At 56.6% G+C, this 49,580-nt stretch carries 30 protein-coding genes, 2 tRNA genes and 1 pseudogene; 16 read left to right on the forward strand and 17 right to left on the reverse strand.

Going from position 1 to position 49,580, the window contains the following annotated elements:
- Positions 1 to 291 precede the first annotated feature (291 nt).
- The 3 genes from GSQ80_RS18920 to GSQ80_RS18930 all read left to right on the forward strand — a co-directional run bounded on the left by GSQ80_RS18920 (position 292) and on the right by GSQ80_RS18930 (position 5,253).
- Complete coding sequence (locus tag GSQ80_RS18920; RefSeq protein ID WP_158789236.1) at positions 292 to 1,308, forward strand: transporter; 1,017 nt, start codon at positions 292 to 294, stop codon at positions 1,306 to 1,308.
- Positions 1,309 to 1,384: 76 nt separating this feature from the next.
- Complete coding sequence (locus tag GSQ80_RS18925; RefSeq protein ID WP_254059778.1) at positions 1,385 to 2,410, forward strand: formylglycine-generating enzyme family protein; 1,026 nt, start codon at positions 1,385 to 1,387, stop codon at positions 2,408 to 2,410.
- Between the two features lie 65 nt (positions 2,411 to 2,475).
- Positions 2,476 to 5,253, forward strand: a complete 2,778-nt coding sequence (locus GSQ80_RS18930; RefSeq protein ID WP_216850446.1) for a glucosidase — start codon at positions 2,476 to 2,478, stop codon at positions 5,251 to 5,253.
- Between the two features lie 294 nt (positions 5,254 to 5,547).
- On the opposite strand, the gene GSQ80_RS18935 is transcribed toward GSQ80_RS18930, so the two are convergent.
- Complete coding sequence (locus tag GSQ80_RS18935; protein ID WP_158789237.1) at positions 5,548 to 6,177, reverse strand: sensor histidine kinase; 630 nt, start codon at positions 6,175 to 6,177, stop codon at positions 5,548 to 5,550.
- 255 nt (positions 6,178 to 6,432) lie between these two features.
- Here GSQ80_RS18935 and GSQ80_RS18940 point away from each other — a divergent pair, with 255 nt between their 5' ends.
- Both GSQ80_RS18940 and GSQ80_RS18945 read left to right on the forward strand, forming a co-directional pair.
- Complete coding sequence (locus GSQ80_RS18940) at positions 6,433 to 7,251, forward strand: GAF domain-containing protein (RefSeq protein ID WP_254059779.1); 819 nt, start codon at positions 6,433 to 6,435, stop codon at positions 7,249 to 7,251.
- Between the two features lie 66 nt (positions 7,252 to 7,317).
- Positions 7,318 to 7,683, forward strand: a complete 366-nt coding sequence (locus GSQ80_RS18945; RefSeq protein ID WP_158789238.1) for a response regulator — start codon at positions 7,318 to 7,320, stop codon at positions 7,681 to 7,683.
- Positions 7,684 to 8,891: 1,208 nt separating this feature from the next.
- Here the strand turns inward: GSQ80_RS18945 and GSQ80_RS18950 are convergent.
- Positions 8,892 to 10,217 carry a DUF1254 domain-containing protein gene (locus GSQ80_RS18950; protein ID WP_216850448.1) on the reverse strand — a complete coding sequence of 442 codons (1,326 nt, stop codon included), beginning with the start codon at positions 10,215 to 10,217 and terminating at the stop codon, positions 8,892 to 8,894.
- An 8-nt stretch (positions 10,218 to 10,225) separates the two neighbouring features.
- A complete protein-coding gene (locus GSQ80_RS18955) occupies positions 10,226 to 11,569 on the reverse strand; it encodes a DUF1254 domain-containing protein (protein ID WP_158789239.1) in 1,344 nt (447 codons plus the stop codon).
- 480 nt (positions 11,570 to 12,049) lie between these two features.
- Here GSQ80_RS18955 and GSQ80_RS18960 point away from each other — a divergent pair, with 480 nt between their 5' ends.
- The 4 genes from GSQ80_RS18960 (at position 12,050) to GSQ80_RS24005 (ending at position 17,039) form a co-directional block, all read left to right on the forward strand.
- Entirely contained in the window at positions 12,050 to 12,475 is a 426-nt protein-coding gene (locus tag GSQ80_RS18960; RefSeq protein ID WP_158789240.1) for a hypothetical protein, read from the forward strand.
- The gene (locus GSQ80_RS18965) at positions 12,475 to 13,380 is read left to right on the forward strand and encodes a hypothetical protein (protein ID WP_158789241.1); all 906 of its coding nucleotides are present in this window, start codon (positions 12,475 to 12,477) and stop codon (positions 13,378 to 13,380) included. The genes GSQ80_RS18960 and GSQ80_RS18965 overlap by 1 nt, the downstream gene beginning before the upstream one ends.
- A 469-nt stretch (positions 13,381 to 13,849) precedes the next feature.
- Positions 13,850 to 16,606: a MobF family relaxase gene (mobF, locus tag GSQ80_RS18970; RefSeq protein ID WP_158789242.1), complete on the forward strand. Its 2,757-nt coding sequence runs from the start codon at positions 13,850 to 13,852 to the stop codon at positions 16,604 to 16,606.
- Positions 16,607 to 16,709: 103 nt separating this feature from the next.
- Entirely contained in the window at positions 16,710 to 17,039 is a 330-nt protein-coding gene (locus GSQ80_RS24005) for a helix-turn-helix domain-containing protein (protein WP_158789413.1), read from the forward strand.
- 28 nt (positions 17,040 to 17,067) lie between these two features.
- Here GSQ80_RS24005 and GSQ80_RS18980 read toward each other — a convergent pair whose 3' ends face one another.
- From GSQ80_RS18980 to GSQ80_RS18990, 3 genes are all read right to left on the reverse strand, one after another.
- On the reverse strand, positions 17,068 to 17,391 hold the full coding sequence (locus tag GSQ80_RS18980) for a DNA-binding transcriptional regulator (RefSeq protein ID WP_158789243.1): 324 nt from the start codon (positions 17,389 to 17,391) through the stop codon (positions 17,068 to 17,070).
- Positions 17,381 to 17,728 (reverse strand): type II toxin-antitoxin system RelE/ParE family toxin, encoded by a 348-nt coding sequence (locus tag GSQ80_RS18985; RefSeq protein ID WP_158789244.1) that lies wholly within the window; start codon positions 17,726 to 17,728, stop codon positions 17,381 to 17,383. The genes GSQ80_RS18980 and GSQ80_RS18985 overlap by 11 nt, the downstream gene beginning before the upstream one ends.
- Positions 17,729 to 17,968: 240 nt before the next feature.
- Positions 17,969 to 18,934 (reverse strand): site-specific integrase, encoded by a 966-nt coding sequence (locus GSQ80_RS18990; RefSeq protein ID WP_158789245.1) that lies wholly within the window; start codon positions 18,932 to 18,934, stop codon positions 17,969 to 17,971.
- 597 nt (positions 18,935 to 19,531) lie between these two features.
- Here GSQ80_RS18990 and GSQ80_RS18995 point away from each other — a divergent pair.
- Positions 19,532 to 19,972, forward strand: a complete 441-nt coding sequence (locus GSQ80_RS18995) for a phosphate-starvation-inducible PsiE family protein (RefSeq protein WP_158789246.1) — start codon at positions 19,532 to 19,534, stop codon at positions 19,970 to 19,972.
- A 50-nt stretch (positions 19,973 to 20,022) separates the two neighbouring features.
- Here the strand turns inward: GSQ80_RS18995 and GSQ80_RS19000 are convergent, their stop codons facing one another.
- Positions 20,023 to 23,139 (reverse strand): family 78 glycoside hydrolase catalytic domain, encoded by a 3,117-nt coding sequence (locus tag GSQ80_RS19000; protein ID WP_254059780.1) that lies wholly within the window; start codon positions 23,137 to 23,139, stop codon positions 20,023 to 20,025.
- A 23-nt stretch (positions 23,140 to 23,162) separates the two neighbouring features.
- Here GSQ80_RS19000 and GSQ80_RS19005 point away from each other — a divergent pair, with 23 nt between their 5' ends.
- From GSQ80_RS19005 to GSQ80_RS19015, 3 genes are all read left to right on the forward strand, one after another.
- Entirely contained in the window at positions 23,163 to 24,002 is an 840-nt protein-coding gene (locus GSQ80_RS19005) for a hypothetical protein (RefSeq protein WP_254059781.1), read from the forward strand.
- 74 nt (positions 24,003 to 24,076) lie between these two features.
- Entirely contained in the window at positions 24,077 to 27,088 is a 3,012-nt protein-coding gene (gene fdhF / locus GSQ80_RS19010) for a formate dehydrogenase subunit alpha (RefSeq protein ID WP_158789247.1), read from the forward strand.
- Positions 27,089 to 27,133: 45 nt separating this feature from the next.
- A complete protein-coding gene (locus GSQ80_RS19015) occupies positions 27,134 to 27,580 on the forward strand; it encodes a DUF1641 domain-containing protein (RefSeq protein WP_158789248.1) in 447 nt (148 codons plus the stop codon).
- 205 nt (positions 27,581 to 27,785) lie between these two features.
- Here the strand turns inward: GSQ80_RS19015 and GSQ80_RS19020 are convergent, their stop codons facing one another.
- The gene (locus GSQ80_RS19020) at positions 27,786 to 28,559 is read right to left on the reverse strand and encodes a GDSL-type esterase/lipase family protein (protein WP_158789249.1); all 774 of its coding nucleotides are present in this window, start codon (positions 28,557 to 28,559) and stop codon (positions 27,786 to 27,788) included.
- 249 nt (positions 28,560 to 28,808) lie between these two features.
- Here GSQ80_RS19020 and GSQ80_RS19025 point away from each other — a divergent pair, with 249 nt between their 5' ends.
- Positions 28,809 to 30,011 carry an acyltransferase gene (locus tag GSQ80_RS19025; RefSeq protein ID WP_158789250.1) on the forward strand — a complete coding sequence of 401 codons (1,203 nt, stop codon included), beginning with the start codon at positions 28,809 to 28,811 and terminating at the stop codon, positions 30,009 to 30,011.
- Positions 30,012 to 30,863: 852 nt separating this feature from the next.
- Here the strand turns inward: GSQ80_RS19025 and GSQ80_RS19030 are convergent.
- From GSQ80_RS19030 to smc, 7 genes are all read right to left on the reverse strand, one after another.
- Positions 30,864 to 34,037 (reverse strand): TonB-dependent receptor domain-containing protein, encoded by a 3,174-nt coding sequence (locus GSQ80_RS19030; RefSeq protein WP_158789251.1) that lies wholly within the window; start codon positions 34,035 to 34,037, stop codon positions 30,864 to 30,866.
- A gap of 1,158 nt (positions 34,038 to 35,195) precedes the next feature.
- Positions 35,196 to 35,270, reverse strand: a tRNA-Cys gene (locus tag GSQ80_RS19035).
- A gap of 111 nt (positions 35,271 to 35,381) precedes the next feature.
- Positions 35,382 to 35,456, reverse strand: a tRNA-Gly gene (locus GSQ80_RS19040).
- A 47-nt stretch (positions 35,457 to 35,503) separates the two neighbouring features.
- Positions 35,504 to 37,282, reverse strand: a complete 1,779-nt coding sequence (locus GSQ80_RS19045) for a type II secretion system protein GspD (RefSeq protein WP_216850452.1) — start codon at positions 37,280 to 37,282, stop codon at positions 35,504 to 35,506.
- 313 nt (positions 37,283 to 37,595) lie between these two features.
- Complete coding sequence (locus tag GSQ80_RS19050) at positions 37,596 to 37,892, reverse strand: helix-turn-helix domain-containing protein (RefSeq protein ID WP_158789416.1); 297 nt, start codon at positions 37,890 to 37,892, stop codon at positions 37,596 to 37,598.
- A gap of 78 nt (positions 37,893 to 37,970) precedes the next feature.
- Positions 37,971 to 38,507, reverse strand: coding sequence for a CvpA family protein (locus tag GSQ80_RS19055; RefSeq protein ID WP_158789253.1), 537 nt, complete (start codon positions 38,505 to 38,507; stop codon positions 37,971 to 37,973).
- Positions 38,508 to 38,527: 20 nt separating this feature from the next.
- Positions 38,528 to 42,451, reverse strand: coding sequence for a chromosome segregation protein SMC (smc, locus tag GSQ80_RS19060; RefSeq protein WP_158789254.1), 3,924 nt, complete (start codon positions 42,449 to 42,451; stop codon positions 38,528 to 38,530).
- A 337-nt stretch (positions 42,452 to 42,788) separates the two neighbouring features.
- On the opposite strand from smc, the gene GSQ80_RS19065 reads away from it, so the two are divergent.
- Positions 42,789 to 44,069, forward strand: a complete 1,281-nt coding sequence (locus GSQ80_RS19065) for a hypothetical protein (protein WP_158789255.1) — start codon at positions 42,789 to 42,791, stop codon at positions 44,067 to 44,069.
- Positions 44,070 to 44,264: 195 nt separating this feature from the next.
- Here GSQ80_RS19065 and GSQ80_RS23130 read toward each other — a convergent pair whose 3' ends face one another.
- On the reverse strand, positions 44,265 to 47,540 hold the full coding sequence (locus GSQ80_RS23130) for a PIG-L family deacetylase (protein WP_216850458.1): 3,276 nt from the start codon (positions 47,538 to 47,540) through the stop codon (positions 44,265 to 44,267).
- Between the two features lie 278 nt (positions 47,541 to 47,818).
- Here GSQ80_RS23130 and GSQ80_RS19075 point away from each other — a divergent pair, with 278 nt between their 5' ends.
- Positions 47,819 to 49,270, forward strand: coding sequence for an APC family permease (locus tag GSQ80_RS19075; RefSeq protein ID WP_158789256.1), 1,452 nt, complete (start codon positions 47,819 to 47,821; stop codon positions 49,268 to 49,270).
- Positions 49,271 to 49,343: 73 nt separating this feature from the next.
- Here the strand turns inward: GSQ80_RS19075 and GSQ80_RS19080 are convergent.
- Positions 49,344 to 49,580, reverse strand: a pseudogene (locus GSQ80_RS19080) (PIG-L family deacetylase); the annotation flags it as partial.

Raw genomic sequence — 49,580 nt, forward strand, 5'->3', positions numbered from 1 at the left:
TCGTAACGGCTGCAGTCGTTGGTTCGATCGTTCATTCGGTGCCGCCGTCCTGCGCCTCGGTCATCGTCAACGGAATGGCCTACCAGCAGTGCGGAAGTACCTGGTACCAGCCTCAATTCGCAGGGACGTCGACGACCTACGTCGTGGTGAATCCTCCTCGATAACCGCATGCGGGAACCACTAAAACCCTTTCTGTTCCTCACTCCATGGAAAGCTCTGGAGGGTCGTTGGCAATCCGACACGAACGAACTTGTCGGTCGCCGCAAATTCGTTCGACCAAGGAGGCACAGTATGGTTCGACAAGCCCAATGCGCACGCACGCTTGTGACGGTGCTCGTTATGAGTGTTGCCGGTACCCTGATAGCCCAGCAGAAGCCGCAATGGTTGCCCGGTCAGGTCGGCTTGAATGCTGGCGCTCTCCCAGCACCCGGCATCAGCTACGTCAATATGGCCGTGCGCTATAACGCAGGAAGATTCAATGGGCCGTCTGGGAACCCTATCCTGACAAATGCGATCAGCGGCAACTTCACGGTCTGGGCTAACGAGAATATCGTGTACTACGTCTCCGACGTAAAAATTCTCGGTGGCCATCCCGCGATGGCTCTCGGCATCGTGCCCGTCAACGGATTTCTCACCGCCGACCTTCTTCCTAATTCGAACAACGTTTCGGTCTCGGCCGGAGGTAGCGGACTTTCCGATCTCTTCGTTGAACCGTTTGCGTTGAGCTGGCATTTGAAGCGAGCGGACGTGCAGGCCGTCGAAGCCATCATCCCGCCAACGGGGCGCTATACCCCGGGGGCATCCGATAACGTCGGGACAGGCTACTTCGGAAATCACGTGCAGACGGGCACCACATACTATGTCACTAAGAACCGAGGCACCAGCGCAAATTTATTTACCGATTGGGAAGTTCATGGAGCGAGGCCAGGCACAAACAACACCAATAAAACTCCGGGGCAGGCCTTCACCGTCGAATGGGGATTGGGCCAGGTTGTTCCAATTAAGAAAAACATGACCCAGCTGCTACAGATCGGCGCCGTCGGATACGACCAGTGGCAGGTGACTGCCAACTCTGGCACGGTACCGATCCCAGGAACTGACCAGATAACCTCGGCGAGTGGCATTCCTTTTTATTCCGTCCACGCTGCGGGCGCCGCGGTGAACTATATCCTGCCGGCGAAACAGATCACCTTGTTTTTCAAGTACTACGATGAGTACAAAGCATACTCCCATTACCAGGGAAGCACGCTGGTATTCGGCGGCACGTGGACCTTTCTAATTCCAAGGCCGCCGGCAGGTGAAAAGTAGATGTCGGCTAGTATTGAGATTCCGTTCGAGCATCGGATCTCGCAACCTCTGGCGTTGCGATAACGAGGGAGATGAAATGGCATCGCAAACTCTCAATGAGATTCGGGGGAGCGCCACTCATCCCGGCATGGTCTGGATACCGGGCGGAACGTTCGTTATGGGCTCCGAAGCGTTCTATCGTGAAGAAGCGCCAATTCATCCGGTGAGCGTGGATGGCTTCTGGATGGATTGCTACGAGGTCACGAATCAACAGTTCGCGGACTTCGTCGATGCGACCGGATACGTTACGCTTGCGGAACGCCCGCTCAGTCTTACGGACTTTCCAGACGCACCCGCTGAGAATCTTGTGCCGGGCTCCATGTTGTTTCACAAAGCTGATCGACCTGTTGATCTAAGAAATTATGGAAACTGGTGGGGCTGGTCGCCGGGCACAAGTTGGCGCCATCCGTTGGGTCCAGAGTCCTCGCTCGAAGGCCGGCTCGAACATCCCGTAGTCCACGTCTCGTACGAAGACGCCGAAGCCTTCGCCGCGTGGGCCCAGAAAGAACTCCCAACCGAAGCAGAATGGGAGTTCGCCTCTCGCGGCGGTCTCGATGGAAAGAAATTTACCTGGGGCGATGAGGACTCATCCGCCGGCATGCCGATGGCCAACACCTGGCAAGGCGAATTTCCGCGGGAAAACCTCCTACACGATGGGTACGAAGGGACTTCGCCCGTCGGATCCTTTCCACCCAACGGCTACGGCTTGTACGACATGGCCGGCAATGTTTGGGAATGGACCAGCGACTGGTTTGTACCGCGGCTCGGCGACGAGATGAAGAAATGCTGCGGACCCACTTCCAATCCGCGCATCGCCTCGCCTGACAAAAGTTACGACGCCAACCAGGCGCAGTTTCGGATTCCGAGGAAAGTAGTCAACGGCGGCTCGCACCTCTGTGCGCCGAATTACTGCTTACGTTACCGGCCCGCGGCACGACAGCCGCAGATGATCGATACCAGCATGAGCCACATTGGGTTCCGCTGCATCTCACGACCTTCAAGGGGCGAAGTCCCGCCAGGAACATCGACGCCTCCTGAAGATAACCGAGGCGTAACCTCTTAGATCTAACATATCTTGATACGCGCCCGACGCGTGCTGTTTGTCGAGCGCACACCGTGGAGGCAACCATGGCACAGGCGGAAGAACAAGCCAGACTCAAAGAAGCCAGAGGGCACATTGCCCCTTGGAAGAAGTGGGGACCGTACCTGAGCGAACGGCAGTGGGGAACCGTCCGCGAGGACTACAGCGCCAATGGCGATGCCTGGGACTATTTCACTCACGATCAGGCTAGGTCACGGGCTTACCGGTGGGGTGAGGATGGGCTGGCCGGGATCAGCGACGAGCACCAGATCTTGTGCTTCGCAATTGCCTTGTGGAACGGGAAGGACCCAATCCTGAAGGAACGACTCTTTGGTCTGACCAACAGCGAGGGTAATCACGGCGAGGATGTGAAGGAGTATTACTTCTACCTCGACAGCACCCCAACTCACTCCTACATGAAGTACCTGTACAAGTATCCGCAGGCTGCCTATCCCTACGACGACCTGGTAAAGACTAACCGGGAGCGCGGTCGAGGCGCGCCTGAATACGAACTATTAGACACCGGGATCTTTAACGACGATCGCTACTTTGATGTCTTCGTCGAGTACGCGAAAGCGGATGCGGAGAACATTGAGATCAAGATCAGCGTCTCCAACCGCGGTCCAGAGGCAGCGAACCTCCACGTGTTGCCGACGGTCTGGTTCCGCAACACCTGGATGTGGTCCGACGCAGGCAGCAAACCCAAGTTGAAGGGGACGACGCAGCCTGGAGTCGGAATGATCTCGGCCCACCATAGCGATCCGCTCTTTCAGGAATCGCTGGCAGACTACGCCTTGTACTGTGAAGGGAACGTACCGCTGCTCTTCACGGAGAACGAGAGTAATAACCAGAAGCTATTTGGAACCAACAACGCATCACCCTATGTCAAAGACGCGTTTCACACCTTCATAGTCAACGGAAATAAGGAAGCCGTCAATCCTGCCATGGAGGGCACCAAAGCAGCGGCCCATTACACTCTGAATGTTGCCGCAGGAAAAACGGAGGTTGTGCGCCTGCATCTCGGACGACTCGCCAGTCAAACGACAACTCCGTTTCAAACCTTCGACGATGTGTTCGCCACGCGACTGAAGGAGGCGGACGAGTTCTACGACAGCATCACGCCGGCGAAAGTCAGAGCCGATCCTGACCGCGCCATGGTGATGCGTCAGGCGATGGCCGGAATGTTGTGGAGCAAACAGTATTTCTACTACGACCTGAATGTGTGGCTGAGAGAGCACCAGGTGGGACCGACAACGCCTCCTGATCTGAGACAGAAGGTCCGCAATGGCGAATGGTTCCACATGTATAACAACGACATCATTTCGATGCCCGACAAGTGGGAGTATCCCTGGTACGCGGCGTGGGATCTAGCGTTTCACATGCTGGCATTCCAGGTCGTCGATCCGGACTTTGCCAAGGACCAACTGATGTTGATCCTCCGCAACGACTACCAGCACCCCAATGGGCAGGTGCCCGCGTACGAGTGGAACTTCGGGGACACCAATCCGCCCGTGCACGCCTACGCCACCATGCAGATATACATGAGCGACAAGGAGCGGAACGACGGCAAAGGCGACCTACAATTCCTCACCTATGCCTTCTCCAAACTTCTGGTTAACTTTACCTGGTGGCTGAACCGAAAGGATCGCTCAGGCAACAATCTTTTCGAAGGCGGATTCCTGGGACTCGACAATATTGGGGTATTCGATCGCAGCGCGCCACTGCCGGGGGGCGGGTATCTCGAGCAAGCCGATGGCACGGCGTGGATGGTCTTCTTCAGCCAGCAGATGCTGCGCATCGCCGTGGAACTGGCGCTGCATTATCCCGTCTTCGAAGAGTTTGTCAGCAAATTCTTCGAACACACCATGTGGATTGCCGGGGCCATGGATCGCATGGGCAAAGCCCAGGACACTATGTGGGATGAGGAAGACGGTTTCTTCTACGACGTGCTGCGGATGCCGAACGGCGATTCGTTTCGCCTCAAAGTGCGATCGATGGTCGGCCTGCTGCCTCTGACCGCTGTCGCCATCTTTGAAGACGACATTCTGGCGAAGCTGCCGAACTTTGCCAAGAGCGCCAAGCTCTTTATGGCGAGACATCCAGAGCTGGCGGCGAATCTTCATATGCCAGGCACACCGGGGCTGGCGGGCAGAAGGCTCCTCGCAACAGTCAACGAGGAGAAGTTGCGGAGAATTCTCACCAGCATGCTGGATGAGAACGAGTTCTTCGGGCCCCACGGCATTCGCGCACTCTCGCTCCGCCACCGCGAACATCCCCTCGAGTTTGATATGGGAGGGCAAAAGTATTCGGTCGGGTATCTCCCTGGCGACTCCGACAACGGAATGTTCGGAGGCAACTCGAATTGGAGAGGGCCGGTTTGGATGCCGGTAAACTTCCTTCTCTACACCGCGCTCATGCGACTGGGCGCTTACTACGGCGACGACTTCACGATTGAGTGCCCCACCGGATCCGGAAACCTGATGAACTTATTCCAGGTAGCCAAGGAATTAGGAGAGCGACTCATCGGAACATTCGTCAAAGACAGTGCCGGCAAGCGACCCGTCTACGGAAGCGAGGAGAAGTTCCAGATGGATCCATTCTGGCGCGACAACGTCCTCTTCTTCGAGTACTTCAACGGCGACACCGGCGCGGGTGTAGGAGCGAGCCATCAGACTGGATGGACTGGATGCATTGCCCGAATCATTCAGGCCAATGGAGCTTTCGATGAAGCAGGCATCGCCAAACCCGATGCTGAACGACGCGCCATCAGGCTGGGACAAGGCCAGACCGAAGAGCAGGAAGCTCGCGCTCTTCTTCTGCGTTGAGGTGATAGAGGTTGCCGAAGAACTCGTCGAAGCCGTGGACAGTGGGCAGAAACTCGTTTTTGTTAGGATCGGGAATGGAACTTCTGACTCTCCTAATCCTCCTCCAAGGTGGCCTGGCCTTATCTGACCAAGCAAGTTCACCACCTGCTCAGGACTTTGCTGTGTCTTCGTGCCACACCGCAGCTCCTTGAGACCGGTCCTCCTCATTGAAGTGGATTCAAAAACGGCGGGAACTCCAATTGAGTCGACCCGAAGGGTTAGCTTTGATCGTTTCCTGATGGGTTCGATCTGAATTCACTCTACTTTTTGCATTGGCAGCGCGACGCGAAATATCGTTCCGCTTTTTCCGTGAACGCTGCTCGTGCGGTATCGCACGTTGCCACCATGTCCATTGACTATTTCTCTCACAACCCATAGCCCCAAACCATTTCCGTCAGCCTTATTCGTCTTGAAAGAATCGAAGAGTGTTCTGCGCATGGATTCTGGTATTCCGTTTCCGTTATCGGCGATGGTCAGGATGACATTCGGCGCCCGCACCGCCACCCGTACATGCAGACTTCCAGAATGCGGCAAAGCGTCAATCGCGTTCAAAAGCAGATTGGTAACGACTTGGAAGATCTCTCCCCTGTTTACAAATGCCAAAGCTACTTCGGAACATCGAGTCTGGACATTGATTCGCTTCATTGAAATCCGATGTTGATGTAGGCGCAGGGCTGTCGTCGCCAAGGCGACTAGGTCAATCTCTTTCGTTCCATGATCCACGCGAACAAATGCCAAACTCCGACTTGTAATCTCACCCAGGCTGCGGAGTTGGCTGTCTGCTTCATCCAGGTATTCGATGCTTTGGCGAGGAGAGGCGGACAGCATTTTAGCTTGAAAGATCAGGTTTGTCAATGCTTCAAGCCGGTTATTCACTTCATGCATTGTCGCGCCAACGAGTCGACCGGCCAACGCGAGCTGATGATTCTGTCGGAGATTTTCTTCGCACGCCTTGAGCTTTCGACCTAAGTCCTCGAAGGAGTCGCAAGCAACAAAGGCCGAGTCCATGCCATGTGAGAGGCCCTAAGGGCTGCTATGGTTGGCCCCTCATCACAATAAGTGTGAATGACTGACGTAGCTAATGAACTGGCCTTTCCCAAAATTGGGGGCTATCCGACTTTTATAGACTGACCTCGCGCTATGCCTGATAATGATGGAGCAATGGAAACGAGTGTCGAAAACAGCGGCCTGGAGGTTCTCGACTTAAGAGTGGACGCTGCGTTCGCGTCACGCCGTTTTCACTCCCGCGACGTCGGGACGCAGATGGCCGCCCTTCAGCGGCTCTCCCGAGCCTTGCTGGACCGGCCTGACACCATTTTGCAAGAGTTGGTGATGGCGGCGGTTGACATGTGTGGTGCAGATAGCGCGGGAATCAGCATCGAGAAGGAAGACGGCAGCGATGAGCAGTGTTACCTCTGGATCGCCACAGCTGGTCAATACTCGGGCTTTCTAAATGCCTTTTTGCCGCGCAACCCTAGTGCTTGCGGGCTTTGCTTAGAACGCGGACATGCGCAGCACTTTACAGTGTCTAAGAAATTTTTCGACATTCTTGGCGTAGAAGCGCCGTTGGTTACGGATGGCATATTGCTCCCGTGGAAGACGGACGATACCCGAGGAACGGTTTTTGTCATGGCGCACGGCCGATCGGAAGCCTTTGATCAAAATGATGCAGATTTGATGACGATGCTCGCTGACTTCGCTGCAATGGGCTACAAACAACAAAAGCAACAGGCTCGTCTAATCTCTCAGGAACGTGCTGCCGCTGCAGCGCAAATGGCGAATCGACTAGCGCATGAGATCAACAATCCATTGCAAAGTATGACAAACGCTGCTTTTCTCGTTGAACAGGGTGATTCGGGTCTAGATCCGAAGGCGCTGGGGCGTGAACTTTCTAACGATATTCAACGCTTAGCGGGGCTTGTGCAGCAGTTGCTGCTGCTACCTGTCGAAAAGATCTAGTCAGCCGTGACCTGTCGGATGCATGGCGGCAGTTCGAGTATCACAGACCTCTCTCAAGGAGACTGAGTGACCGATACGAAGCGCATAATCTTTGTCGTCGATGACGAGACAGTGATCGCTCAGACACTTACCATCATCCTCAATCAAGCAGGATTCGAGGCACATGCTTTTGACCACGCCGAAAAGGCGCTAGCAGCTCGCACACAAATCGCTCCTGACCTGCTGATTAGTGATGTCATGATGCCAGAAATGACGGGCATTGAACTAGCCATTCGCTTCCGGAAAGCGCAACCTGATTGCAAGATTCTGCTCTTCTCAGGGCATGCGGCAACTACTGATTTGTTGCAAAAAGCCCACGAACAGGGACATGACTTCGATCTTCTCTCCAAGCCGGTTCATCCCGCAGATTTGTTAGCTAGGCTACGGAAGTAACCGGGACGAGTATTTGGAGCGTGGAAATGGCGAGTTGGAAGGTCCTTTCACTCAAAACCCTCCCAGATCAAGTCAAGAATTGGCTGGAAGCGAGTCTCGGATCCTTGCGCTTGGGTAGCCCCGCAAGCGTGATCAAGACTGAACATACGGAACCCCAGCGCTAGCCTAAACTTCGTTGTATGAAAAACCCGGTGTCAATAATTGCGGCAACGGCCGATGGCGAAGATGGACTTCTTGTCACATTCTCGGATGGAACCATCGCGGGATATGTCGCGGAGAAGTTGATGGAGTTGAGACCATATCGTGAGCCGACCTCTGTTCTGGCCTATATATCCGGAACTTCCCGCGAGACCAAGTAGTAAGCTTCATCAAGGGTTTACAAATCCGATCAGTCGACAGGGATACAATCTCGAAATGGCCATGTGTAATGCTCCCGATTGTAAGGTGATGGCAGTTGAAGGTTACAGAGAAAGTGCGACCGGGTGCATAACCTGTTGGTGCAGAGCTCACGAAGGCCTCAGCATCCGTTTCGTAGGACTCTCAGGCAAGTATCTTACGGATTCGGAGCTAAAAGCGCTGAGGTAGGTTGCGTTTTGGTTCTCCAATCCCCGTCTTCGAGTCATCATTCCTTCCAAGCCGGGCTTTCGCCACGTTCAGTTCTATAGCGATCGCCGTTCGGCCCATGGCTGCACTCGCTGGAACAACGAACACCTAAGAACGTTGTCATCACTGCCGCAACCAATAAGCTGGCTCGTGTCGCCTGGGCCGTGCTATCGAGCAGTGAACAGTGACGCCCGCCAACAACTACGATGGCGGCCTGAGCAGGCGCGGAAAAGACACCTTCGGATTGGAAGCGCAACGTCGCGCTCCCACTTTACCGCACCCACGTCCACGACGATTTGGAGTTTCTACCAAGGTCTGCACCGGATAGCTAAGACGAACGAACAGTTCCCAACGGCGTGCTTGCAACCTGCTCCCTGAAATGGTCTTCATGACCGTGACGTTTATAAAGAAGAGCACGCGGCGCAACTCATCATGGCCAGGAGATATTTCTACACTTACAGGCCGAATACATTTGCGCAGAGCTGTCATTCGCCTTTCATTTTTCCCTTGCAGTCGTGCGGCGGACCATACATTCCAAGGAGGTTCTCAAGAGCGCCAGTTCTACCGATGTGGTTGCAGACCTCGTCGGATTCAAACCAATGAACCTATTCAACTTTCCTTACAACTGGCAAGCGGTAGGAACCGTTGAGGATGGACGTTTCTGGACCATAAAGCCGCATGGTGAGATTGAAGTTTCCCGCAGGTGACGGAAGCCAGTTTGCGGTGTCGGCGGGTGGGTCCTTCTGAATGAGGATCGTCAGAGAGCCGTCGGTAGCTTTTTTCAGGCCGTCCGTAGTGCTGCCGATGCTGTAACGTCCGAAGTCGTTTTCAACGAAGAGCATATCGGAAGCGTACATGGCCATATTCCAGAAGACGGTTACGGGAGGAAGTTTGTCTGCGTCGAAGTGGAGGACGTATTGATTGCCGCCGGTCAGAGGCTCGCCCTTCTCGTCGACGCTGGTGTTCGGGTAGATAACCTGATCGGAGATTTGGGTCGCCGATTCGTATTTGGCCAGTGCTGCTCGAAGGCCAGAGTCGAAGCCCGCTCGGCCACCCGCGAAGGTGTACTTCCAACCGTTGGTGGTTTCGCCGGCTGCCTCCCATTTACTGTCGACGATCTGCTGGCCGGTGACGATGGCGCGGGCGAGGCCGCGTTTGGCAGCGTCGTCGAGGTTCTGCCATTGGAAGCCCTTGCTGACACTCAGGCCGATCTGACGGAACGAGGCGATCTCTGTGTCGTCGGAGTCGGATGCTACAGATAGTTGTCGCTGCATCCAGTAGCCAAGTTCATCGAAGTAACGAATATCTTCCGGCGCGGAGCTTTCGTAGGCGAGGACAGTAGGGCGTTCGGCTGGGCTCTTGTAGCCGAGACCGTAACGCAGATAGGCCGAGAGGGGTATGGCGAAGAACCCGTTCTGGACCTCCCGAGCTTGCGGTAAGTCAGTTGTGCCATTGACGAACACGCGCACCCCAAGTGCTCCTACGCGTGTGCGGCTTTTTACCTGGGTCATTTCTCCGGGGATGCTGCCGACGAAGTCAGGACCAGTAATGAGATAGACGCCCGGCTGTTCGCCCTTGATGCCCCCCACGTTACGGATGACTTCGTCGAACGAGTCGCCGATCTGGACGATATACCAGCGGGGCGCGGAGAGATTGGGGACGAAGAGGGCGAGGGGCTCATTGGTGACGTCGAAATTACAGTAGCTGTCGATCGTGACGTTATTGGGTGTGACGATGAAGCGGTCTTTGGCGGTCTTGAGGTCGGTGAATTTGTGGAAGTCGTTGAGGAAAGTTCCACCGGCCTTCAAAGAGCCGGGGATCAGTTCGCCGTAGACGTGGAGAGGGAATCCCCATAAGAAGGCTTGCACGCCGAGCGTGTAGGCATTTTCTTCAAGAGCTTGTTCGGATGACATTTTCACTGGAGTGGGCATAGTTCCTCTCAGAGCGAAACGGGTTCAAGATCGGTCATCGTCCAGGATTTGTCAAATAAAGGTTTGTCCGGGCCGTAGAAGCGGAAGAGGGTGAACCACGGTTTGCCGGAGGCGGTGGGAACCCAGTTTGCTTCCTGACCCGCCGGTGGCGTTGGACCGTAGTAGATGTCCACTGAGCCGTCCGGGTTGCGTTGCATCTTCTGGTTGTAGGAGTCGAGGCCGGGGTTGGGCATGTCGCGGATGAGACAAGCGGTATCGAGGTCGTACGCGGTGGTTGCCCAGTACTGTTTTGCGGGTGGGTTCGACGGAACATGGAGGCGGTACGTCTTTTCGCCTGTCAACGGTTGACCGTGCGAGTCGTTTGCTGCGACGACATAAAACGTTGCGGCGCCGAGTTGTTTGGGAAGCGCGAAGGCAACGAAATAGATCACGGCTCGCTCCTCAAGGTAGAGGGTGCTGTCATCCATGAAGCTGAAGCCAGTCTTGGCACCCTTATTTTCGATAAGTGTCCAATGGGTGCCCGGAAACCATGGCTCGCCGCCTCGTACGGCCAGCATGAACTGCTCGTGAGCCTCCTGCGCAGCTTGCTTCAGAATTGCCTTGGTCGCATCGTCGGGGTTGAAGGGTTTTCCCTTCTCGATGCCTAGGGATCGAAGCTGCCCCATGGCTACGAGGTCGCGAGTTTGGACCGGTTCTTCGTTCACCATCCTCGAAAGACTGGCGTAGAAGCTGTCGTCGAAACGGACTACGCCATCGATGAGTTTGCCGGAGGCATCGATGTAGTTCTGTTTAGGCGGGTCAGGCTCCTGCGCCAGGGGATAAAGTTTGATCTTCTTGACGAGGTCGATGGCTTTGACCTGATCCTCATTGGAGGAGGTGATGGGGATCGCGCGGAGCAGACCGTATCCGTTGTTGGTTTGAAATTGGAAAGGGAAGTACCCGGCGGGTATCTTTGCGTTGTAGGCGGGCGGGAGGAGAAGATATTTGCCGCCATTTCCTTTGTCCTGGCCTGCTGCGCCCACGTCGGTGACAGGGACTTCCCAGGCGTCATCCAGGGAGCCGAACAGGCCCGCGCCGACGGTTGGAGGGATTTCCAATACGACCGGACCGTCTTTCAGATTGAAGTTGAAATAGACATAATGTGTGGACGCGTTAGGAGTCGTGAACTGAAATCTCCAATCGGCGGGCTTACCGAAGTAGAGGATGTCGTTGTACTGCGCCCCAGCATCCCGAAAGTAGGCCGTTCGCATCGCGTCCACACTGACAAGCGGCATACCCCAAATAGCGGCCTCTACGGCGCGCCGGCGGACCGTTCTCCGAGTATCTTTCGGAAATTGACTTGAGTTACGCATGCGAGCCACTCCTTTGCCAACTGACCAGACGCAGACTCCGCATCCCATGGTACATCGCTGATTTTGCCCAAGGACAGCATCATCGGTGGCAGTTCGAAAAGTCGGGTTATCGGCAACTTCGCCGACTGTGGGTCAACACGAGATGGGCATCACGCACGGGGACAAGTTTCGACAGCGCCGCCTGACAAGTGGATGACCTCAACGGCATCCGGGCTCTTCGCATTTATGCCGAGTAAGACCTACGCTGCTTTGCAGCGGGTATAAGCTGACACGTCATCCCCAATAGGGAACTGTAGAGCTACCCAAAGTTCACGATTGATAACGTGTTTGCTTTCAAATGCTTGGATTATTACGTTTCCGGCTGTAAACGCCGCTGTAGCGAACAACATTTCTCCTCTGCGGCGCCGTTTGCAGAAACCGGTGGTGCGGTGGAAGCATCCAAGCGCTTCAAGGGACTATCTGTTCCAGGTGGCAAATCGAATGGCCTCCGGTAACGACAAGCCGCAAGAAACTGCTACGCCGTCGGCATCTACGGTCTCGATCAACGAGACGTCCCGTGCCAGATCCATTGCGACCCGCCTTACCGACGCGGAGTTCGGGGAGGTTGAAGCAGCAGCCGCCGACGCGGGTAAGAAGGTGGCTGAATGGCTACGCGAGGCCGCGCTTGCGCACGCCCGTGCGAGTGCTGGTGCAGCGGAGCAAACCGATCCGATCCTACTGGCTGAGATCATGGGGATGCGCTCGCTCATGCTGAATCTGTTCGCCAGAGCGCCAGAAGGTCCACTAACGACCGACGATCTACGCAAGATGTCAGCCTATTCGGACTCCATTAAGGAGCAGAAGGCGCAGGATTATATGGCGCAGAGGCATCGCCGGAACAGCCCCAAAACCACGGACAAGTCGTAATGAAACTCTCCCGCATTCGGTTTGCCTTTCCCTGGCGGATCGCGCTGATCCTGGCACTCCTTCCATGCCTCCCGTTACTCGGCTTCTGGGCTTGGTTGCGGTGGGAAGTTCCGCCACTGCAGCGGTATTATCTGGTGGCATATTGGCACAGTTCCGAACACGCAGATCAGCCTGATGCCAAGACTCAAATCCGATGGCTCATGGAGACGGCTCTCGGGCGTAAGAGGCAGTGGCTGTTCGCCCCCGATGTCACCGAGGGAAGCGAGAGCGAACTCCCTTTGCAACTCTCATCTTTTGCTCTTGAACAAGGATGGACGGGCATAGAAAGAACCGCAGTGGAAAGCGTGGATTCCACCGAGGTCGAAAAGCTCCTGCGTGAAGATTTTTATGACGGCGAAAGTTTCCGCCGACTCGTCAATGAACCGCTCCTCTATGCCGTCGCTGCCTGGCTGCTCGTCGCCTATTTGGGATTCGTGATGAGAGGAGACATCGGGTACGAATGGAGACAGCTTCGACGCGCGGTTACGAAGCCCCAATCGTCATCGAATTATGGAAGGGATTGGACCGAGAATCAAGACGGGATTGCTGCTCCAATCTGGTTGCGAATTGCCCACTGGATTAGTGAGCAGAAAACAGAGCTCGAGTGGCCGAGTTTTGGGCCCGCAATCAGTCGCAGATTCGGTCTCAAGAAGTTGCCAAATCCAGAAACGGTTCGTCGGAGTGACCGACCAGAATCGACTCAAGGTCGTGGCGAGCTTTCTACTGCCCGGCAACTCGCTACTCCACCCTCTTCGCACTCCTCAAAACCACCATCTCAGCGTCGTACTATCTTCCCCGGATCGTCTCCATCGGGTGCTGCGCATTCGCAAGCAGAACCGTGGGACGAATCGAAATGGATTGATTGACGAAGAGACTTCCGATTTCTCTGTGTATTCCAGACCGAATCGCGTATCAACTTGGCGTCTCTTCATGCAACTCTAGGCAGCCTAGATAGCCTTCACATTAACTCCCATCTACTCGTCTCGAAAGGCTGCTTGACGAGAGCTATTTGAGAGGCAAGATGTTCCTATCTTGAGCATGGAGTACGCCAGTTGGAACTCACGAAGAAGGTGTTGTTGGAAACCGTTCTCAAGCAGCGTATCGAGCCTCTATGTACTCAGCTATAACTCTTCCATTGATCGGGTAATTGTCAGTCGTATCACTGGTGCACTACTCCGCTAATTGCTTTGCTTAGGATAGAAATAACCAATAGCCATAAGGGTTTTGTCGATCATGAGTCGAAAAATATTTCGGCAATAACAACCCACTTATCCACAAATCTCGGCTACGATGTGAATCAAGATAGTAATTATTTGCTGTCTCACGGGCCAAGATATGTTGACTATCTCTAAATCGCTGTCTGCTGGACAAGCACGGACGTATCATGCGCGCGAGTTCACCTCCGAACGACAGAACTACTGGAGCCGCGATCAGCAAGGGTATAGCGAGTGGCAGGGGAGCCTCGCGAAGGAGTGGGGCTTAGGCGGCAATGTAGGGGCTGAGGAGTTTGCTTGTTTGAGCGAAGGTCGGCATCCAGCGAACGACGCGCAGCTCGTCAAGCATCAGCCTGCAAGGACCTACGATAATCAGTACGGCAAGCAGATCACCAGTTCAGAACACCGTGCAGGATGGGATGCGACGTTCTCCGCACCCAAGTCTGTTTCGCTAACAGCCCTTGTGGGTGGCGATGATCGCGTGCGTGAGGCGCATCGCGAAAGTGTTCGAGTCGCGTTGCAGGAGTTGGAGCGATACACACAGGCTCGCATTGGTAACGTCCATGCGCCCGAGACAACAGGCAAGTTCGTCGCTGCTACCTTCGAGCATGACACCGCTCGTCCAGTGGATGGCTATGCCGCGCCGCAGCTTCATACTCATGCAGTCGTCTTCAATGTGACTGAGCGAGAAAATGGACAGACGCGCGCATTGCAAGAGCGCAGTCTCTTCCAGTCACAACAATACGCGACCACGGTATACCGATCCGAGCTTGCGTTGAAGCTGCAAGCTCTCGGATATGAGATTGAACGCGGCAAGCATGGCCAGCCGGAGATCAAAGGATATTCGCAGGAGTATTTGGAAGCATCGAGCCCGCGTCGTGTGCAGATCAAAGAACACCTACAGGAGATTGGAAGAGAGGGCGCGGGCGCAGCACAAGTAGCTGCTCATCGCACACGCGACAGCAAGGAGATTCATTCGCCTGAAGAGGTGTTGCAGCAGCACCGCGACCTGGCTGCTCGATTCGGACATCAAGCAGATCGTGTCGTCGCAAAGGCACAGGGACAGCGCCATGAAGTGCAGCCGGAGAAGACGGTGCAACAGGCGGTGACATATTCACGTAACCACGTCTTCGAACGTTCTGCTGTTCAGGACGAACGTGCGATCCTTCAGGCAGCGATAGATCGCAGTATGGGGCAGGCTTCCTACAGTCAGGTGCGACAGGAGTTTGAACAGCGGATAGCGCGTGGGGAGTTTCGGGCGATTGAACGGTCGGATGGCCGAGCGGCTCCACTGTATACGACCTCTGAAATGATCCGCATGGAGCGGGAGATCGTCGGTCACATGCAGCGCGGCAATCAGCGCGGTTATGACGATCCAATGTTGGTATCGCCACAGCTTAGAATCTGGACAGAAGATCGCCATCCTGAGTTGAACCGCTCGCAACGCCAAGCGGTCGATGAGATATTCCTGAGTCGCGAGAAGATCGTCGGCCTGGATGGTGTGGCAGGCGCAGGCAAAACGACGACGCTATCCGTGGTCCGAGAAGGCGCTGAAGCCGAGGGCTACAAGGTGGAAGGATTCGCGCCGACATCTCGCGCGGCACACAAGTTGGCTGAGGCGGGTATGGAGACCTCGACTCTCCAGCGTCACCTTGCGAAAGGAACGCAGCCCGAGAGTGGAGAGAAGCGCTTGTATGTGCTCGATGAGTCCTCGCTTGCCTCCACGCGTCAGATGCACGAGTTCATCGAGCGTCTCCATCGGAATGATCGTGTGTTGTTAGTCGGAGACAGTCACCAACATGAGGCCGTCGAAGCAGGGCGTCCGTTCGCGCAATTACAGGAAGCAGGGATGCGGACAGCGACATTGAATGATATCGTCCGCCAGCGCGATCCCGAGTTGAAACAGGTTGTCGAGCAGTTGGCGCGAGGGCAGGTCGAAGCCGCCGTTGAGAGTCTTGACCAGCAGGGCCGTGTACATCAGGTAAAGGGGCACGATGAGCGTATAGCGGCTATTGCGCGGGAATACGCCAAGTCTCCCAGCGGCACACTTGTCGTTTCGCCCGACAACCGTTCCCGTAGTGAGATCAATCAGCGGATACATGATGAGATGCAATCGCGTGGACTTGTGAACGGGCAAGAGCATCCTGTGAGGACGCTTGTTCCGCGTCAAGAGATGACCGGTGCGGATCGCAGTTGGGCACAGCAGTACCAGGTCGATGACATCTTGCGGTACTCCCGCACATCCAAGGAGACCGGCATCGAGAAAGGCGAGTATTCTCGCGTCCTTGCTGTGAGCGCTCAAGCGAACACTTTGACGGTGGTCCGAAGGAACGGGGAACAGACCACCTATGATCCACGTCGCCAGGTTGGAGTCTCTGTCTACCGAGAGGACGAGAAGAAGTTCTCCGTAGGAGATCGCATCCAGTTCACCGCGCCTAGCCAGGAACTGAAAATTGCCAATCGGGATTTGGGGACTGTCGAGAGCATCGGGCAGGATGGCATGATGCGCTTGCGGTTGGATGATGAGCGGAAAGTCGATTTCAATCCACAACAGCATCCACATGTCGATCATGGGTACGCCGTAACCAGCTACTCAAGCCAAGGCCAGACGGCGGAGCGTGTGTTGGTCAACGTAGACACGGAGTTTGTGGCAAAGGATCTGCTCAACAGCCGCATGGCATATGTCTCGATCTCGCGCGGTCAATTTGACGCGCAGATATTTACCGACAGTCTGGAGAAGTTGCCAAAGGCATTAGGACATGATGTTTCTCACCAGAGTGCCTACAAGCCGGAACAGGTTATTGCTTTACCTCAGCCGAAGATTGTGACGCCGAAGCACGACTTGGAATTGAGTATGGGGTTCGGGTTAAGTCTTTGAAGGGATTAGCGCTGGAAAGTTGAAGGCGCTATTGCTTGCCGATCTTAGAGAGGGTAGGGCAGTTTGAATAGCACCACAATTTTTAGTAGAGGGGATGGGAAATATGCCGGCAGAGAGGGTTATTGATTTCGACCGAGGCGGATCGAAGCCGTCGCAGCAGGAAAACACTGAGCTGTCGTTCAAGCCTAACCGCAGAAAGCCTCCACAGAGGGTCACGGTGGCTCCAGAAGATAAGTTGCTTGTCGGGCGCGAACAGGCTGCTCAACTTCTGTCTATTAGTCAGCGTGCCCTGGATTACTTAATTGCCTCAAAGCGTCTGCCTACGCGACGGATTGGTGGTCGAGTCCTAATCCCTGTAATGGACCTGCGAAGGTATGCCGGTTGCGACCATCCGGAGAACATCGTGACTTATCCATCCGACCGCACAGGATGAAATCGTTCGCGCCGCGAGTTATTCTCTGCTACACCAGCGCTTCTAGTCCGTGCTTATCGACGACAAACAACAGCTTTAATGCCATTCCGCTCGGCTGCTTGGCCCCCGTCTCCCATTTTTCAACGGTGGACTCACTGGTGTTCAGATAACGGGCAAAAACAGGTTGGCTGACGCGATGCCGTAGTCGCAGCTTTTTGATTTGTGCGGGCTTCAGGGCCGGCGGCGTCGTCAAACAGGCTTCGTCAAATCCCTTCATCGTGGTCTTGTCGATCGCTCCAACCCTCTGCAGGGCCGCAGCGGAAGAATGGATTGCCTCAAAGGCATCGCTCTTGAACTTATGCTTAGTCGCCATTGCAAATCTCCATCCAGTCTTGATCTCGTATTAGCTGATTCACTTGCTTCGGTGTGAGCCTTCCGTAAGCCTTCGTCAGCTTGCGAAACTCGACCAACTCATCGTCGTCAATGTTCGCCCGATATTGCTTGGCGAATAAATACTCGTAAATCCAAAATGAGCCAGCCCTGGCGAGGATGATGGAGCGGTATTGATTCTTTCGCTTCTTATAGACCCCACCGCCCAGGTCGTCCGCCTGCCCATGCATAACCTGCGAAATCGCAGCGCAAAGCTCCTCGTCCCCGATGTGTGCTTTTCGAGCCGCTTTTGCAAACCATGAAGTCTTGAAAGTTCTCACGGAGTTATAGCCGGAGTTTTCATTCCAAACAGTGTAGCACTGGGTGCAACCGTATGCTCAGAAATAAATCATTTCGCGTTTGCAGAAGTACCCGTCGCTGTGACGTCCGTCAAGGCGCTGCGCCCGCCGTGCGGCGTGCTACGCACGGCCCTGACAACCGCCTTCTCGACGGGAGGAGGCCCGATATGAGGAGCATATCTGTTCCTCTCTTCTCGAAGAGAAGCTAGCCTTCATGATTACCTATACATTGCGAGATCGTGACAAAGCCGCGTTCATTTCACTCGATACATGCGCTTTGCTGAGGTGTGTGTACCGAGCGCTCATCGCAATTGTCTTGTGCCCCAACACCTCTTGGATCACCTTCTGATTCGCGTTGTTCGCAGCAAGGCGTGAACCGGCGGTGTGCCGGCTAAGCTGGTGCCATCCAAGATCGGTGACGCCTGCCTCGCGCTTGGCTTTCTCAAACCACTGGCGATTCTCCCGGATCGTGAACACCCTGCCGTCGAGCCTCATATGCCTCGTTTCTCGATCACCTCGGAGCTCGCGCATCCGATCTTGAATTTTCCGCTGATCTTTGAGGGCCGCGTTGACGTCATCGGTCATGGGAACGGTGTGCGGCACGCCCGTCTTGGTATCGGGCAAGGTGATGAGACCCAGTTTGAAGTTGATATCGTCCCAGGTGAGTGCGTACTGATTGCCTTTGCGCATTCCGGTTTGAGAGCCGACTGTAATCTCATTGGGATGCTCGCGCAGCTCCAGCCGAGTCATCTCGTACTCCTCGGGTGTCTCCGCAATCCATGTCTCTAAGACGGCGCGGAGCTGATCTTCTTCGGCATCGCTCATCCAACGGGGCAGGCCAAGCGTGACAGCGAAGTGAGAGACATCGCGGCATGGATTTGATTCCACCAGGTCTCGCTCCTTCGCGTACGTATACACAGCCGACAGGGTGGACTTGTAGCGGTTCAACGTGCCCGCGGCCCGTCCGAGGGAGATGAGCCAGTCCTTGATCTCGTGAGGCTGTACCGAAGCTGCTGAACGCTCGCCAAACGCTTCTTTAATGACTCTCAGCCTTTGCGGAGGATTCACCTGGTCTTTAGGGCGTTCAGGGTTGTTCGGATTCTGGATGTGGGCGAGGTACTGATCGCAAAGTTCACTGACCAGCAGGCTGTTGACTCGGTATTGCCGCAATTCTTTTTTTTCGGACAAGGTCAGAAGCGGTTCCGCGGCGCTGGAGGGAAGGGAAGCGACCCCTTCTTTGTGCTTCAGTCCTTTTGCGGTCTCAAGCCAGACCAAAGCAGCATCACGACTGAGGAAGTTCTTTCTGACGCGGCTTTGGCCGGCCTTGTATTGCGCCTCCCATGTACCTCGGTTAGGGCGGAATTTAATGCCTCGAATGTCCTTTGGCTTTCTTGCCATCGATACCTCCCAAAACCATTATAAAATCTTGGTGGCACTTTGGTGGCACTTTTGTACCGGTAATTCTGCGTCGATTTGCAAGCCTCTGCAAACGCGAAGTCATCGTAAGTATATGTATTGAATAAACTTATTAGCTTCAGTGCGTTTTGATGCAACCCACTGCAAACCCGAAAAAACGCACTCTCAAGGCGAAGAGTCCGGGTTCGAGCCCCGGTAACGCTACCAAATAATCCCCCAAAATGAATAGTTTGCATAGTTCCCAAAAAGCTTGCAAGATGCCTGGAGGCTAGATGGTCCCATCCCGTTTCGTCTCCCCATCGATTGCGTGCTAGTGTTTGTCATTGCAATTTATCTAGCTCTTACCGGCACGAGATGGAGCAAGCCACCGTGGAAAAGATCGACAGGTTTGTCGAAAATCAGATTTCGGGAATTCAGAAGGGCGTCATCATTGCACTGGCGGCCATGCTGGGTGTTGTCGTGATCCTTTCCACCCTCCATTTGGCCCTGCTGGTTTGGGAGCAGTTTTGGGCTCCCCCTCGCTTTCTTATCCCGGTCCAAGGCCTTCTCGAGATCTTCGGATACTTTCTGCTCGTTCTCATCGGAGTTGAGCTGCTGGAAACGCTCAAAGCCTACATGATCAAGGACGTCATTCACGTGCGAGTCGTGATCGAAGTAGCTCTCATCGCGATGGCCCGCAAGGTGATTGTTGAAGAGCCGAATAACGTATCAAGCCTGACCCTCTTCGGAATTGCGGCGCTCATTCTCTCTCTCGGCATTGCGTATTACTTTGAGAGGCAAGGCAAACGGGAAGTCACTCCCACCCCCTGAGCCCTCACTTTGTGCTGGCTGCTTATTCGCAACCAGCCATCAGTTGCACCCTATTGCACCGTATACGTGTGCGTTCCGCTCCCGATCGTCTCCGCCTTCTGCCCCGGTAGCTCAATGGTCGCCGTAGTATTTCCCGGAATCGTCACCGTAAAGCGATGCTCGCTCTGCTTCCAGTCCGACACAACCGTGCCATACGCCGAGTCATACTCGACATGCAGCGCAGGCAGCGCCGCATCGAAGTGCGGACGAATCGTCAGGTGATGGAATCCCGGCCCGCCCGCATCCGTATCAATCCCTGCCGCCCGCCGATACACCCACGCCATCACTGACCCGAACGCGTAGTGGTTATACGAGTTCATACTCGGATCCCCCGTGTCGCCGTTCCACCGCTCCCACCACGTCGTCGCGTCCTTTTTCACCATGTATCCCCACGAAGGATAGGTGTCCGACAGCAACAACTTAAACGCCAGGTCCGTCCGCTGATTCTCATCCAGCACAAATAGAAGAAACGGCGTTCCCAGAAATCCCGTCGTCAAATGATCGCCATGTGCGTGAATATTTTTCGTCAAGCGATCCACCATGCTCGCACGCAGGGAAGCCGGCGCAATGCCAGTAAACAGCGTCGCCAAATACCCGGTCTGCGTCTCACCGGCAACGCTGCCGTCCTCCTTCACAAACGCCGCGCGATACGCAGCAGCAATGTGTTCATACTGTTGCCGATACTTCTCCGCCTCCTCTGGACGATGCAGCGCCGTGGCCATCTCCGCCATCTCCCGAGTCACCAGCGCCCAGTACGCCGTATCAATCAGCGCACTCGGCGTGTGCTGGTCCGGCGCTAGCCAATCGCTGTAATCGTTCCCAACCGCCTTGTGCCGAATCCAGTCAGGATTGTTGCTCGCAATAAACTCCATCCACCGTTGCATCGCCGGCCATGCATGTTCCGCCACGCGGATGTCACCGTACTGCAGCCACGCGGCATAGGGAATGAAGATCCCCGCGTCGCCCCATCCAGGCGCGCCCGGCCCCGGACCCAGCACGTTCGGCGACACGTCCGTAAATGCTCCTTCGGCAGTCTGCGCGTCCACCACATCGTCCATGAACTTGTGCGTGAACGCGTCAATATCGAAGTTGTACGATCCCGTGCGCCAGAACACGCCAGCATCGCCCATCCATCCCAGCCGCTCATCACGCTGCGGACAGTCCGTAGGAATCGACACAAAGTTCCCGCGCTGCCCCCACGTCCCCAACTGGTTCATCTTGTTCAGCGTTGCGCTGGAGCTCATGAGCCGGACGGTCGGCGGCTCTTGCAGACTGTTGTACACCAGGCCGTCAACGGTCGAGACCGTCGGCGGCGCAGCAGGCTCGCCACCCAAATACGAAATCTCAACATACCGAAATCCATGAAACGTAAACGCAGGCGTCCAGGTCTCTTCACCATTCCCCGAAAGAACATACGTGTCGGTAGCATCGGCATTGCGAAGATTCGTCGTGTAAATGCTCCCGTCCGGATTGAGCCGTTCCGCATAACGCAGCTTCACCACCAACCCACGCGGCCCGCGGACATGCAGGCGCACGTTTCCCACCATGTTTTGCCCCATATCAAATACAGCAGGATGCGCGGCGTTTGCCGGATTGATCGCAATTGGATGAACAGTCAGCGTAGTGTGTATCGGAAGATCCGCCTGTGCTGTCACCATCATGGCGCTATCCGGCGGAGTCCCCACCACGGCAGGCGTCCATCGAGAAGCATCAAAGTGCGGCGCACTCCATCCAGCTTTCTCCAGCCGCGCATCGTACGACTCGCCCCCATAAATCTCCGCGAACGTAACCGGCGACGACGCAGTCAGCCACGACGGATCGGTCACAATCGTCTGATGGCTGCCATCATCCATCGTCACGTCCAACTGCGCCCTCAAAAGATTCGGCCCGGGATAGTCCCTATATCCAGCCCACGTCATTGGCGAGCTGTACCAGCCGCCACCCAGCACCACCCCAATCGTGTTCTCCCCGCGCCCCAGCAGCGAAGTCACATCATACGTCTGGTAGAGCACCCGCTTATGAAAGTCCGTCCACCCCGGGCTGAGCAAAGTTCCCGGCACCACGCGCTTGCCATCCAGAAACGCTTCATACGCCCCCAGCGCCGTAATACTAAGCCGAGCCGACCGCACGCTCGCCTCAATGCGAAAATCCTTACGCAGTAGCGAGGCGTCCGTAGAAACGCGATCCGGCCCCGCCACTTCACGCCGCCGATCCGTTCCCAACGCAAAGTCCGCAGAGATCGGCCCCGCAATCGCAGCAGCCTGCCAAGCCTCATCGGATCCAGCGCGCGCTTGCCACCGATCATCGCTCACAATACGCTCTTCCTCCCCGTTTGCCAGCCTCACATGAATAGACGCGGCCACAGCAGAAGGCGCAGTCTCCGTCGGCGATCCCGCCCTTTGCGACGTAACCTTCAGCTCAATCTCGTTGTCGCCGGCATGCAGCAGCCCCGCAAGCTCCTCGCGATCAAACGCGCCCCATTCATCGTGGTGCCCCGTGACAGTTCCATTCACACGAGCGGTGAAATGTCCCCGCACCAGCACGTGGAGGCTTGCCGCCTGCGGCTTTGAATCCAGATGCAATCGGTATCGAAACTCCGCCGGCGTCGCAGAGGGTACCCGCCTGGCATCAGCAACTGGAAGCCATATCCATCGAATCGCCTTCAATTCCTGCTCGTCCGCAGGATCATGACGCGTAATCCAATCGGCCTTCCAGTCGCCCGCGTTCATCAACCCAGTCTCAAACCACGCCGCAGGAGAAACCGTCTCCTTTCCATGACTATCCCACACCATCACCTTCCACACGTAACGTTGTTGAGATCGAAGCGGCGCCCCGCCATACAGAATGTCCACCGACTCCGACGATGTCACCCGCCCCGAATCCCATACCGCAGCCTTGCCCACGCGTAGGTGCTCCGCATCCGTCCCCACCAATATCTCGTACGCCGATTGCATCCAGTTCGGAGTCTTCGCATCACTCTGCCACGAGAACACGGGCCGCGCCGTATCGATGCCGAGCGGATTCTCGAGCGAATTCGTCCGGAGATGAACCGGCGCCGCACAGGCACACACCGAGAACGCCAAAACAAACACCGCAACCTTCGACATCTTGTAAAGGGATCCAATCATAAGTGGAGCCATCCTATCCATCAGTGCGTAGTTTCTGCAATCGAGCGACAAGCTGCAGGGATTCGCCCATCGCCGCAGACACCGGCTCCGTCGCCATCGGCGCCCTCCACGAATTGACGCGCTCCCAACCCCTCTGCGAAACTTCGCCTATGCGCTACAGCGGAAAAGTAGAGTTCGCCCACGCGCGAAAGCTTCGCAGCAGCAACACGCGCCTCTACCGCGCCGCCCACTGGCCCATCTGGATCTGGGTCTTCTTCCTCGCCCCCGGTCCTCTCACCTTCAGCCTCTTCGCCAGCGGCCTTCACCGCGGCAACCTCATCTGGCTCACACTCGTACTCATTGTCACCGGCATCGCCGCACTCCGCGGCAGCCTTCCCGGTGCCGAACCTCGCCCCTACATCCTCCGCTTCGACGAAGACAAGCCCAACCCTCTCTACCGCCGCGTCTGCTACACCTTCGCCTGGAACGCCGTCCTCAGCTTCGCCTTGCTCAACCTCGCGGGCCTCGCGGTCGCCGTCATCACCGGCACCTGGTACCTCAAGCAGATCTACCACTACGCCTACGCGCCGCTCTGCCTCCTGATCCTCCTACTCGGAGCCCTCGGCAAGCTCCCCCGCGTCGGCCGCTCCACCCTCGGCGAGGGCACCGAGCGCCGCTACTTCTACGGCTCGGTTTGGGCTGTCACTATCGGTCAAGCCGTCCTCATGCTCCTTTGGAAGCTCCTCCCCCACACCCGCGCTGCCGACCTCATCAAGCTAGGCGTCTTCGTCTCCATCCTGGCCCTCGTAGGACTCGCCGCGCACAGCGGCAAACTCCCCCGCACCCGCCCCATCCTGCCAGGCGAATCCATGGTTGCCGACTAGGCGCCAGGAAATCCCGAATCGCCCATTCCCAACCCTCGAACAACTGGCGAAGATTGCCAGCCATCTAAGCCGTCATGGCCTTCCAGAACCGCCTCCTGAACTCACCTCCCCCGGCAGCACCTCTTCTCAAGCTCACAATCGATGGTTCCGAGACGGAAGCACCCCAAGGCTCACTTCTGATCGATGCGATCAACCGCACAAACACCAAAGTCCCGCAAGTCTGTTATCACCCGCAGCTCGGTCCCATCGGCACCTGCGACACCTGTATGGTCGACGTCAACGGCAATCTGACGCGCGCCTGCACCCAGGAAATCGTTCCCGGCCTCACCGTCCAAACCCAAACTAAAGCAGCCGACGCCGCCCAGCGCGAGGCCTTCGATCGCATCCTCGGTAACCATCTCCTCTACTGCACCGTCTGCGATAACAACAATCAGAACTGCACCGTCCACAACACCACCGCAGACCTCGACGTAAAGCACCAGGCGGTCCCCTACAAGTCCAAACCCTACGAGCAGGACCGCACCAACCCTTTCTATCGCTATGATCCCGACCAATGCATCCTCTGCGGCCGCTGCGTCGAAGCTTGCCAGAACGTCCAGGTGAACGAGACCCTCACCATCGATTGGACCTCGCCGCATCCCCGGGTTCTCTGGGACGGCGGTCATGAAATCGCCGGCTCCAGCTGCGTCTCCTGCGGACACTGCATCACCGTCTGCCCGTGCAACGCGCTGATGGAAAAGTCCATGATCGGCCGCGCCGGCTACTTCACCAGCCTCTCCCCGGAAACCCTCGACGACATGATCGAGGTCGTCAAAGATATCGAGCCTCAGATCGGATACGGCCCCATCCTTTCGCTCTCGGAAATCGAGTCGGACATGCGCGAACTGCGCGTGAAGAAGACCAAGACAGTCTGCACCTATTGCGGCGTTGGCTGCAGCTTCGATGTCTGGACGCGCGACCGCCACATCCTCAAGATCGAACCCGGCCCCGGTCCCGCTAATGGTATCTCCACCTGCATCAAGGGGAAATTCGCCTGGGAATACATCAACTCAGAAGACCGGCTCACCAAGCCACTCATCCGCCACGGTGATCGCTTCGTCGAGTCCACATGGGAGGAAGCTCTCACCCTCATCGAGAAAAAGTTTACCGAAATTAAATCGAACTACGGCCCCGACGCTCTCGCCTTCATCTCCTCGTCCAAGTGCACCAATGAAGAAAGCTACCTCATGCAGAAGCTGGCTCGCGCCGTCGTCGGCACCAATAACATCGACAACTGTTCGCGCTATTGCCAAACCCCCGCAACCATGGGCCTTTCGCGAACGGTCAAGTATGGTGGCGACGCCGGCTCCATCGCAGATATCGAAAAGGCCGGCCTCGTCCTCATCATCGGCTCCAACACCGCCGAGAGCCATCCTGTTCTTGCCACCCGCGTGAAGCGCTCCCACAAATTACACGGCCAGCGCCTCATCGTTGCCGACCTCCGGAAACACGAGATGGCCGAGCGCGCCGACCTCTTCATCCGCCCCAACCCCTCCACCGATCCGGTCTGGATTAACGCGGTCGCAAAATATCTCCTCGACCACAACCTCGCCAAAATGGATTTCGTCCACCAGTGGGTCAACAACTTCGACGCATACAAAGAATCTCTCGAGTCGTTCACACTCGAGTACGCGGAGGGCATCACCAACATCGCAGCCAAGGACATCGAAACCATCGCACTAGAAATCGCAAAGGCCGACGGTACCTGCATCCTCTGGGCCATGGGCGTCACCCAGCACTGCGGCGGATCCGACACCTCAACCGCCATCTCGAATCTCCTCCTGCTCTCCGGCAACTACATGCGCGAAGGTGCCGGCGCCTACCCACTCCGTGGTCATAACAACGTTCAGGGCGCAAGCGACTTCGGCTCCATGCCCAACCTCCTTCCCGGCTACCAGTCAGTCAACGACGGGGCAGTCCGCGCCAAGTTCGAAGCAGCCTGGGAAGTGACCCTGCCCGCCAGCACGGGCCTCGACAACCGCATGATGATGGATGCGATCCACAAAGGAAAACTACACAGCCTCTACATCAAGGGCGAAGACACCATCACCTCCGACGCCAACTCGAACGACGTCGAAATCGCACTCCGTAAGCTTGACTTCCTTGTCATCCAGGACGTCAATCTCTCCGTCACCGCACAGTACGCCAACGTCATTCTGCCAGCCTCTCCCTCGCTCGAAAAAGAAGGCACCTTCACCAACACGGAGCGCAGAATTCAGCGCATCTACAAAGCGCTCGAACCATTGGGTGATTCCAAACCCGATTGGGAAATCATCCAGCTAATCGCCCAACGTCTCGGTGCCAATTGGAACTACCAACATCCCTCCGAAATCATGGACGAGGTCGCGAGCCTCACCCCGCTCTTCGCCGGCGTCAGCTACGAACGCCTCGAAGGCTACCGCTCCCTGCAATGGCCCGTCGCCAAAGATGGAAAAGATTCGCCCGTCCTCTTCCTGGAGAAGTTTCCCTTTGACGACGGCAAGGCAAAGTTCTATCCCATCGAGTGGATTGAACCCTCCGAAGGACGAACCGCCGAGTTCGACCTCCATCTCAACAACGGCCGCCTGCTCGAACACTTCGAGCAGGGAAGCATGACCTATCGCACCGCAGGGATCAAGCGCATGACGCCCCGCACCTTCGTGGAAGTCTCGCGCGAACTGGCCGAGGATCGCGGAGTCACCGACGGCAGCTACGTCCAACTCCGCTCACCGTACGGGCAGGTCAAGGTCCAGGTCTTGGTCACCGACCGCGTACACGGCAAAGAGCTCTACATGCCAATGAACTCCGTCCTGGAGCCCGTGAACAAGATGACCAGCAGTCACCTCGACCGCGCAACCCACACACCCGCCTTCAAAGAGCTATCCGTCCAGATGACTGTCTTGAACGAGCAAGGCCCCAATCCGCTACCCCGTGAAAACTTCCGCTGGGGACACCGCACTCCGCAGGAAGGTGTCGAAGTAGAAACGAAATGGCAGCGCGCGGACTATTACGTTCCCGGCACCAAACCTCGCGACGAGCTCGTCCAGATCAAAACAACCACAGTGTAGTCCCAGCGCGCCCCACAGCATGATTCATCGCAAGGAGACACCAGCATGGCAAATCCGATTCACTTCAAGCCCAAGGTCGACCCACAAACCGAACTGCGACGGCGCCTAGAGGCTGCTCCCGAACAACATGCAGAGGCGCTATTGGTGCTCTTCGACGTAATCGAAGAGGCCCACAACCAAGGCCTGCTCGACCTGCTGCACGGAGCCGTCGGCAGTAAGAACGCCATCGCCGGGAAGCTCGCCTACTATGCCAAGCAACCCATGACCACACAAGCGCTGCGGAATCTCCTGATCCTCGGCGAACTCTTGGGAAGCTTCGATCCGACCATCCTCGCCGACACAAAAAACGAAGTCCTCGATCGACATAAAGAACCTCCGTCGCTCTGGTGCCTCTTCCGTCAAGCCATCAGCGCAGACGGCCGCCGAGGCATGGGCATGTTCCTCGCCTTTGTATGCGGAGCAGGGAAGTCGGCTCAAACCTCCGACACCTAGCAAAGTGCGCGTCCCGAAACCGGGCTAAGCATGTCGCTGCGTAACCCGAAACCCACCTAAGTCGTACAAAAACGCCCTAACACCCCAGCAAAGGAAAAGCGCCCTAGCTGGGGGCTAACCAGCTTAGAATGTTGGAGGTGCGGGTCGGGATCGGTCCTGGTTTAAGACTCCGCAAGACCTCTGGTTTAAAAGCGCTCGCATCGATTCATTTTGTACGTATAGAAGAATGGGCGTCCGATTGTTTGATTGCCCGTTCAATGCCCCGTTCAGCTAGCGGTTCCATAACACCGTAGCCCGCATCGTTGGGGTGCACCCCATCTGCACTCAGGCTGTCTTTGAGGGAATCAGTCTTATCGGCCATCGCTGAATAATAGTCAACGTAGGACAGACCCTCTTGGACAGCGTACCGTCGTATCCATTCATTGATGGTATTGATCCTCTTGGAATAAGCGAATTGCTGCGACGGGGAAAAATGTGACACCGGCAAAATCGAGCACAACACAACAGGAATGTGAGCCCGGTGGGCCATCGTGACCATGCTTGTTATATTTTGTGTAGTCTGAGTAAATCCGATGTGCCGCTCTGGCAAAATGACATCGTTTGTTCCAGCCAAGATCACCACGGCAGACGGATGGAGATCTATCACATCCTGCTGAAATCTTGTCACCATTCCGTCCGTTGATTCCCCCGAAATTCCGCGGCCAACATACGGCTTGTCTGGAAAGAACTTCGAGGCTTCATCAGTTGCCCAAAAGTCGGTGATGGAGTCTCCAAAGAATATTACCCGACCCTCGACGTATGGCGGAATCAACCGGTTTATGGCTTGATAGCGCGTGAGATTGTCGTGGGCTTCGCTTCTCCGAAGTTCTCTTCGGATCAGCAATAAATTGTCACCAAAAATTGACAAGATTAGGCAGCCACTCACCAAGAACGTCGCCAGAGTTCTGATCGTTTTACGCAAATTGAGATGATGAAACATGCAGGATTCAATTCGATTGGATATCGGGCCAAAAGAAAGATCTATAGATAAAATGATAATGACACTGCGCAGGCATACGCCTATGAAGCTGTCACTTTACCCATTAGTTCGTGTCAACGAAGTCCGATGATTTCAATATAGTTTGCTGGCGGTGCTCTGCGCGATCGGATGACGATATACTCACAATCCCGTACCCTTTACCTCACCGGCCAACCGAAAGGCCCAAGGATGGATAGTTCCAGCCTTCCGATGCGATCTAGTGTCGGTCAGATAGACGGCTTACAGATGCTGCGCGCTGTAGCCGTCATCCTTGTGGTGTGGTGGCACACAGGCCAACACCTCGCGGCCTGCGGTGGTCAAGCGCTTCCCGCCCTCAATGTCTTCGGCATCGATATCTTCTTTGTCATCAGTGGGTTCATTCTCTCCCTTGTTGTTCTGCGAACTCCCAAGCAACCAGGCGTGGATACAACTTGGGACTTCCTCAAGAAGCGCTTCATCCGCGTTTATCCCATCTACTGGGTGTTCGCAATACTCATCCTGCTACGCATGTTTCGCGCGGGCGCCCTCAAAGGGCACAACTATTGGTCTGCATTCTTTTTGCTGCCCCCGATTCACTCTCTGGGAGGCGACCTGATCATTGGCTACTCATGGACCATGATGTTCGAGATATTCTTCTACACCGTATTCGGACTCATCCTGCTAAAGACTGTGCATTGGGCTGTTCCCATCTTTATTCTCCTGCTCACATCTTCGGTGGCCATTGGGGGGCTGTGTAACATTCGGCATCCATTCTGGATCGTAGCAGCGAATCCCATCCTGCTTGAGTTCGTATTTGGTGCACTGATGGCACTCCTGTATGCAAGAGTTGGAACGAGGCGCCACGTAGGTATATGCCTAACCGCGGTGGGGATCTGCGCCTCGTTCTGGTTGGCGCGCCACAATCAATCCTGGATCGCTAACGGCGAGCAGATGATCTTAGTCAACCACGGAGCCTTTCAGAGATCCGTCACTTGGGGGATCTGCGCGCTAGTGCTGGTCGCAGGTGTAGTCTTCTGGTCTCCGTCCATGCACCGTGGTCCCGCACGTTGGTGGGTGATACTGGGGAATGCTTCCTACTCGACGTATATCATCTCCCAACTGGTTCTGGAGTTTGGATCACGTGCGTTCGTGCACTTCCATCCGGATGTAAGCTCTATGTTCGTCAGTGTTCTCTATACGGTCACAATGCTGGCAGCAAATTTGGTCGCTGGCTACTTCTGCTATAGGCTCATCGAGAAGCCACTCTTGAACGGCTTGCAGAACAGACTTCTAGTCAAGCAAAGCGTTCTAAGTTCACGGAACGCGCACCACACAGAACACAGTGCGGGCTTTGCTCCGCTGGCTCAACGTTCCGGTGATCTCCCCTTAACCAACACGGTATCCAAAGCGGTCTCTTCGGACGAGTCTGGGTAAATTCAATCACACGTCTGATTTTACGTAAGGCGGTACTGTCGGAAAGGCTCATCTTGTCGGTCTTCGAACAATAGCAATCAATCGCGCCTGGTTCTTCGGACGTGGCCTGCTTCTCCCGGCCCAAATATCTAGCAGAGCGCGGCATGACAGCCCGGTTACGCGAATCAAAACCGCCAGCGGCATTTGCCGCAACGCGGGCAGGTCTTCATTTGCCATTCATCGCGGCTCTTGTCGACATATTCGGTATAAATCGCCTCTTCAGAGTGGACTAGCCCACCATCGACCGCCTCCAACTGATTCGATTCTTGCCAATGTAGTGAACGTGATCGACGCATATATTCCCACGCTGAAGCAAGCCGACAGTCTGCTTGTCGCAGGACTCTCCCGCCGTGTCAGCGGATTTGGCCTTGGGATGGAATTCGTACTGGCGTAGGGCATCCCCATACGTCTTAACGCGCGTTGTTCGTCTTAGCCCGATCAAGCCGACCCGAATCGTCATGGAATGCCTTTCTGTAAGCTCTGAAGTTTAGTCGACATGCCTTGTGCTCCACGTGTTTCAGTATTCACGGATCGGTGCAGTGTTCATGCGTTACCGAAGTAGACACCGGTTGGTGTGAAATGAATCCGAAGTTCCCGCAGAACGGCGTTTTTTGAAACAGCGCAACGAAGTTGCCGAAAACGCGGCTTTGTAGGAACCGGCGGAATATTGCGCGTCTCCCGCTCCGACCAGCCAAAAGACTTGCTCGAAACCAGATTCTCCCGCGGACTTCAATCTTGCGGTTGTTTTGCAGGTCAAGTGAGAATCGACAAAACTAGGTGCATTGATCAGCCAAGGCCAGGATCACACTCCACCTAAAACTGTATTCGTGCGGCGAACTGAAAGGCTCTCGGGCCGCCGGAACCGAAGAATCCACCCGCAACGCTGACCGGCTGGAAGAAGTTGGTCTGAATGGCTGGGGCTCCCTCATTGGGTCCGATGGAGATATCGCGGCCGGAGTAGTCGGCGGTGGTTGAGCCGCGCACGTTGACCTGGTTGGCGAGGTTGAAGACTTCCGCCATGAGGGTGAGGGAGGGGCCGCGGTGAGAGGCAAAGATCTTGGCCAGGCGCATGTCGAAGGAGCTGAAGGGGCTGGAATAATTGACGCCCGAAGGAACGTTGTCGACCGGGCCTCCGGCCTGACAAGGATATGCGCCGGGGCAGGGTGCAAGTGCATTCCACTGATTGATCTTGGCATTCAACTGGTCACTGTTTTTTATCTCGCGGCCAATGGAGTTGCGTGAAAGCAGCGGCAGGCGGGCGCCACTTGCTCCATTGACGGCGGTGCTGGGCAGAAGGGTGTCCGCTGGAACGCCCGATCCATAGGTGTAGATCGGCGCGATCGAGAAGCCGAAGGGGAACTGGGCATCTCCGTAGATGCTGATGCGTTGCTTCTCGTCGGTGAGCGCGTAGCCTTTCTCTTTGCGCAGGCCGGATGTGCCTTCCGCAAGATTGACCTGCTCATCGGCGTTGTTGTTGGTGAGTTGATCGTCGTCGGAATAATCGAGGGTCTTGGAGAGTGTGTAGCTCACGTTGTATTCGTACGTGACCTTGCCGATGCGCGATGGCCGGTGGCCGAGACTTGCGAGCAGGCCGTCATACCAGGACTTGGCCTGCGACTGAATGAGGGTGATGTTGTCCGAGATGCCGGAGAGAGGATCGGTGATGGTGCATGGGATATTGTCGCCCGGGCAAGAGATGTCGGGGGAAGTGGAGGTGGTTGTGCGCAGGAGGCTGCCGATGAGCTGGCGCTGTCCGAAGACGTGCAGGCCGTCCGCTGTGACGAGCCAGTTCTTGCCGAACTGCTGCTGGAGGCCAATGGATGCCTGCTGAAACAGAGGATGGTGGGCGTCAGGCCCCATGGCGATGATACCGACGCCGCCGGTCTCATGCGGACCAGAAAACGCTGTGGCGATCGTCGGGCTTCCAGGAGCATATTGGCCCCCGGGCGCAAAGCAAAAGTTGAGACTTGGCGGCGCCGGAACTCCGGGCAGCACACATTCCGATCCGGCGTATTGCGTTACCGTGAGGGCGCGGTCATTTTGCACGAGCTCTTCCGCTCCCGCCTCAAGAATGATGCGGTCGTAGTAGATTCCATAGCCGCCACGGAAGACGGTCTTCCCGTTGCCGAAGGGATCGTAAGCGAAACCTACACGCGGACCGAAGTCCTTGGTATCGGGATACTTTTTCAGATTGATGACGTTGGCCATCCACACGCATTGAACTGTGGGGACACTGGTCAGATTTGGACAGGGATCGTGACTGGGGCTGTTTCCCGTGAGATTCGAGTCATACTCCCAACGCAATCCAAGGTTCAGGGTGAGCTTAGCGAGCACTCTCCAGTCATCCTGCGCATACAACGCGGTGTAGTTATCTCCAACGTTCGGGATGGGTACGGGAACTACCGGAGCGCTGCTGTGGATGCCAACAGCAACCGGGATATCGAGGTCGTTGACGACGCCATCTCCATTGAGATCCTGAAAGCCGAAGTCCGAGGTGAGAATGACGGTTCCAGTACCAAACACGTTGATGAGTCCGTGTGCGGAATAGTGTTGAAACTCACCACCGAATCGGAGCTCGTGCTTGCCGAGGGCCATCGTAAAGCCGTCACGCAACTGATACCGATTCAAGTGAGTTGCCTGCGGCAGATTAAAGTTGGCGCCGTCAGCCAGGTCAGGAAAGATCAACTCATTGGTAAGCCCGAGGCTCGAAGGATCGGTGAGCGGAGCATTTTGAGGAAAGGGTGGGATGTCGTTATAGAAGTTGTCGTAGTGGAACGACAGGTTGTTGGTTTTTGTGGACCCGATCACGGATGTCCAGCCTGCCGCAATCGAATTGAATCGGTTCAGCGAGTTTTGCCGCTCTGCGGCTGTGCTGAGTGGGGTGGTTGATGAAGGTGTCGCCTGTGCGGTGTCAGTGGAACGATTGAAGCTATAGCGCCCATACACATTGTTGTTCGCGTTGAAGTTGTAGTCGATGCGGTTGGAAAGTAGCAGGTCGCGAAGCGGCGCGGGCGCGGAGGTATTGTCGATCACGTCTTTCGTGAAGTCGCGCGTGCCGGTAAGGATGGAAGCGTTCTGATCGCGATATTCGACTGAAGAAAAAATGAATGCCTTATTGCGGCGCAGCGGAGCTCCGATCGATCCGCCGAACTGTTCGCGACTGAACGGAGGGGTGGGAAGCTGGTGATCGAAGGTCGCTGGCAGGGCCTGCAAGTCCTGGTTGCGTACAAAGACAAACGCTGAGCCGTGCACAGCATTGGTTCCTGATCGCGTAACGATGTTGATGATGCTGTTTCCAGAGCGGCCGACTTCCGAGGTAAATCGTGCAGTCGCAATTTGAAATTCCTGGATCGAGTCCTCGGGGAGATTCGATAGCGTTCCACCAACCACTTCGTCGTTGTTGTCCCCACCGTCTACCGTGATATTGCCGCCGCGTCCGAAGCCGCCGGCAGAGCTCACTTCCAGAGTGTTGGTCTTCGTCGGGTCGAAGGTGGGCGCAGGTCGATTGCCCGGCAGGAGAAAGGCGAGCTCGAGAAAATTGCGGCCGTTGAGCGGAATATTTTGAATGGTATTCGATGTGATTTGCCCCTGAACCATCGATTGGGACAGAGAGACTTCATTCTCGGTTGAGTTCACCTGCACAGTCGTTGCGTCAGCCGCTGGAGACAGCTTTGAGTCCAGAGTTGTTGTCTTGCCTGCCTCGAGGCGCACATCCTTGTATTGCACGGTTCCGAAGCCCGGCGCGCTAATGGCAATCAGATAGTCGTCGGGCTGAAGGTTGGACAAGGAGTACGAGCCGTCAGGATTGGACAGGCTGCTCCGCACAGTGCCCTGCTTCACGCTTGTTACCGAGACATGCGCCTGTGGGATGAGCGCGCCTTGCGAATCTCTAACTAGGCCGTTGACAGTTGCGGTCGGAACTTGAGCAAGGATGTACATGCCGGGGCATGATGCCAGCAGGGTAAGAGCCAGGGCAAACTTACGCATTTATGAATTTACTCCGTGCGAGATCAGTAGGTTGGGAGAACGAGCCCGTAGCAATGAACTGGGTTCACTTCGAAAGCATTGAGATTGATCTACTGAACTTTATGGATTGAAATGGAATTCGTCATCCATCTTTCGATTGAATTTTCATCAACCAAATCATGGCGGCATCTTGTTGTCGTCCAGTTTTTCGAAGACACCGTCCGTTCCGGCACGCGCATTTCAAGGTACGGGCCACCGGAAGGACCAGCCCTAGCGCACGAAAAACGGTGTCTTGAGCAACTTCAATGCGTCTGCGCGTCCGTGACCTCTAAAGTTTCCGAAAACGAGACGTTGGAGGAGGTACAATTCTCCCCACGTGAAGAATCGCACTATGAACGATCGCAAAGGTAGATGGTGTGGCCGCTGTTGCACGAAGGGAACCACTTCACTTCTTTGAAATTGTTCCCGGACGGGCGTGAAAGGAGCGGGTATGGGAGACTTTTTTCAACCGTTTCATTTGATCATTTTTCTAATTGTCTTGACTGTTGTCTTTCTGGTGTGTCGACTACTTTGGCGACTAGGATCGAAGACTAAATAACCGTACAGCAGCATTCATAAGGAATGGTGTCGAAATCTCCATTCGGTCGGGACGCGCGGCATTGCCGTGAACTTCCCGAGAAACGGCGTTTTGGGAAACTCTGTTCTGAGTCTTCCCTCTGTCTGTGATCTACCCCGGATAAATCGACATGATGATAGCGATGGCCACCACGGAAAAGTTAGTACAGGTATTGCCAGCCACCATTTGCTACGTCGCCTTGCCGCAAGCGCTCCCAACACGCCTACCGTGACTCCACAGACCCACCTATGGGAATGCTTGAGATTTCGAATGGCATGACGAGAAGAGCAATTGTCGCCAGGGGACTTGAAATCCCTAACTTTGTAGAGGGGTTCATGGGCGGCAGTGTATTACGCGACGAGTATCCTTAGTTGCTAACCGTACATCAGTTGCTAACCGTGAATCCCGGCAAACGGCGCCCCTCGTTTGGGGAAGCGAGTATCTCCTCCGCAACCTTAGGCGGTAGTGGAACAGCCACGTTGGTCCCAGTCTTTGCGGTTAGCACAAAGCCAGCACAAAGAAAAGCCCAGTTGCCTGGGCTCTGATTCTAAAGGAGAAAATGTTGGAGGCGCGGGTCGGGATCGAACCGACGCATAAAGGTTTTGCAGACCTCTCCCTTACCACTTGGGTACCGCGCCCTGGGCACAAAATTACATCCCCAAAACCACACTACCCGCGGCCAAAAACACACCGAACCGTTGTGTGCAGTCTAGAGCTTCCGAGCCGTAAGCGGTTGAGATTGAGGTTGTTGGAGCGGGAGACCGGGGTCGAACCGGCGACATCTTCCTTGGCAAGGAAGCACTCTACCACTGAGCTACTCCCGCCCTGCCAAGCATAAGTATAGCCACCCCTCACCCCTTTTGCAATGCAACTATTCCACCCCCACCGCGCCACTACCCCGCGCCGTATCGATGCGGCGGCTCGATACCTCTAGGCGACCGCTTCGCACGATATGTGGGGTGATCGTAATCAGGAGTGCGGTTGAACTCTTCTGGCGATCCTGGCTAGTGCCTTGAAATCCAGGGATGTCGTTGAGACCAGGCAAACCAGTAAGAGCTTTCATCTCAGACGAGCTAACAAGTGTGGACAACATCGCAGTTTGACCTGCCGGGACTGTGATCGTCGAAGTCAGCGCGCGATTGTCTAATATCGGAATGTTATTGATGCTGTTGCCGGCCAGCGCCTCTACATTCATCTTTAAGGCCAAGGAAACAGTATCGTTGCGAAGTATCTGGGGCGTTAAGTTCAAGGTAATGCCAAGGTCCTCATACTGAAATTGAGGAACAGACACTGAACTGGCACCAAGGAACTGTGAGAGCAGTGAGCTAACACTGGTTCCATTGATGTTCAGACCCGAGAGCGAAGACGCAAGCGTGCTGGTGCCGCCGGAACTATATGTCCCTGTGATTACTGGATATCGAGAGCCCACGCGAAAGGTAGCAGGCTGCTTATTGATCGCACGCATCTGGGCCGAGTCAAGTATGCTCACATCGGTTGAATTCAAAGCCATATTGAAACTGGCGCTAGATCCTAGATAAAGTCCAGCAAACGTAAGGCCGCCACCAAATACCCCAAGAAGGTTGGTGTACTGAACTGCGGTAACAGCTCCCGAAGCGACAAGAAAGCCTACCTCTGTGATGAGGTTTTGCAGTGGCGTTCCGTTCAATGTAAGAAGACCAGCCGCAACGGCTTGATTAATCAATGCCTGGTTTGCAGATACGAGGGATTGAGCTTGGGCTGCAATACTGAAAACACCCGCAGAATTCGGAAGGACGGCACCGATATTGTTGTCGAGGGTTTTGTCCAACTCGTAGAGCGAGACGTCGAAGAGAACTTCCGGATTGCCGTCCAGCATGTCGTCATAAACGGCGTTGACCTCGCGAAGGACTTGTTCATTTCCACGCAGAAGTAAGAATCCCCCGGTGGAACTCGCGGTCACTTCTTTGATGTCGAAGATATTACGCGCTACGTTGGCGAGCTCTTGCATCTCGTCGTTGGTTCGACCCGGAAGATAGACTGTCTCTTCTACCAGCGGCGTGAGCTCATCACGGTTCTCCTGCGTATCTCGTGCGACGAGCACGGAGGTCGGCTGGACAGGAACAGCGAAGATTTTTGCGGCGATTCCAAGAGCTCTCGTAGCACCGGCAAATGTCACGTTGTTCATATCCAGATTGATTGGCGCGCCACTCGTCACAGAGGCATCGAATGCGACCTTGATTCCGAAAAGGCTGTACAGATTGCGAACGACGCTCTGTACATCTCCATGAAGATGTACGTCTCTGTTTCCCGGAGTGGGGGTCAACTCAACCGGGCCCTGGAGTGTCGAGGCTATGTTTTGGGCAGGGAACTTGGAGGGGTCGATACTCGAATAAAACGGGCCCGGCTTCTTAGTGTCACTTTCAATCTTATTCCCTGCACCCGATGTAGCTTCGAAGTGCTGGAGGACAACGTGATTATTGGGATCCAGGGTGCGTGCCTGACTAAGCAAAGAGTCGGAAAGCGCTGTGTTGCCAACAGATCGCGCCTGAGCCGCACGCTGAACTAGTTCAGTAACATAGCCTTCGCGCGTGACGATCAAAGCTAGGGAGTAGTCGGAATTGTTCGGGTTAAGGCGGACCGCTTGTTGGAAGCTATGTAAGGCTGCAGCCATCTCCTTATGTTGGACTTGCTTTGCGCCTTCAAGATAGGCGTCGTCCGCTGCGCGAATTTGTTTGGGGGATAGTGCGGCCGAATTTGTGCTTGGCGGGTGCTTCGCGGGAAGCGATGGAACCGCGCCCGCTGGGACACTAGCAGGATTGTCCGCGGGGCTATTCGCCTGTGCGTTGGCAGTCAAAACGACAACGCCCGAAATCGCTAGCAGAGGAGACCCCCATAACGCAGCACGGGCGATACTCCTGCGTCTGCGCAACCAGCGGCCCTGGGGTGAAGAAAACATTATGTGCTGTTTAGACGCAGGAACGTGGCTAACGTCCGCCAGAGATAATTTGCAAGTTTGGATGAGTCGCTCTCGCGGGTCGCACCGATGTTGGCGGCCGCCGCATCCCCTGTCGTATCTGGGTCGAATCCATGCCCAACTCGGAGAGCGTACGGCTTAGCGTGTTGCGGTGCATGCCGAGCTCTTCTGCAGCTTTACATTGATTGCCGCGATGACGCGAAAGAACCTCGAGGATGTACTGTTTCTTAAACTCGCGTACCGCGTCGGTGTAACCGATACCAGCGGCATGCATTTGGAGGACGAGGTTGTCGAGTTCGCGTTTCAATCGCAGGTCTTCCTTTTGTGGAATGGACATGGGCCCTGGTTGGGATCCGACTACATGATGACACGTTTCAGTTTGAGGCTACAGACTGCCTTTGATCCAATCCGGTGTCGTGTGCTTGAGATGGTCGAGACCGTCAAGCAGACGTGATTTGAGATCGGAGGGCATGACGAAGGATACAGCATGAGCGGCCCGAAGAAAATACGGGGCTAGATGAGAATTTTCAATCCAGGGGGCGCTGGACAAAAAAGCGGTCAATGCGAGCAGAAGAACAACGCCTAAGAGCGCGCCACGAACGAGCCCAAAGGCGGCTCCCAGAACGCGGTCGACAAATCCTAGGCCAATGGCCGAGGCTGTGTGGCGGAGAAGCTTCCCCAGTAAGCTCGCCAGGATCATTGATCCTGCCAAAATAAGCAGAAATGCCGCAAGTTCTGCGATCGGTGTCGATGTAATCAGCCCTCTGAGGTCGAATGCGAGAGGTCGATAAAACCAACAAGCTAAGAGAAAACCCAAAATCAGGCCGCCCAGAGCGAAGGCCTCCTGAAAAAAGCCACGCAGGAATGCCCGGACGGCTGAATAGGCCACCAGGATTAAGAGCAGCCAATCAAGAGCGTTCATAGACTTGATTGGTTCATCCGTTATGCCGCATTCCGAGCTTCGCGGCCCCTGCTCCGACCGCTCAGAGACACGCTGACGATCTTCGATACGCCTGGTTCCTGCATCGTTACGCCATACATCACGTCGGCCTGCTCCATCGTCCGCTTCGTATGCGTGATGATAATCACCTGGGTATTCAATGCCACCTCTGAAAGCAAGTTGGCGAATCGCCCTACGTTGGTCTCGTCAAGCGGAGCATCGACCTCATCAAGCATGCAGAACGGCGCCGGCTGGAACTGGAAGATTCCCACGAGCAGAGAGAGAGCCGTTAGGGCCTTTTCCCCGCCCGAAAGCAAAAGAACGTTTTGCAATTTCTTTCCCGGGGGCGACGCGATGATATCAATGCCGCTGAGATCGGAACTTTTTCCGCCATTGGCTTCAGGGTCAGTCAAGCGCATGAACGCCTGGCCACCGCCGAAGAGTTTGGTAAACGTAGCGGAGAAGTTTTCATTGATGATTTTGTACGCCTCATCGAATTTGATACGGGAAACGTCATCAATCTCTTTGATCGAAGCCTGCGTATTCTCGATCGAATCGAGGAGATCTTTCCGCTGCGTCTCCAGAAAGGCATGGCGCTCGGAGGTCTCGTGAAACTCCTCCAAAGCCATCATGTTTACTGGGCCCATGGCTTCAAGACGCTGCTTCAGAGAGCGCGCCGCCTCATCTTCTGTTGTGAGAGCCTCGGCTTCAATTCGCTCGATCGAGGTATCTTCGCGAAGCGTAGTCGCCTCAACCGACAGATCATTGAGGCAGGTGGCCTCTATGTGCTCGAGATCCGATGTGAGTTTCGCAGCCCGAGCGCTGAAGGCGGCGCGTTGCTCGCGCAGGCCCTCTGTATCGTGGCGTAGAGCGCGAAGCCGGGCATCAAGCTCGGACATCGCGGCACGCAATGCAGAAGCTTCGGTGGAGAGCGTTTCCATGTGAGCCATGGATTGAGCCCTCGTTTCGGACAGTTCTGCATGCTTTAGAGAGAGCTCTGCCGTCTCCTCTTCGCGCCGTTGCCGCTCCGTCGCGGCGTTGGCAAGCTGCGACTCTAGTTGCTCAATTCTCTGAGATTGACTCCGATAGAGACGATCTGTCTGTTCGAAGTTTGCACTCGCGTTGCGCCGGCGCTCTTCGAGCCCAGCCAAAGCCGCAGCCGCGGCAGAAGCCGTTGCCTGGAGCTCTTCGCGGTTGATTCGGAGAGAGAGAATCTTTTCCGTCAGTTCAGCGACCTGCTGCTCGATATTTGCCCGTTCCGCCTCAAACGTCGAAGCTTCTTCACGCTTTCGCGTGATGAGATCCCGCCGCTGCTGACGTTGGTCCTTGTTTCTGTTTGCCGCAATCTGCCACTGCTGGAGTCGGTTTTCGAGGCGCGCTGCCTCCTGCTCCATCTGCCGCAAGGCGGCCCCGGAGTTGGCGCTCTCCCGTTCGGCCTCGCGACGTTCGTGGTTCTTGGCGTCGAGCGACGTAGTATGGTCCGAAATCTCTCGCCCAAGTGTTGCAGTGGCGAGCTCATTCTGAGCGAGTTCAGTCTCGACACCCGTCAGCTTACTCTGCAACTCTGCAAGCTCGCGCTTGAGCGCCAACGGCCCCTGCTCTCGCGGCTTTCCTCCCGTCACAGTGACGTTATGGAAAGTCTCGCCGGTGGGCGCGAGGAAGAATGCCTGGGGAAATTCGAGCGCTAGTCTGCGCGCAGTATCCGTATCAGGCGCTACAAAGCCGTCGCGGAGTTTGGGCAGGATAGCCTCGAGCGAATGCCCGAATCCGTTCAGAACATGTATGCAGTCTTTCAGCGCCACAACGCCATTGCCCGGATTTGCGATACCTTCGGTCGACAACGCGGTATCAAGACCATCGGGATGCACCAGGAAGGTGGCGCGACCTGCTACATCGGTCTGAAGCAAGCGCACGCCCGCATCAGCGGCTTCCCAATTGCGGACCACAATGAAATTGAGTTCGTCCCGCAGAAATTCATCAACTACATTCTCGTAGCGTCCATCTACTTCGAGGAAGTCAGCAAGCGTGCCCAGCGGTGCCGATCCGTCCTGGTGTTTCGCCTGCGCGCGGAAGATATTGCGGACCGTATCCGTGGAATAGCTGTGCTCGCGGATGAGCGCCTCAAGCGAACTGCGGCGTCCATTGAGGGTGGCAGCTTGGGCGCGCAATTCGTCTCCGCGGCGGCGTGATTGGGTCTCCTCCATCCGCCTCGTTTCGAGGGTGTGACGGAGTTCGAGAATTTCGGCCTCCAATCGCTTGAGACGATCGGTCACACTTTCGAAAGAGAGCCTGGCAGTCCCTCGTTGCAAGTCTAAAGATTCCAGTTCTCCGCGCGCGGTCTGAGACTCGGACTCAAAACGCTCATTCTCGCGGTCGAGTCCTTCGAGCGCGGCTTCCGCTTGTGCTATCTCGCTATTCGCCTGCGCAGCTCGTTGCATGGACTGCATGCCATTGCGACGTTGGCTCTCGGTCAGGGCCTCGGCCGCGAGTACGCTGCGTGTGGCCTCATGGGCCTGCGCTTGCCGCGATGCCGCCGCCTCACGCGAATCTGCCGCTTCGGCCGTCGCATTCTCGAGAAAACTGCGGTGTTGCTCGAGATCACCGGCGAGCGACTCGATCTGGGTGCGGGCTTGAGCAAGATCATCGTTTCCACTCAGGATGCGCTGGGCAAGATCGGAGATCCGGTCTGCATTCGACGCGGTGCGCGCGGTGATCCGCTCGAGTTCTACAGCGCTGGCGTTGGCCTGAGCGCCTGCTTCACGGATCTGGTCATCCAACGCGTAGCCATGATTGACGCCAACAGAGTGTTCAGCGTCCATACTTTCGAGCTGCGCTGCCTGACTATCGATCAGTTCACCAAGACGCGCAATCTCTTTCGAAGTTGCGGATTGTTCTGCGTCCATCTGTGAAAGGCGGCTGGCGAGCACCACGCGAAGTTTGCCGCGAAGTTCGTCACGGAGTGCGCCGTAACGTTCAGCCTTGGAAGCCTGGCGCTTGAGGACGCCCATCTGCCGAGTAACCTCCTCGAAGATGTCGTTCACTCGCGACAGATTTTGTTTCGCGGATTCAAGCCGCAACTCGGCAAGGCGCTTTTTCGTCTTGAATCGGGTAATGCCGGCTGCCTCTTCGATAATGGCGCGGCGGTCAAGAGGCTTGGCCGAAAGAATGCTTCCGATGCGTTCCTGGCTGATCATGGCATAACTTTCGCCGCCAAGACCTGTTCCCATAAAGATGTCCTGGATATCGCGCAGGCGGCAGATCTTGCCGTTCAATAGATACTCGGAGTCTCCGGAACGGAAGAGACGCCGCGTCACAGTGATTTCGCCGGCACGGATGGGTGCGCGTCCGAACTTGCGGCGGCGGATCTTGAGAACGACATTGTTTCCCGCTGTAAGTTCGGCTCCAGCTTCTGCCAAATCGCCAGCTGAATTTTCGGTGGCCTTCTTGGCGGGAAGTTCAGCTTCATACGTTGTACCTGGCTGAGCATCCGCGACAGCCTCTTCCGTCTCCATGGCCGCTTCGGCGCGAAGGGCAGACTCGTCCCAGTCACTCAGCGTATTAATCGCGGTGACATGCTGGTCGGCATCCAATGCGGCGGGTAGGTCGGCACCCAATACCTCCGCTTCGCCGTCGGCCAGCGTGTTGCCGTCGTATACCTCCGGATCAACCAGCGTTAGGGAAACCTCAGCCATGCCTGTAGGTTTGCGCTCACGAGTCCCCGCGAAGATGACGTCTTCCATCTTGATCCCGCGGAGGCTTTTCGCGGACTGCTCTCCGAGAACCCAGTTGATAGCGTCAGAAATGTTCGATTTGCCGCAGCCATTCGGGCCTACAATCGCAGCGATGCCATGGCCGGTCAACTGCACCTCGGTGCGGTCACAGAAGGACTTGAAGCCGAGAATCTGAACTTTCTTAAGCTTGAGCAAGGAGCAAAACCTCGTCTACGATTAGGTGTCTGTGCGTGAATTAGCGATCGGCTGGATCGTTCGACACGCCACTAGGTCGAATCGTAAGCGGCAGACGAGGTGGAATCAACGCGTAATCGAGCATCAGAAGAAGGATGTTGTGGATAAGAGCGAAGGAATCCGATTTATCGGTCTGTGTCGAGTTCTCGGTTGCACATGGGGCAACACGCTTTCTATAATGCGCATCATCCCTTTATCTCGCTGGTATGGGGAGGGTTTTGATCCGGACGGCGCAATTTGCGCTAATCTTGATTCATTGCTTTACAAAACTGACGCATCTCCCCGAGGAGTTCTCTTTATGAAGAAGGTCGTACTTGCTTCGCTGCTGGCTGTTGCCGGCGCGGTACCATTAGCGTCTCTCGCGTACTCCCAGCAGCCGGCATCTGGTGGTATCCAGATGTCGCAAGAAGAGTACGCGGCTTACAACAAAGCCAACACTGCGACGACCGCGGCAGATAAAGCTGCGGCGTTCGAGGCATATCTGAAGCAATATCCAAACTCTGCTGTGAAAGAGGATGTTCTAAATCAGATATTATTCGCGGACAGCCAGGTTGGTGATGAAACAGCGATTCTCAGCGCCGCTGATAGATTGTTAGCCATCGATCCGAATAACATTCGGGCCCTCGTCTTCGAGATCTATTACAAGCGTCCGGAAGCCGATAAATTGACTGATCCTGCAGCGAAGCAGGCGGCGCTCGATAAGGTTGCTGCTTACGCACAGCAGGGATTGAATGCAACCAAGCCGAAGGACGTGTCTGATGCCGATTTTGCGAAGGAAAAGGCCGGTGGTGATCCGATCTTTGAGAGCGCGATCGCGGATGACGATCTGGCGAAGAAGGATAATGCCGGTGCGATCACTGTGCTGAAAAAGGAGATCGACGCCAACGCCGATAGCACGACCAAGCCCAGCCAAACTCTTCAGGATGTATATGTTCTAGCGCAGGCGTACTACACCTCTACGCCTCCTGATTATTTGAATTGCGCCTGGTATGCGACGCGTGCAGCAGCGTTTGCTCCTGCGGCTTACAAGACCACCATCGAGCCGTTGGCGACGTATTGCTACAAGAAGTATCACGGCAGCGCGGATGGCTATGCGGCCATGCAGACTGCGGTGCAGACCAATTTGGATCCGCCCGCTGGATTCACGGTGACGCCGGCTCCTAAGCCGGAAGATCTTGTGGCTCAGTTAGTTGCGAGCACTCCAGATTTGGCTACTTTGGCGCTGGGCGACAAGGAGACGGCGCTGCAGTATGGCAAGCCGGCTGATGCTCAGAAGGTGTTCGATTCGGTGAAGGGCAAGTCAGTTGAATTCCCGAATGTGACGGTGGTTTCGGCGACGGACAGTCAGTTGGTTCTGCAGGTCTCGGATGATGCTGTTGCCAGCAAAACCCCTGATTTTACGGTGAATTTGAAGGAACCGCTGAAGACGATCCCGCAGCCGGGTGACAAGATTACCGTGGACGGAACGTACGATTCGTACACGGCGTCGCCTCTGATGATCACCATGACGGATGGATCGGTTGTGACGAAGAAGCCGGCTGCGAAGCCTGCTCCAGTACACCACCCGGTTCATCACTAGACAGAAATGCAGTTAAGACGAAACGGCCTCCTCGGAGGCCGTTTTTCTTGTTTTACGGGTGTTTTTCGACATACCTAGCCCCGTTTCGGGTCCCAAATCGACGTGTTTAGCCTAGTTTCGGGACGCGCAATTGGGTCAGGTTTGGGTGAAGTTGGGTCAAGTTGGGTCAAGGTGGGTCATATGACCCACCTTGACTCAATGGGTGGGCGTGATGAGGTTGACGAAGAGGCGGAAGGCTCCGGGGACGGCTTCGGGGAGCTGGCGGTAGAGGGCGAAGGCGCAGTAGGTCCAGCGGCCCTTGCCGACCTGGACTGTGATGAGGCCGCCGCGCTGGGGGACCTGGGCAGCGGTTTCGGGGCCGCCTGGGTCGTGCGTGTCGGTGAGGGCGATGTAGTGGGGGTCCCAGCTTTCGAGGAAGCCGTGGCCTCGTTCTTCGACCCAGTTGTTGAAGTCGGCTGAAGTGATCTTATTCGGAATGTTGAGGAGGGCATACCCGGGGGTTAAAACCCCCTTCTTCTCCGCGGCTATGAGACCCGAGCCTGAAGGCTCGGGGTACCCGTTGGTGCTGGGACCCAAGAGAGTTACGGGGGCGGTTTCGTCGACTACCTTTTCGCCGCCGCCGAGGGAGAGGGGATAGGGAGTGTCGGCCGAGGTTAGGCCGGAGGTCTCGTATTGGACGAGGACGTTGCCGCCGTTGCGAGCGAAGTCGAGGAGGGATTGCGAGGGGGCGCCGTGGAGGTTGGGGTTGGCGGTGTAGGCGCGGACGCCGAGGATGACGGTGTCGAAGTTCGAGAGGTTGGTGGACGTAAGCTCGGCTACGGTGAGCATCGTCGGGGCCAGGCCGATGGAGGCGAGGGCTTCGGGGACGGGGTCGCCGGTGCCGGGGAGGTAGGCGATGCGCAGGTGAGCGGGGAGCTTGAGGTCGATGGGGACTACGCGGGTGGTCGCGGGCGTGTAGTAGTTCGTGTAGATGAGGCCGGGGTAGCCTACGGAACGGAAGCCTTCCGTGTAGGTGTGGTGGTCGGGGGTTTGGGCGGTGACGTGGAAGAGTTGCGGGCTGGTGAGGGGCGCGGTGGGGTGGAGGAAGAAGTTTACGGAGTTGGGGCCGGCGGCCTTGGCTTCTATGGACCAGTTGTGGGGGGATTGGACGTTGATGTTGGCGGAGGTGGTGGCGTCGGTGCGGAGGGTGGCGGTTAGTTGGGCGGTGGTTTGGCCGTTGGGTAGGACGGTGGCCGTGGGGACGCTAGCGATGGAGACGGGCGGGATGATGGAGATGGGTTGCGGGCCGTCGTGGACGATGCGGGCGATTGTCAGCGGAAGTCCCATGTGCGGGCCGAGGCCTGTGTACGTGTAGTTGATGTATGTCACAGCGGTCAATGCGGGAGGCGAGCTTGGAGCATTGCGAAGGTTGGAGTCGATGAGCTTGTAGACGGGCTGCTCGATTGAGCCGCGAAGGAAGTAGGGTCGAGTGACGTCTTTCGTTCCGGTGGAGTTCAAGGAAACGTCTTTCAAGATTGGTTTGCCTGCGGGCAATGGCTCGGAACGATAGTCCACGATCATGTGCGAGGTATCGGGCCCGCTGGCGGACTTGAGTTGGTCATCGAGTATGGCCGTGTGCGAGTAACTGAGCTGCGCCGGCGCGTCCGCGGAAACTGTGACTTGAATCGAAGGGGTGGTCGCGGCGGTGACGTCGTTCTGCGCGGAGAGCATGGTGGCGTCCACGTGGATGCCGAGGGAGAGGACGAGGGCGTCGTTTAGCTGAATGCGCTTGATGCAGAGCTCGTGGAGAAGGCTAGCGCGCGCGATGGACGGGGGCTCGTTCTTCTGCACGAGATCGATTTCCAGGTTCACGTTGCCGAGAGCTTCGGCAAGGAGTGGAGCGATCGTTTCGGGATGCCGAGGGTCAAAGCTCTTTTGTGCCTCTGCAATGGACTGAGTGAAGTGCTCCCAAGCCGCGTTCGAAAGCGGAGCGTCCTTGTCGAGAGAGAGGATTCCGTTGATGGAGGTGTCGATGCCGGTGAAGAAATTGGGGTGGGTGGTTAGGGATTGCGGTGAGAAAGGTGCGGAAGATTGGGGGGATGCTGGATTGGTGGCGGGTCCTTCGGCTGCGCTGCTCGCAAAAGCGCGAGCAGCTTCGCTCAGGATGACAGGCTTATAGAGGACGGAAGAGGAAGGCATGCCCTCGGGGCTAAAGCCCGGTTCCGAGGAGGGGCCATGAGACCCGAGGCTGAAGCCTCGGGGTACCTGTTCGTTGCTGGGGAGATCGTGGCCTGGGAGCGCCGTTAGCGTTGCCGAGGAGACTGCGGAGGTTTGGGAGGGTACGGGCTTGGTGGCAGGTCCTTCGGCGCGCTGCGCTTGCTCAGGATGACAGGTTTTGGGGGTGAGGGATGAGGGACGGGCGGTGGCAGGGGCGTTGCAGAGGACGGAGCCGTAGAGGGTGTAGCCGGAGTTGAAGAAGCCAGCTACGGGGAGGGTCATGTTCTTGCTGATCTGGCTGCGCTGCAGGCTTAGGCCGATGCGGCCGAATTGGATGTAGCTTAGCGGTGTGGTGGGGTTTGCCGCGAGGGTGGAGGGGATGTCGGAAGGGTTGGCGGCGGCGACGGTGAGGAGCGGGTCGTTGCTGCCTTCGGGGACGGTGACGTCGGCGTTGGGCTTAGCGGTGGTGACCTTGCCGGTGACGTAGTTGGTGAAGCGGGCGGGGACGTACTGGCCGGTGGCGTAGTCGTAGACACCTTTGCTGTTGATGTCGGCGAAGGGAACGCGGGCGTAGATTTTTAGAGCCTGCCAGGGGAGGAGGCCTTCGGTGATCTGGTCGGGGAAGACGTTGGGATCGGCGGCGGCTTTGAAGGCTTCCTGCGCGATCTCGCCGGAGACCTGGTGCTGGCCGTGGCCGTCGGTGACGTTGCCGATGAAGGTGGCCGTGATGACTAGCGGGCGGTAGAGGCGGATGGCGCGGACGGCGTCGTAGAGGACACGCTCGTGGGTCCACTTCGCGAAGGCTTCTTCCTTGGTTTTGGAGAAGCCGAAGTCTACCTCGGTGCCGAAGAACTGGGTGACGCCGGTGTAGCGGTCGTTGGAGAGCAGTTCCTGGGTGCGGATGAGGCCGAGGGCGTCTTCGAAGTCGCCGGTGACGTAGTTCTGGCCGCCTTCGCCGCGGGTGAGGGAGAGGTCGGCGACGCGGGCACCGAGGCCGCGGGAGTAGAGGGTGAGCATGCCACCGTCTTCGTCGTCGGGGTGGGCGACGATGTTGAGGATGGAGGCGCGGGTGTTGAGACGGCGAAGGAGCTGGGCGAGGCCGAGGGCGTCGCGGTCGATGGGGAGCTCGTGGCCGTTGGTCGGGGAGACGCGCTCGCCGCGGAGGTTTGCGGGGTCGGTGAAGGGGGTCGTACCGGGCGTGGCGGGTTGCTGGGAGAAGGCGGAGAAGGGCAGCGTGAGGCAGAGCGCTAGGGCTAGCGGCGCGGTTGGCTTCATGGGATTAGGTTCTCATGGGTGGGGAGAAATGGGTGAAGCGGTCGCGCTCAACGCGCGATGCCCGCATCTCAGAATCGAGATACGGGGTGCCCGGGTCCTGCGCGGACGGCGAGAGTGTAGGCCAGAGGTAGTTGATTCTGCTTGCTATCTCGGAGATATGTGTTTCTTAGTTACATGGGGGGTGCTGGAGTGGTTAGTCGACGGCGTGGTGCAGGTTGGGGAGATTCGTGATGAGGACGCGGAGGTTTGGCGACTGAAAGACAGCTTAGACTGGCGGGATGGCAGATGAGAGCGGAGGGCTGGAGCGGTCGCTGACGTTGCGCGGGGCGGTGACGCTGAACCTGCTCGACATGATTGGGGTGGGGCCGTTTTTGACGCTGCCGTTGCTGCTGGCTGCGATGGGTGGACCGCAGGCGATGCTGGGGTGGGTGCTGGGGGCGCTGCTGGCCGCTTGCGATGGGTTGGTGTGGGCGGAGTTGGGCGCGGCTATGCCTGAGGCTGGCGGGACGTATGCGTATTTGGGGAAGATGTTTCCGGGGCAGTGGGGGCGGTGGTTGAGTTTTCTGTTTGTGTTTCAGCTTTGCGTGTCGGCGCCGTTGAGCGTGGCTAGCGGGTGTATTGGGCTGGCGCAGTATGCGGGGTTTCTTAAGGCTGGGGTGGTGACGCAGGGAACGGTGCATGCGCTGCGGGTGGGGGGTTATAGCTTTGGGGTTTCGGCGGGGCGGGCTACCTGGGTGGCGATTGCGGTGGTGGGGTTGGCGGTGGTGCTGCTTTATCGGAGACTGGCGGCGATGAGGGGGTTGTCGGCGGGGATGCTGGTGGTGGTGCTGGGGACGATTGCGTGGGCGATGGTGACAGGATTGCTGCACGGGCAGTGGGCTCGGGTGGTGGCGTTTCCTGCGGGGGCGTGGCATTTGGATCGGGGATTTTTTGTGGGGCTGGGGTCGGCGATGTTGATTGCTACGTATGACTACTGGGGGTACTACAACGTGACGTTTCTGGGGGGAGAGGCGCGGGATCCGGGGCGGACGATTCCTCGGGCGGTGTTGATTTCGATTGGGGTCGTCGCGGTTTTGTATTTGGGGTTGAATGCCAGCGTGCTGGCGGTGATGGGGGCTCCGGCGATTGTGGCGGCGCAGGATATTGGGGCGCGGCGGGCGCTGCTGTCGGAGATGATGCGGGTGGCGTATACGCCGGGGCTGGGCGTGGGCGCGGGGATGTGGCTGGGGCGGCTGGCGGCTGTGCTGGTGATGGTGACGGCGTTTGCGAGCGTGTTTTCGCTGCTGCTGGGGTACTCGCGGATACCGTATGCGGCGGCTCGGGATGGGAATTTTCCGGCGGTGTTTGGCAGGCTGCATCCTACGCGGGGGTTTCCGTATGTCTCGTTGCTGGCGCTGGCGGGGATGGCTTGTTTGTTTTGCTTTTTCTCGCTGGCGGATGTGATTGCGGCGCTGGTGGTGCTGCGGATTCTGCTGCAGTTTGGGTTGCAGCATGTGGGGGTGATGGTGCTGCGGGTGCGTCGGCCGGAGATGCCGCGGCCGTTTCGGATTTGGCTTTATCCGGTGCCGCCGTTGCTGGCGCTGGCGGGGTTTGGATATATCGTGGTGTCGCGGCCTAACTTTCGGCGGGAGTTGCTGTTGGCTGGATTTGTTGCAGTAACAGGTACGATTGTGTTTTTGTGTAGACGAATGGTTCGGCGCGGGAGGTTGGAACATCTGGCAGGGGAGTGAGAACGGTAAGGCAAGAGCCAATGCGGGTCTCTCGCTTCGGTCGAGATGACGGATTGCCGATGCGGTTGATGCGCTACTCGGTTACGCCTTCGAAGAGGTCGGTGGATTGGGTGGCGGGCTGGGGGACTGGGGAGGCGGCCAGGGCGTAGTGCTCGGTGTTGCCGTGCTTGGCGAAGATGAGGGGACCGGCGCGTTCCATGAGGGGGGCCTGGGTGGTGTGGGCCTTCATGGCTTCGAGGCGGAGGGGGAGGACCGAGGCTACGTCGAGGGTGTGGGTCCAGGGGGCGGGGATGTGGCGGTGGCGGCCTTC

The organism is Granulicella sp. L46 (assembly GCF_009765785.1).
Lineage (GTDB): Bacteria > Acidobacteriota > Terriglobia > Terriglobales > Acidobacteriaceae > Granulicella.

Coding starts and splice junctions, on each gene's coding strand:
- GSQ80_RS18920 (WP_158789236.1), top strand. CDS start 292: ATGGTTCGACAAGCCCAATGCGCACGCACGCTTGTGACGGTGCTCGTT.
- GSQ80_RS18925 (WP_254059778.1), top strand. CDS start 1,385: ATGGCATCGCAAACTCTCAATGAGATTCGGGGGAGCGCCACTCATCCC.
- GSQ80_RS18930 (WP_216850446.1), top strand. CDS start 2,476: ATGGCACAGGCGGAAGAACAAGCCAGACTCAAAGAAGCCAGAGGGCAC.
- GSQ80_RS18935 (WP_158789237.1), bottom strand. CDS start 6,177: ATGCATGAAGTGAATAACCGGCTTGAAGCATTGACAAACCTGATCTTT.
- GSQ80_RS18940 (WP_254059779.1), top strand. CDS start 6,433: ATGCCTGATAATGATGGAGCAATGGAAACGAGTGTCGAAAACAGCGGC.
- GSQ80_RS18950 (WP_216850448.1), bottom strand. CDS start 10,217: ATGCCCACTCCAGTGAAAATGTCATCCGAACAAGCTCTTGAAGAAAAT.
- GSQ80_RS18955 (WP_158789239.1), bottom strand. CDS start 11,569: ATGCGTAACTCAAGTCAATTTCCGAAAGATACTCGGAGAACGGTCCGC.
- GSQ80_RS18960 (WP_158789240.1), top strand. CDS start 12,050: ATGGCCTCCGGTAACGACAAGCCGCAAGAAACTGCTACGCCGTCGGCA.
- GSQ80_RS18965 (WP_158789241.1), top strand. CDS start 12,475: ATGAAACTCTCCCGCATTCGGTTTGCCTTTCCCTGGCGGATCGCGCTG.
- mobF (WP_158789242.1), top strand. CDS start 13,850: ATGTTGACTATCTCTAAATCGCTGTCTGCTGGACAAGCACGGACGTAT.
- GSQ80_RS24005 (WP_158789413.1), top strand. CDS start 16,710: ATGCCGGCAGAGAGGGTTATTGATTTCGACCGAGGCGGATCGAAGCCG.
- GSQ80_RS18980 (WP_158789243.1), bottom strand. CDS start 17,391: ATGGCGACTAAGCATAAGTTCAAGAGCGATGCCTTTGAGGCAATCCAT.
- GSQ80_RS19000 (WP_254059780.1), bottom strand. CDS start 23,139: ATGATTGGATCCCTTTACAAGATGTCGAAGGTTGCGGTGTTTGTTTTG.
- fdhF (WP_158789247.1), top strand. CDS start 24,077: ATGGCCTTCCAGAACCGCCTCCTGAACTCACCTCCCCCGGCAGCACCT.
- GSQ80_RS19015 (WP_158789248.1), top strand. CDS start 27,134: ATGGCAAATCCGATTCACTTCAAGCCCAAGGTCGACCCACAAACCGAA.
- GSQ80_RS19020 (WP_158789249.1), bottom strand. CDS start 28,559: ATGTTTCATCATCTCAATTTGCGTAAAACGATCAGAACTCTGGCGACG.
- GSQ80_RS19025 (WP_158789250.1), top strand. CDS start 28,809: ATGCGATCTAGTGTCGGTCAGATAGACGGCTTACAGATGCTGCGCGCT.
- GSQ80_RS19030 (WP_158789251.1), bottom strand. CDS start 34,037: ATGCGTAAGTTTGCCCTGGCTCTTACCCTGCTGGCATCATGCCCCGGC.
- GSQ80_RS19045 (WP_216850452.1), bottom strand. CDS start 37,282: ATGGCTGCAGCCTTACATAGCTTCCAACAAGCGGTCCGCCTTAACCCG.
- GSQ80_RS19055 (WP_158789253.1), bottom strand. CDS start 38,507: ATGAACGCTCTTGATTGGCTGCTCTTAATCCTGGTGGCCTATTCAGCC.
- GSQ80_RS19065 (WP_158789255.1), top strand. CDS start 42,789: ATGAAGAAGGTCGTACTTGCTTCGCTGCTGGCTGTTGCCGGCGCGGTA.
- GSQ80_RS23130 (WP_216850458.1), bottom strand. CDS start 47,540: ATGAAGCCAACCGCGCCGCTAGCCCTAGCGCTCTGCCTCACGCTGCCC.
- GSQ80_RS19075 (WP_158789256.1), top strand. CDS start 47,819: ATGGCAGATGAGAGCGGAGGGCTGGAGCGGTCGCTGACGTTGCGCGGG.